The 55,648-nt window shown below is 46.0% G+C and carries 53 protein-coding genes and 1 pseudogene (1 of these 54 only partly in view); 18 read left to right on the forward strand and 36 right to left on the reverse strand.

What is annotated here, in order from left to right; genetic code table 11:
• The 5 genes in view from AC2UZJ_RS07415 to AC2UZJ_RS07435 are tightly spaced (at most 10 nt apart) and all read left to right on the forward strand, a layout consistent with a single transcriptional unit that may run on beyond the window.
• A protein-coding gene (locus AC2UZJ_RS07415) for a sensor domain-containing diguanylate cyclase (RefSeq protein WP_486949496.1) crosses the window boundary here: on the forward strand, positions 1 to 482 show its 3' end. Its footprint begins 1,099 nt before the window's first position; only the last 482 of its 1,581 coding nucleotides appear in the window; its start codon lies off the left edge, out of view; the stop codon is at positions 480 to 482.
• Between the two features lie 10 nt (positions 483 to 492).
• Positions 493 to 1,629 (forward strand): MlaE family ABC transporter permease, encoded by a 1,137-nt coding sequence (locus AC2UZJ_RS07420; RefSeq protein WP_486949497.1) that lies wholly within the window; start codon positions 493 to 495, stop codon positions 1,627 to 1,629.
• Positions 1,630 to 2,460: an ABC transporter ATP-binding protein gene (locus AC2UZJ_RS07425; RefSeq protein ID WP_486949498.1), complete on the forward strand. Its 831-nt coding sequence runs from the start codon at positions 1,630 to 1,632 to the stop codon at positions 2,458 to 2,460.
• Entirely contained in the window at positions 2,460 to 3,380 is a 921-nt protein-coding gene (locus AC2UZJ_RS07430) for an MlaD family protein (protein ID WP_486949499.1), read from the forward strand. Before AC2UZJ_RS07425 ends, AC2UZJ_RS07430 begins: the two co-directional genes overlap by 1 nt.
• The gene (locus AC2UZJ_RS07435; RefSeq protein WP_486949500.1) at positions 3,377 to 3,970 is read left to right on the forward strand and encodes an ABC-type transport auxiliary lipoprotein family protein; all 594 of its coding nucleotides are present in this window, start codon (positions 3,377 to 3,379) and stop codon (positions 3,968 to 3,970) included. Before AC2UZJ_RS07430 ends, AC2UZJ_RS07435 begins: the two co-directional genes overlap by 4 nt.
• Positions 3,971 to 3,976: 6 nt before the next feature.
• Here AC2UZJ_RS07435 and AC2UZJ_RS07440 read toward each other — a convergent pair whose 3' ends face one another.
• Entirely contained in the window at positions 3,977 to 4,489 is a 513-nt protein-coding gene (locus AC2UZJ_RS07440; protein WP_486949501.1) for a flavin reductase family protein, read from the reverse strand.
• A gap of 33 nt (positions 4,490 to 4,522) precedes the next feature.
• Positions 4,523 to 5,617 carry an LLM class flavin-dependent oxidoreductase gene (locus AC2UZJ_RS07445; RefSeq protein ID WP_486949502.1) on the reverse strand — a complete coding sequence of 365 codons (1,095 nt, stop codon included), beginning with the start codon at positions 5,615 to 5,617 and terminating at the stop codon, positions 4,523 to 4,525.
• 208 nt (positions 5,618 to 5,825) lie between these two features.
• Here AC2UZJ_RS07445 and AC2UZJ_RS07450 point away from each other — a divergent pair, with 208 nt between their 5' ends.
• Both AC2UZJ_RS07450 and AC2UZJ_RS07455 read left to right on the forward strand, forming a co-directional pair.
• Complete coding sequence (locus AC2UZJ_RS07450; protein WP_486949503.1) at positions 5,826 to 6,803, forward strand: AraC family transcriptional regulator; 978 nt, start codon at positions 5,826 to 5,828, stop codon at positions 6,801 to 6,803.
• Positions 6,804 to 6,854: 51 nt separating this feature from the next.
• On the forward strand, positions 6,855 to 8,345 hold the full coding sequence (locus AC2UZJ_RS07455; RefSeq protein ID WP_486949504.1) for a TolC family protein: 1,491 nt from the start codon (positions 6,855 to 6,857) through the stop codon (positions 8,343 to 8,345).
• Here the strand turns inward: AC2UZJ_RS07455 and AC2UZJ_RS07460 are convergent.
• From AC2UZJ_RS07460 to AC2UZJ_RS07470, 3 genes are read right to left on the reverse strand one after another with little or no spacing between them, the layout of a single operon-like run.
• On the reverse strand, positions 8,260 to 9,912 hold the full coding sequence (locus AC2UZJ_RS07460) for an FUSC family protein (protein ID WP_486949505.1): 1,653 nt from the start codon (positions 9,910 to 9,912) through the stop codon (positions 8,260 to 8,262). The two genes, AC2UZJ_RS07455 and AC2UZJ_RS07460, sit on opposite strands and share 86 nt — an antisense overlap.
• Positions 9,905 to 10,951 carry a multidrug transporter subunit MdtN gene (gene mdtN, locus AC2UZJ_RS07465; RefSeq protein WP_486949506.1) on the reverse strand — a complete coding sequence of 349 codons (1,047 nt, stop codon included), beginning with the start codon at positions 10,949 to 10,951 and terminating at the stop codon, positions 9,905 to 9,907. The genes AC2UZJ_RS07460 and mdtN overlap by 8 nt, the downstream gene beginning before the upstream one ends.
• Positions 10,951 to 11,184 (reverse strand): YtcA family lipoprotein, encoded by a 234-nt coding sequence (locus AC2UZJ_RS07470; RefSeq protein WP_486949507.1) that lies wholly within the window; start codon positions 11,182 to 11,184, stop codon positions 10,951 to 10,953. The genes mdtN and AC2UZJ_RS07470 overlap by 1 nt, the downstream gene beginning before the upstream one ends.
• 119 nt (positions 11,185 to 11,303) lie before the next feature.
• Here AC2UZJ_RS07470 and dctP point away from each other — a divergent pair, with 119 nt between their 5' ends.
• From dctP to AC2UZJ_RS07485, 3 genes are read left to right on the forward strand one after another with little or no spacing between them, the layout of a single operon-like run.
• Positions 11,304 to 12,278 carry a TRAP transporter substrate-binding protein DctP gene (gene dctP / locus AC2UZJ_RS07475; protein ID WP_486949508.1) on the forward strand — a complete coding sequence of 325 codons (975 nt, stop codon included), beginning with the start codon at positions 11,304 to 11,306 and terminating at the stop codon, positions 12,276 to 12,278.
• Positions 12,279 to 12,283: 5 nt separating this feature from the next.
• Complete coding sequence (locus AC2UZJ_RS07480) at positions 12,284 to 12,772, forward strand: TRAP transporter small permease (RefSeq protein WP_486949509.1); 489 nt, start codon at positions 12,284 to 12,286, stop codon at positions 12,770 to 12,772.
• A gap of 2 nt (positions 12,773 to 12,774) precedes the next feature.
• Positions 12,775 to 14,094 carry a TRAP transporter large permease gene (locus AC2UZJ_RS07485; RefSeq protein WP_486949510.1) on the forward strand — a complete coding sequence of 440 codons (1,320 nt, stop codon included), beginning with the start codon at positions 12,775 to 12,777 and terminating at the stop codon, positions 14,092 to 14,094.
• 105 nt (positions 14,095 to 14,199) lie between these two features.
• On the opposite strand, the pseudogene AC2UZJ_RS07490 reads toward AC2UZJ_RS07485, so the two are convergent.
• The 3 genes and pseudogenes from AC2UZJ_RS07490 to AC2UZJ_RS07500 form a co-directional block, all read right to left on the reverse strand.
• Positions 14,200 to 15,495: pseudogene (locus AC2UZJ_RS07490) on the reverse strand (DEAD/DEAH box helicase); the annotation flags it as partial.
• Positions 15,496 to 15,976: 481 nt separating this feature from the next.
• On the reverse strand, positions 15,977 to 16,498 hold the full coding sequence (locus tag AC2UZJ_RS07495) for a single-stranded DNA-binding protein (protein WP_486949555.1): 522 nt from the start codon (positions 16,496 to 16,498) through the stop codon (positions 15,977 to 15,979).
• A 117-nt stretch (positions 16,499 to 16,615) separates the two neighbouring features.
• Positions 16,616 to 17,782 carry an MFS transporter gene (locus AC2UZJ_RS07500; RefSeq protein ID WP_486949511.1) on the reverse strand — a complete coding sequence of 389 codons (1,167 nt, stop codon included), beginning with the start codon at positions 17,780 to 17,782 and terminating at the stop codon, positions 16,616 to 16,618.
• Positions 17,783 to 17,875: 93 nt separating this feature from the next.
• Between AC2UZJ_RS07500 and uvrA the strand changes: the two genes are divergently transcribed.
• Positions 17,876 to 20,710, forward strand: a complete 2,835-nt coding sequence (gene uvrA, locus AC2UZJ_RS07505) for an excinuclease ABC subunit UvrA (RefSeq protein WP_486949512.1) — start codon at positions 17,876 to 17,878, stop codon at positions 20,708 to 20,710.
• Between the two features lie 126 nt (positions 20,711 to 20,836).
• Entirely contained in the window at positions 20,837 to 22,489 is a 1,653-nt protein-coding gene (locus AC2UZJ_RS07510) for a GMC family oxidoreductase (RefSeq protein ID WP_486949513.1), read from the forward strand.
• 13 nt (positions 22,490 to 22,502) lie between these two features.
• Here AC2UZJ_RS07510 and AC2UZJ_RS07515 read toward each other — a convergent pair whose 3' ends face one another.
• From AC2UZJ_RS07515 to AC2UZJ_RS07525, 3 genes are read right to left on the reverse strand one after another with little or no spacing between them, the layout of a single operon-like run.
• Positions 22,503 to 23,636, reverse strand: coding sequence for a deoxyguanosinetriphosphate triphosphohydrolase (locus AC2UZJ_RS07515; protein ID WP_486949514.1), 1,134 nt, complete (start codon positions 23,634 to 23,636; stop codon positions 22,503 to 22,505).
• 25 nt (positions 23,637 to 23,661) lie between these two features.
• Positions 23,662 to 24,735, reverse strand: a complete 1,074-nt coding sequence (gene aroB, locus AC2UZJ_RS07520; protein WP_486949556.1) for a 3-dehydroquinate synthase — start codon at positions 24,733 to 24,735, stop codon at positions 23,662 to 23,664.
• A gap of 11 nt (positions 24,736 to 24,746) precedes the next feature.
• Positions 24,747 to 25,331, reverse strand: a complete 585-nt coding sequence (locus tag AC2UZJ_RS07525; protein ID WP_486949515.1) for a shikimate kinase — start codon at positions 25,329 to 25,331, stop codon at positions 24,747 to 24,749.
• Between the two features lie 164 nt (positions 25,332 to 25,495).
• Between AC2UZJ_RS07525 and AC2UZJ_RS07530 the strand changes: the two genes are divergently transcribed.
• From AC2UZJ_RS07530 to AC2UZJ_RS07545, 4 genes are all read left to right on the forward strand, one after another.
• Entirely contained in the window at positions 25,496 to 27,952 is a 2,457-nt protein-coding gene (locus tag AC2UZJ_RS07530; protein WP_486949516.1) for a penicillin-binding protein 1A, read from the forward strand.
• Positions 27,953 to 27,958: 6 nt separating this feature from the next.
• A complete protein-coding gene (gene lptM, locus AC2UZJ_RS07535) occupies positions 27,959 to 28,078 on the forward strand; it encodes an LPS translocon maturation chaperone LptM (RefSeq protein ID WP_486949517.1) in 120 nt (39 codons plus the stop codon).
• 29 nt (positions 28,079 to 28,107) lie between these two features.
• Positions 28,108 to 29,376 (forward strand): diaminopimelate decarboxylase, encoded by a 1,269-nt coding sequence (gene lysA / locus AC2UZJ_RS07540; protein ID WP_486949518.1) that lies wholly within the window; start codon positions 28,108 to 28,110, stop codon positions 29,374 to 29,376.
• Between the two features lie 89 nt (positions 29,377 to 29,465).
• Positions 29,466 to 31,940 carry an EAL domain-containing protein gene (locus AC2UZJ_RS07545; RefSeq protein WP_486949519.1) on the forward strand — a complete coding sequence of 825 codons (2,475 nt, stop codon included), beginning with the start codon at positions 29,466 to 29,468 and terminating at the stop codon, positions 31,938 to 31,940.
• On the opposite strand, the gene ccsB is transcribed toward AC2UZJ_RS07545, so the two are convergent.
• The 3 genes from ccsB to AC2UZJ_RS07560 form a co-directional block, all read right to left on the reverse strand.
• Entirely contained in the window at positions 31,937 to 33,298 is a 1,362-nt protein-coding gene (gene ccsB / locus AC2UZJ_RS07550) for a c-type cytochrome biogenesis protein CcsB (protein ID WP_486949520.1), read from the reverse strand. The genes AC2UZJ_RS07545 and ccsB overlap by 4 nt on opposite strands.
• Positions 33,291 to 35,354 carry a cytochrome c biogenesis protein ResB gene (locus AC2UZJ_RS07555; protein WP_486949521.1) on the reverse strand — a complete coding sequence of 688 codons (2,064 nt, stop codon included), beginning with the start codon at positions 35,352 to 35,354 and terminating at the stop codon, positions 33,291 to 33,293. Before AC2UZJ_RS07555 ends, ccsB begins: the two co-directional genes overlap by 8 nt.
• Positions 35,355 to 35,524: 170 nt before the next feature.
• Positions 35,525 to 36,220 (reverse strand): c-type cytochrome, encoded by a 696-nt coding sequence (locus tag AC2UZJ_RS07560; RefSeq protein ID WP_486949522.1) that lies wholly within the window; start codon positions 36,218 to 36,220, stop codon positions 35,525 to 35,527.
• 96 nt (positions 36,221 to 36,316) lie between these two features.
• On the opposite strand from AC2UZJ_RS07560, the gene yihA reads away from it, so the two are divergent.
• Together yihA and hemB are read left to right on the forward strand one after the other, a co-directional pair.
• Positions 36,317 to 36,940 carry a ribosome biogenesis GTP-binding protein YihA/YsxC gene (gene yihA / locus AC2UZJ_RS07565; protein WP_486949523.1) on the forward strand — a complete coding sequence of 208 codons (624 nt, stop codon included), beginning with the start codon at positions 36,317 to 36,319 and terminating at the stop codon, positions 36,938 to 36,940.
• Positions 36,937 to 37,959, forward strand: a complete 1,023-nt coding sequence (gene hemB / locus AC2UZJ_RS07570) for a porphobilinogen synthase (protein WP_486949524.1) — start codon at positions 36,937 to 36,939, stop codon at positions 37,957 to 37,959. The genes yihA and hemB overlap by 4 nt, the downstream gene beginning before the upstream one ends.
• A gap of 40 nt (positions 37,960 to 37,999) precedes the next feature.
• Here hemB and dsbD read toward each other — a convergent pair whose 3' ends face one another.
• The 22 genes from dsbD to AC2UZJ_RS07680 form a co-directional block, all read right to left on the reverse strand.
• Positions 38,000 to 39,916: a protein-disulfide reductase DsbD gene (gene dsbD / locus AC2UZJ_RS07575; protein WP_486949525.1), complete on the reverse strand. Its 1,917-nt coding sequence runs from the start codon at positions 39,914 to 39,916 to the stop codon at positions 38,000 to 38,002.
• Positions 39,917 to 40,022: 106 nt separating this feature from the next.
• On the reverse strand, positions 40,023 to 40,379 hold the full coding sequence (gene cutA, locus AC2UZJ_RS07580; RefSeq protein ID WP_486949526.1) for a divalent-cation tolerance protein CutA: 357 nt from the start codon (positions 40,377 to 40,379) through the stop codon (positions 40,023 to 40,025).
• A 139-nt stretch (positions 40,380 to 40,518) separates the two neighbouring features.
• Positions 40,519 to 40,899, reverse strand: a complete 381-nt coding sequence (gene rplQ, locus AC2UZJ_RS07585) for a 50S ribosomal protein L17 (RefSeq protein WP_486949527.1) — start codon at positions 40,897 to 40,899, stop codon at positions 40,519 to 40,521.
• Between the two features lie 173 nt (positions 40,900 to 41,072).
• The gene (locus AC2UZJ_RS07590) at positions 41,073 to 42,056 is read right to left on the reverse strand and encodes a DNA-directed RNA polymerase subunit alpha (protein ID WP_486949528.1); all 984 of its coding nucleotides are present in this window, start codon (positions 42,054 to 42,056) and stop codon (positions 41,073 to 41,075) included.
• Between the two features lie 155 nt (positions 42,057 to 42,211).
• The gene (gene rpsD / locus AC2UZJ_RS07595) at positions 42,212 to 42,835 is read right to left on the reverse strand and encodes a 30S ribosomal protein S4 (RefSeq protein WP_486949529.1); all 624 of its coding nucleotides are present in this window, start codon (positions 42,833 to 42,835) and stop codon (positions 42,212 to 42,214) included.
• An 11-nt stretch (positions 42,836 to 42,846) separates the two neighbouring features.
• Entirely contained in the window at positions 42,847 to 43,242 is a 396-nt protein-coding gene (gene rpsK / locus AC2UZJ_RS07600) for a 30S ribosomal protein S11 (RefSeq protein ID WP_486949530.1), read from the reverse strand.
• 14 nt (positions 43,243 to 43,256) lie between these two features.
• Complete coding sequence (gene rpsM / locus AC2UZJ_RS07605) at positions 43,257 to 43,622, reverse strand: 30S ribosomal protein S13 (protein WP_486949531.1); 366 nt, start codon at positions 43,620 to 43,622, stop codon at positions 43,257 to 43,259.
• Positions 43,623 to 43,658: 36 nt separating this feature from the next.
• A complete protein-coding gene (gene rpmJ, locus AC2UZJ_RS07610; RefSeq protein WP_003805360.1) occupies positions 43,659 to 43,772 on the reverse strand; it encodes a 50S ribosomal protein L36 in 114 nt (37 codons plus the stop codon).
• A gap of 174 nt (positions 43,773 to 43,946) precedes the next feature.
• A complete protein-coding gene (gene secY / locus AC2UZJ_RS07615) occupies positions 43,947 to 45,269 on the reverse strand; it encodes a preprotein translocase subunit SecY (protein WP_486949532.1) in 1,323 nt (440 codons plus the stop codon).
• 11 nt (positions 45,270 to 45,280) lie between these two features.
• Positions 45,281 to 45,724 carry a 50S ribosomal protein L15 gene (rplO, locus tag AC2UZJ_RS07620; RefSeq protein WP_486949533.1) on the reverse strand — a complete coding sequence of 148 codons (444 nt, stop codon included), beginning with the start codon at positions 45,722 to 45,724 and terminating at the stop codon, positions 45,281 to 45,283.
• Between the two features lie 10 nt (positions 45,725 to 45,734).
• Entirely contained in the window at positions 45,735 to 45,920 is a 186-nt protein-coding gene (rpmD, locus tag AC2UZJ_RS07625; protein WP_486949534.1) for a 50S ribosomal protein L30, read from the reverse strand.
• Between the two features lie 3 nt (positions 45,921 to 45,923).
• The gene (gene rpsE, locus AC2UZJ_RS07630) at positions 45,924 to 46,442 is read right to left on the reverse strand and encodes a 30S ribosomal protein S5 (RefSeq protein ID WP_486949535.1); all 519 of its coding nucleotides are present in this window, start codon (positions 46,440 to 46,442) and stop codon (positions 45,924 to 45,926) included.
• A gap of 10 nt (positions 46,443 to 46,452) precedes the next feature.
• Complete coding sequence (gene rplR, locus AC2UZJ_RS07635; RefSeq protein ID WP_486949536.1) at positions 46,453 to 46,806, reverse strand: 50S ribosomal protein L18; 354 nt, start codon at positions 46,804 to 46,806, stop codon at positions 46,453 to 46,455.
• A 21-nt stretch (positions 46,807 to 46,827) separates the two neighbouring features.
• Positions 46,828 to 47,361 (reverse strand): 50S ribosomal protein L6, encoded by a 534-nt coding sequence (gene rplF, locus AC2UZJ_RS07640; RefSeq protein ID WP_486949557.1) that lies wholly within the window; start codon positions 47,359 to 47,361, stop codon positions 46,828 to 46,830.
• 19 nt (positions 47,362 to 47,380) lie between these two features.
• Entirely contained in the window at positions 47,381 to 47,773 is a 393-nt protein-coding gene (gene rpsH / locus AC2UZJ_RS07645) for a 30S ribosomal protein S8 (RefSeq protein ID WP_486949537.1), read from the reverse strand.
• 10 nt (positions 47,774 to 47,783) lie between these two features.
• Positions 47,784 to 48,089, reverse strand: coding sequence for a 30S ribosomal protein S14 (gene rpsN / locus AC2UZJ_RS07650; RefSeq protein ID WP_486949538.1), 306 nt, complete (start codon positions 48,087 to 48,089; stop codon positions 47,784 to 47,786).
• 11 nt (positions 48,090 to 48,100) lie between these two features.
• The gene (rplE, locus tag AC2UZJ_RS07655) at positions 48,101 to 48,640 is read right to left on the reverse strand and encodes a 50S ribosomal protein L5 (RefSeq protein WP_486949539.1); all 540 of its coding nucleotides are present in this window, start codon (positions 48,638 to 48,640) and stop codon (positions 48,101 to 48,103) included.
• A gap of 11 nt (positions 48,641 to 48,651) precedes the next feature.
• Positions 48,652 to 48,969 carry a 50S ribosomal protein L24 gene (gene rplX / locus AC2UZJ_RS07660; RefSeq protein ID WP_486949540.1) on the reverse strand — a complete coding sequence of 106 codons (318 nt, stop codon included), beginning with the start codon at positions 48,967 to 48,969 and terminating at the stop codon, positions 48,652 to 48,654.
• A 12-nt stretch (positions 48,970 to 48,981) separates the two neighbouring features.
• Positions 48,982 to 49,350 (reverse strand): 50S ribosomal protein L14, encoded by a 369-nt coding sequence (gene rplN, locus AC2UZJ_RS07665; RefSeq protein ID WP_486949541.1) that lies wholly within the window; start codon positions 49,348 to 49,350, stop codon positions 48,982 to 48,984.
• A 259-nt stretch (positions 49,351 to 49,609) separates the two neighbouring features.
• Complete coding sequence (locus AC2UZJ_RS07670) at positions 49,610 to 51,565, reverse strand: bifunctional diguanylate cyclase/phosphodiesterase (RefSeq protein WP_486949542.1); 1,956 nt, start codon at positions 51,563 to 51,565, stop codon at positions 49,610 to 49,612.
• Positions 51,566 to 51,583: 18 nt separating this feature from the next.
• Positions 51,584 to 52,222, reverse strand: a complete 639-nt coding sequence (locus AC2UZJ_RS07675; protein WP_486949543.1) for a transglutaminase-like cysteine peptidase — start codon at positions 52,220 to 52,222, stop codon at positions 51,584 to 51,586.
• Between the two features lie 138 nt (positions 52,223 to 52,360).
• Positions 52,361 to 55,642: an Ig-like domain-containing protein gene (locus tag AC2UZJ_RS07680; RefSeq protein ID WP_486949558.1), complete on the reverse strand. Its 3,282-nt coding sequence runs from the start codon at positions 55,640 to 55,642 to the stop codon at positions 52,361 to 52,363.
• Between the last annotated feature and the right edge of the window lie 6 nt (positions 55,643 to 55,648).

Raw genomic sequence — 55,648 nt, forward strand, 5'->3', positions numbered from 1 at the left:
ACCCTTTAACGGGTTTACATAACAGGCGGGTATTGGAATACGTTTTAAAAAAATACAGTCAAACACAAACTCCATTCGCCGTCATTAGTATAGATATAGATCACTTTAAACGCGTAAACGATACCTTTGGTCATACAGTGGGAGATACCGTTCTCAAAGAATTAGCACAGATTATGATGGCGAATTCACGTGAGAAAGACTACTGTATTAGAGTAGGTGGGGAAGAGTTTATGATTATTTTACCGGAATGCCCCTTAGACACTGCCGCTGATATTGCTGAGCGCCTCAGACAAACCGTAGCTGCTTATGACTTTTCTTCGGTGGGTAAACTTACTATCTCTTTAGGGGTAGCAGAGTGGCCCGCGCACGACCCCGACACCAGCACCGTTTTAAAGCAAGCAGACACCATGCTTTATGCTGCTAAACAAGACGGTAGAAATCAAGTGCGTGTTGCGCCTCACCCCTCTACGTCTGCCCTTTAAGTAAAACTGAATGCCTATGACTCAAGCCCACCTTCCTTTTTTACGTAGTGACGATGGCTGCCTGTATTTACAAGGTGAATGGGTGTTAGCGAATTATCATGCTTTAATTCGTGAGATTCGTGAGTTCTCTCAACAAAAAATCACCTACAGCACACTTGATTTTTCTGCTTTAGATAAAATAGATACCGCTGGCGCTGAGCAGCTTTGTCAGCTAATCACTGCTGAGCAATTAGAAAGCAGCCTAGATCAAGCCAAAGGCTTATCTGTAGAGCGGAACGCTTTATTACGTACTGTGGCGCAAGCCATTCAAAATGAAGGTGAACCGCCTCCTAAAACACAACAAAACGCCCTCGGGGACTTCTTTGAACATCTAGGCGTTGCTGCTACCCGTTTTTGGCATGAGTTTTTAGATCTAACCTCTTTTATAGGGCTGGCTTTAGAAACCTTATTATTTAATATGCTGCGCCCTAGCCAATGGCGGGTAACTTCCATCGTAGCGCAAATACAAGAAATTGCTATTAATGCAGTACCTATTATTGCTTTACTTACCTTTTTAGTGGGGGCGGTGGTCGCCTTTTTGGGAGCCACTATACTGAGTGATTTTGGTGCTACCATTTATACCGTAGACTTAGTGGGATACTCTTTCCTACGAGAGTTTGCCGTACTATTAACGGCTATTCTTATGGCCGGCCGTACTGCTAGTGCTTTCACCGCACAAATTGGCTCTATGAAAGCCAACGAAGAAATTGATGCTTTACGTGCACAGGGTTTGGATCCTATGCTGTTGCTCGTTATTCCCCGTATCTTAGCTATGCTACTCGCTATGCCCATGCTCACCTTTGTAGGCATGGTGGCAGGGATTTTTGGTGGGGCTTTAGTGTGTTATTGGACGCTAGGTATTTCACCTACATTGTTTTTAGACACCTTACATGCGGATGTGGGGGTACGTAACTTTTTTGTAGGTATGTCTAAGGCGCCGATTTTTGCTTTTCTTATTGCCGTCATTGGCTGTCAACAAGGTTTTAAAGTCACAGGTAGTGCCCAATCAGTGGGTGAGCGCACCACCACCTCAGTGGTTCATTCTATTTTCATTGTGATTTTAATTGATGCCATTGCAGCCTTGTACTTTATGGAAATGGGGTGGTAAATGACAGAATATAAAGACAGCAAAGCCAAACAGCAGGCTCGCCAACAACTAGAGCCCATTATTAAAGTACGTAATTTAGTGAATCGCTTTGGCACCCATACGGTACATGACAACTTAGAAATGGACGTATACCCTGGGGAGATTGTAGGTGTAGTAGGGGGATCTGGTACTGGTAAATCCGTACTGCTGCGCTCTATATTGGGTTTACTCCCTCCTACTGAAGGTGATATTACCGTTTTTGGCCAAAAAATCGCCGATTTAAAGCCAGAGGATCGTTCTAAGCTAGAGCGCCGCTTTGGGGTGTTATTTCAACAAGGAGCCTTGTTTTCCTCGCTCACAGTGGTAGAAAATATTGCTTTACCCCTCATAGAACATAGCGGTTTAACCCGGCCTGAAGCCGAAAAGCTCAGCCTATTAAAAATGGCCTTATCCGGTCTACCACCGAATGCGGCTAATAATTACCCTTCCGAGCTTTCGGGTGGCATGATTAAACGCGCCGCCTTAGCACGTGCTTTAGCTTTGGATCCTGAAATTTTATTCTTAGATGAACCTACTGCTGGCTTAGACCCCATTGGTGCCAGTGAGTTTGACCAACTTATTTTAACGTTGCGCGATGCACTGGGCCTCACTGTTTATTTAGTCACCCATGATTTAGATACCCTCTATACCATCTGTGATCGGGTGGCCGTATTATCACAAAAACACGTCATTATTAACGATAGCTTAGATGTGGTCGAAAAATTTGACGACCCTTGGGTACAAGCATATTTCCAAGGCCCACGTGGGCGCGCTGCGCTCCAAGCTCAAACTAGACGTCAGGAGAACATTTAATGGAACCACGCGCTCATCATATTTTAGTTGGCGTTTTTACCTTGATTATTGCTATAGCCGCTATTGGTTTTTCACTCTGGCTAGCAAAGTCAGGTAGTGATAAAGACACCAAAAACTATACCGTGGTCTTTAATGAGCCGGTACGCGGCCTTAGCCGTGGTGGTGCGGTGCAATACAACGGCATACGGGTTGGGGAGATTACAAAGCTAGCGTTAGACCCCAATGACGTAAGTCGCGTGCTTGCCAGTATTACTATTCAAAGTAATATTCCTGTTAAAGAAGATACCAAAGCTCGTTCAAGCATTACAGGAATTACCGGTTCTTCGGTGATTGAGCTGACTGGCAGCACACCTGAGAGTCCAACTTTAGTGGCTAAAAATCCCGATGAGCCCCCTATTATTGTGGCCACGCCGTCGTCTATTTCTCAAATTATGGCAGGGGGTGAAGATTTGATGACTAATCTCTCAGAGCTTATTATGAATGCCAATGCCTTTTTGTCTTCTGAGAACGCAGACAATATGAGTAAAAGTATCTCCCAGCTAGAGCTGCTTTTAAGTCAACTGGCTGATGGCACTAAAAGTTTACCTGAATTAGTAGAAGGTCTAACTAAAACTAGCCAAGAAGCAGAAAAAATGCTGTCTGAAATAAGTGGGCTTTTAGTAAAAGAAGGCAGTGGAGTGTTTGCTAATGCCAATGAGGTGATGCAAAATCTAAATGCTACCACCACGGAGTTAAAGAACGTGATTACCGAAAACTCACCTTCTATCAATCAAGGTAGCCAAGGTTTTGCTCAGCTTGCACCCATTATGCAAGAGTTACGCCAAACCGTCAGTAATATCAAAGTGATTACGCAGGAAATACAAGATAACCCCAAAGGATATATATTTGGGGCCGATAAACTACAGGAGTTTCAGCCGTGATACGCGTCTCTACTTTACTAAAAACCACCGTTATCAGCTCAATGCTTTGGCTGAGTGCCTGCACTATTTTTCCTGAAGAGCCGCCACAAACACGCTATAACCTACCGGCTGCTACTATGCAGACCGTAGGATCTCAAAAAAATAGCACCTTGTATGTAGCTACTCCCCAAGCGAATCGTTTGATTAATAGTAATTATATTTTAGTGCAACCTGAAGGCACGGAGATTCAAAGCTATAAGGGCTCGCAATGGTCAGACGCAGCACCCGTATTAGTACGCGAACGCCTCCTACAAGCGTTAACGGATGCCCGTCTTTTTGAAGCGGTAACTGGCGATGCGGCTCTTAACACTCCCCTAGCTTTAGAGGGCTATTTGTCACACTTTGAGGTGCAATACCAAGAAGGCCAGCCTGTGGTGCGGGTGCAATACGAAGCAAAAATAATTGATAGGCCACAATCAACCATAGTGCGCAGCAAACGGTTTACTATAAGTCAGCCGGCTACCAGCACTGATATCCCCGCAATTATCACCGCTTTTGGCACTGCAACTGATACTCTTAGTTTGCAAGTTTTGGAATGGCTTAGCTTGTAATTGTAATTATAGATTGGTTTGAAACGTACCAAACTGCCCTTGCCAATACAGCAAGGGCTCTACTGGCTGTCCAGCAAACTGCACGTACTCCACGCGGCCTAAAATTAAAGCATGGCTATGACGTATAATCACCTCGCTGACCTCACAAGCAAAGGCGGCAGGCGCATCGTCTAAGAGCCACACGCCGTTATGCTGTGACCAGCTGGCGTTTTTATAACGCTCTGCCCCCTTAATCCCACCCACTCCCGCAAACTGCATAGCCACATGCTGCTGTGCCGTGCTCAAAACATTCACCCCAAAATAACCACTTTTATCAATTAGTGGCCAAGCGGAGGTGTCTTGATTTACGCACACCAATAACTCAGGGGGTTCGGCTGCCACCGAGGTGACTGAGGTAGCAGTTAAACCCGTTTTTTGACCTTGATGAGTCACACTAATTACACAAGCTGATCCGCCTAAATGGCGCATGGCTTTTTTGTACTCTTGTGAGTCTACGGAAGTAGGTGATGCGAGTGTCATAAATTAATTTTACTGCCTTATTATCTTGTTATTTTATTGACGAATACCGCGTGCTTTAAGTATGGGCAATACTTCATCACGGAAGTAAGGGAACTCTTTCACGTAATCAAAGAAAGAAAGCGTAGTGCCTCTAAAACCCACCTCATGTAAAGCACAGATTTGATCTGCCACATGCTCAGGGGTGCCCACTAATGGGAAGCCACCATGACCTACGGTCATACGCTCACGAATTTGCTCTAACAACTCATGAGGAAAAGAATGCGCGTGAGCAAACTGTAAATTAACTAAATTATCTACCGCACCGGTATCAGCATTATCAAGCATACGCTGCCACTCGGCATCGGCTTCTTCTTGAGTAGGGCGACAAATCACATGAGAAAAAGTCATTACATCAACATCACGACCTTTATCAGCTGCCATTTGCTTTAACTCAGCCACTTCTTTACGTGAACGCTCTAATTCCATGGCGGGCGTAAAGAGAAAATTTGCATTACTGCTGGCAAAGTCACGGCCTTGACCTGAACCCGCGGCATTAAAAATAGGTGGGTGGTATTCAGGACGTGGGTCAGCATGCACATCTTTTAGATGGAAATATTGACCGTCCCAATCAAAACGACCATCAGTATCCCAGAGTTTACGCACAATATCAAACCACTCTTGGGCATAACCATAGCGTGTTTCATGATCATTTGGTAAGTCTAAACCCAAAGCGTCGTATTCGGGCTTATTCCAGCCGGCTACAATATTTAAGCCCACACGATTGCCACTCATTTGCGCCATAGTAGCGATTTGCTTAGCTAATACCACCGGGTGATTGGCTACCGTGTGCACAGTGGCAAAGATATTAATGTTTTTTGTGTTTGCTAATAATGCAGTAGCCCACGTTACTGTTTCTAGCACGTACCCGTGGAAGTTTGTCTCCCCCTTATACCCTACCCAGCGCGCAATGGGCAGCATGAAATCAATGCCTGCATCATCTAAGAGTTGAGCCAGTTTTAAGTTGTTATCCCAAGTAGCTTGCCAACGATCTGGCAATTTAGAAACGGTCATACCGCCACCGCAATTTGAGGAAAAGGTACCTAGTAAAAAATGATCTTGGCCTTTAGTTAATAAGCTGCTTTGACTCATGATGTTCTCCAATATATTTTAGTAATTAACTATTTACCTTTATATATTATGTAGCTCAACAAGGTGCAGCTATCTAAATGATGCAAAGCTATCTAAATAATGCAGCTCAATTCACTAGTGAAAACCCTGCGTGTATATCCTAATAGCGACGTGGATTCCCTTAGGACTAAACTAGTTCATGCTCATGCTTAATCACTTGGGAGTGAAAATGCAGCACATTCTTCATCGTTATGCCCAATTACAATCTGTAGATCTAGAGCAAGTGCAGTCTCATGTGGCCGCTGTGCTTTGCCCACATCACTTAAACTTACAATCACAAGGTAAATCATTAAATACTGAGCTTTATTACCGCACGGGGCTGCGCCTAGGCTTTGGGCGCTTACGTTATGGTGCAACCGTACATATACGCCCCCAGCCTTTACATGATTTTTATTTACTGCAAATTCCTATAAAAGGCCATGAGCAAATACAAATTGCTAACGAATACTTTAACTACAGTACACAAACCGCTGCCATTATTAACCCAGAGCAAGAGTTTGAAATGGTGCACAGCGATCAAGCCAATAAACTATTTGTACGCATTTGCAGAAAAAGCTTAGAACAGTTTTATCAAAACTACTACCAAACCCCTTTACTTCGTAGCCTAGAGTTTGTACCACTGCAATCTTTAGAAGCGGCTGCTGGACAAAGCCTATGGCGTTTATTGCAATGGCAGTTTAGTGAAGCCGCTGAAGGCGTACTGTTTGATAATCCCTTAGCCACTCAACGTTTAGAAGATACATTTTTTGCGAGCCTACTAGATATTTGGCCCCATAACCAATCACCGCATGTTGCCACCGTTAGCTCTGACTCTCTTACCCCGCACACCATTAAACGCGCTAAAGACTACATCCATCAACACCTCACACAACCCTTAAATGTGAGCATGATTGCACAAGCAGTAGGTATTAGCACGCGTAGTTTATATATGGGCTTTAACCGTTTTGTAGAGCAAAGCCCCATGCAGTACGTGAAACAGCAACGTTTAAATTACGCTCACCAACAACTAATACAAGCAAACCCCACGCAGCAATCAGTAACAGAAATTGCTTATTTGGCCGGTTTTACCCACTTAAGTCAATTTGCTGCCGATTATCAACGTCTTTTTGGCGTGCGCCCCTCTATAACATTGCATCAAAATGCCTAAGCACCGATAATTCTATAGTTAGCTACAACTATTTAATTACTAGGCTACTTTATGGTGCAATACCGTACTTTTCTTTTAAGTTTAACGATAGGTCTTTTAGCAGGCTGTGTCAGTGCACCTCCTTTAAGTTCACCGCCTAAAAAAGTCGCCCTAGTGCCTAACTTTTCACTGAGTCAAATTCCTGAAGCTCCCTCGGCTTCTTTAGAGCAGGGGCATGTGTATACTTTGCCTGAGCTCATTGATCTGGCGCAACAAAATAATCCCAGCACCCGCATAGCCTGGCTAGAAGCTGAGCAAGCGGCTTTAGCCGCAGGTATGGTGAAAGCCACCTATTTACCCATGATCACTGCCAGTGTGATTGGTGGCTATCAGCGTGCTAAATTTAAATCCGAATTAGACTTGGGGCCTTTTGAAATCACCCCTCCTCCAGCTAACACCCATATTAAAGGCGTAGTACCCGCATTAAGCGTGAATTGGCTACTTTTTGATTTTGGGAAGCGTGATGCTTTGTACGGTACCGCTTCTGACTTGGCTTTTGCCAGTCGCGCCAAGTTTACCGCAGCGCACCAAGCGATTATTTTTAATACCGCACGCACCTTTTTTGAATACAGTGCAGCTCGTCAAAATACTGAGTTAGCGCAACAGCATTTGGATAACTCTCAGGCCTTGGTGGCGGCCGCGCAAGCCCGTTTTGATGAAGGTGTAGCCACTACTATAGAGGTGGCTCAAGCCACTCAGCTGGCCGCTCAAGCTAAATTGGCGGTAGTACAGCGCCAAAGCGCCGAACGCGACGCATACCAAGCGGTATTATCCAGCGCCGGTTTGGCACCCACTACTGAAATAAAAATCGCCACCACCGCCGGGCGTGAGCTACCACGCTTTGAGGATTTACCAGACGATGAGGCTTTACAGGCCGCTTTGGCGTATAGGGCTGATTTACAAGCCACCGACGCCGCCCGTAAAGCGGCAGAAAAAGGCATAGATTCTGCCAGAGCGAATTTTATGCCTAAGGTAGGTGTAATGGGGGTAGCAGCCACAGGCAGCACTAGTTTCAATGTAAATAGTTTAGGAGAAACCGGCCCCAGCTCGGCTTCTCAAGCCGTACTCTTAGGCATTACTATTCCTTTATATGACGGCGGCTTACGTCGTATGAATTTACGTGAAGCAGAAGCTCGTGCCGCCGCCGCCCGGGAATTAGTGCGTAAAACCCAAAACGACGCCTTACGTGAAATGCATTTTGCGGCCAATGCGTTACGCTCAGCATTAGAAGCCTATGAGGCGGCCACTGAGCTGGTCCATGCCGCCACCATTACAAATAACGCTGCTACTGAGGCTTATCAAGTTGGCATGGGCAGTATGATGTTAGCCACGGAAACGGCGAATGGTTTATTAGACGCTTCACAAGCCCAATCCGTCGCCTACTCAGCAGCCCTTATCGCTTCTGCTAATTTAGCCTTTATGATGGGGCAATTGCATCAAGCGCCTGCTGCTCAAAACGCGTCTCAATTGCCGTTAAACGCTGCTGAAATTCTTGCAAAGTAGTTTGATCTGGGCGTAAACGCTTGGGCTCCAGCATCACTAAACTAAATTCATACTTTGTCTCTTCTAGGGTGGCGGCCGTTTCCGCCGCATGCACTATGGCCTGCTCATTTTCTGCACTGGATAGTTTTTGTAGTTTTTCTTCTATAATACGCATTTTTTTCTTTACCGGCTGCATAATGCTTTGTGGCCAAATTTGGGTAAAGGCAATATACATCATGGTGTTACCCACTAAAATACCAATAATACGATTACTGGCGGTATCCACATCTATAGCGGGGCCAAAACCGTCTAAGCTTATCAATAAAAAAGCAAAAGCAATTTGTAAGCCGGCATAAGATACGCGTTCAGAACCCAAAGACACCCAGGCGCCTAGTAAACTCACTAAAAACACCACTATCATCAGTGCGCCTATGCTAGTCATATGGGGGATAAAGAAGAAAATCAATATTAGCCCTAAACTAGCTCCTATTAAGGCTCCTGTAATCCGTAAAAGCAGCTTATTAACCGTTTCACCTGTGGTGCCTAACGTGGCCACATAACAGGTAATCATGGCGGTATGTATCCCCTCCCATTGAGCCGCACTATAAAACAAATAACAAAGTACGGCGGCTCCTGTGGCTTTAATAGCAGTACGTTGATAACTGGGATTTGTAAAAGCATCGTCTACAAAAAACGAGGACTTTTCCGCAGGCATCACAAAAGCGCGGGCTTTTTCTGTATCAAAATTATATAGATCTGCGGCTAAACGCCTGCACTTGGCAGCCAGCTCGGGCTGTTTAGCCGTAGGCTCTTTTTGTAATAATAAAAAAGCCTGCAAAAGTAATCTATAACTCTCTACCACAGCTAAACCTAACTGCTGCTGTGTGGCTTTAGGCGCTAGATGAAAGAGTTTTAACCAGTTGAGACGTTTTTGTTGTGTTTCTAAACCTAATGCCACGTCTTGCTGTAACGTTTCCAAGGGGACTTTATGTTCCAAGCCTTGGGCGGCTAACTCTAAGCGCGCTTTAATTTCACCTTCTAATACCTCTTTGGGCTTACGGCCAAAAAACAGGCTAAAAATAAACAATAAGCCCATGGGGGCGGCTGTCATAAGCCAAGCATACAGCACCGCCCGGGTCGCTAATTCACCTATGGGTATGTATTCTAGTAAGGTGAGTACAAAAGCAATTACTAGGGCAATAATGCCACCCAAGGGGCCTAAAACACTGGCATTGCCTAAATATAAAAAAACAATAGACACCAACACTAACGCCACTAAACGCAAAGGTGGTGATGCCAAAGTCATATTAATTAGACCTATTAATATAAATACCACTATAGACACGAGCACCACTAAGGCTACCGCCATCACCATGGTTTCTGCCGCGTCTGATTTCATGACAAAAAACAGCACATAACAGCTTAATACAGCGGCAGGAATGCCGTAGGTCATAGAAACTAGCGTCATTAACGCGCACATAAGCGCGATGCGCCAAGATTGCTCCCAACGGCCTGCATAGGGGAGTAAGTCGTGCTTAACGGCCTGCCACCATTGCTGCTTAGCGCTAGGCGTAGCTTTATTACTCACAGCGCTCACCATCATCATGAATGATGGTAGTGGCGGAAGCACCCATGCGTAATAACCATTCCTGATCAGGCTCAGTCTCTATGTGTATTTTCACTGGGAAACGCTGCGCCACTCGCACCCAGTTCATGGTTTTTTGTACATAGGGTAAACTACGCGGTAGATTAATCATATCCTCACTCATTACCCCCCAGCCTATGCTTGCTACCCGTCCTTTAATAGCCACATCAGGATTCGCTAATATATAAACGGTGGCACACATACCCGGTTGAATACGTTTAAGCTCCGTTTCCCGGTACATAGCAGTGGCGTGCCAGTCATCTGAAACAATCAAGGTAAATAAGCTGATATCTGGCAATATATGTTCACCCGTGGCCACCTGTAAACCGGCAATATAACCATCGTGTGGCGCATAAATTTTGGTTTTAGCTACGTTATGCTCTGCCATCGCCAGACCGCTAAGGCTCATGGCTAACATGGCTTCTTCCGCTTCGGTGTTACCTACTAAGGCCTCAGCAGCGCCTGCCTGTGCTAAAGCTTGGCGTAATGAAATTTCTGCATCGCGCTTTAAGGTGTTGGCTTCGTCTAATTGCTGCTTTGTCGCGTAACCCTTAGGAGCCAAAGAGGCCATGCGTGCTTGGCTTTGGGTAGCCAAGGCTAGATTTGTGCGGGCGCGTTCAATTTGCTCATTTGTCACCGTGGCATTATTGGATTCGGCGGTAATTACACGCCCCCGGTTTTTAAGAGTGGCTTCAGCCAAGGCCACCTCGGCTTTGACTTGTTCTAAACGCAACTCATACATTTCTGGGTCTAGCGTGAATAATAACTGGCCTTTTTTAACCTTTTCACCCTCTTTAACGTGTAAGGTATTAATGCGTCCTGGCACGCTAGTACTAATATGCACCACACTGGATTCTATGCTGGCATCTTCAGATAAAGGGTTAAGGTGCAACTGCTTTAAATGCAGCCAAGCAAATATAACAGCGGTAATAACAATAACTATGCTTAAAACAGCAGAAATGGTTTTTTTAGTTGTTGCCATTACTCCACTCCAAAAAATACCCATAAGGCAGCAAAACAGAGCCCGGTGGCTAATGCTGCATACACAAATACCTTAAAGCGCATCACATCGTCTATGCCTAATCGTATCAATATCACACGTATTAACACAGTCAAAATAACGGCAACAAATGCAAAGACAATCCAAGCGGGAAAGTAGGAGCCAGCTAGAGTAAATGAAGGTGCTGCAGTGGCCAGAATAGAAGAAATAGGCATTTAATAATTGTACCTCAGCGTAAACCCTAGAAAACAAATTAATGGTTTAGGTGTAATATATTTAAGTATGAAATTATGAATTTGCATACTCTTAAGACAGTACTACTGAAGGAATACCCATGCTTAAAAAAACCACAAAACTCTTAATAGGCGCCACGCTTGTTTTAGGTGCCTTGGGCGCACAGGCCAATGAAGTGACTCTCAAAGCCGTTTCTGCTTTTAACTTAGATACTTTTATTTCTCAACGCTTTAATCAATTTGTGGAAAAGGTTAATGAGGAAGGTAAAGGGCTGGTACAAATTCAAGTATTAGGCGGGCCCGAGTCTATCCCTTCATTTGAAGTGGGTAATGCGGTGCGTTCCGGCGTGGTGGATTTAGCTAATAGTACTGCAGTTTTTCACGCGAATCTGGTACCCGAAGCCTTAGCTATGACCCTTACAGACCGTTCTATACAAGAGTTACGTGAAAACGGCGGCCATGCATTAATGGATCAAATACACCAAGACAAAGCCAATATGTACTGGTTTGCCCGCGTCTCAGACGGTTTACAGTATCACCTTTACTCGAATAAGCCCGTAGACAGCGCAAACTTAAAAGGCTTCAAACTGCGCAGCACCCCTGTGTACTTAGCTTTTTTCCGCTCTTTAGGTGCCACCTCCTTACAAATTTCCCCCGGAGAAACCTATACCGCGCTTGAGCGTGGTGTGGTGGATGGTTATGGCTGGCCTTCTGTGGGTTTACTTGATTTGGGCTGGCAAGAAAAAACCAAATACCGCGTAGAGCCTGGTTTTTATAACGTAGAGGTCAGCTTATTCTTTAACAAAGACAGCTGGGATAAGCTCACTGACGAGCAAAAAGCGTTTCTACAAAAACAAGCAGAATGGGTAGAGTCCACAAATCAAGAAGACTTGGCTCTGGCTGAAAAAGAAAAAGCTCAGCAAGTCGAAGCCGGCATAGAAGTGATTACGCTGTCTGACGAAGTAGCCGCAGAATTTTTAGAGCAGGCAGACAAAGCAGGTTGGGATAATCTCAAAAAAGTTACGCCTGCTAATGCCGCTGAAATTGAACGTTTATTTGGTAAAGAAAAACCGTAATTCGTATGAAAAATCGCTCTTATCATCCTTATGACGTAATGATGTCAGTCTGTGGAGGCCTAGCCGCTATTATTTTTGGCCTCATGAGTCTGTTAGTTACTGCTGACGTAGTGCTACGCAACTTAAATATAGACATTATTCCTGCCAGTGTAGAAATTACCGAGTACATGCTGATGATTGCCACTTTTATTGCTGCCCCTTGGCTGCTCTATAAAGGCGGACATATTCGCGTGGATGTGCTTGTTAATACTATGCCATTACTCGTACAGCGCATCTTAGCCGTTGTCTGTAATGGCCTGGGTTTTCTCGTATGTGCGATTTTAGCTCAACAGTGCTTGTTGGTACTTTTAGATATGTACCAACAAGGCAGCTTAGTATTCAAAGAGCTTATTTTCCCTGAATGGTGGTTAAACCTCCCCTTACTAACTGGCTCTACCTTACTTAGTATTGAGTTTTTACGCCGTATTTATTTAGATTTACGTAAAAAGGCCTAATCATGGAATGGCAATCTGCTCTGGCTCTGATGTTAGGGGCTTTATTCTTCTTTATGGCCATAGGCACCCCCGTGGTGTTTGCTTTTTTAGCTGTCAATTTAATTGGCGCTTGGGTCTTTTTAGGTCAAGAGGCTGGTTTAAGCCAATGGGTACGTAATACCACCTCGGCTATTACTAGCTTCTCTTTAACTCCTATTCCCTTATTTGTACTCATGGGAGAGGTGCTTTTCCATACTGGCCTTGCCTTTAAAGCCATTACGGCTATAGAGCGCGTTATTTCAAAGGTCCCGGGTAAGCTCTCTATAGTGAGTATTTTAGGGGGCACCACCTTTGCCACCTTATCAGGTTCTTCCATCGCTAACACCGCCATGATGGGCGGTGTGATGATGCCTGAAATGGAACGCCGAGGTTATCACCCCACTATGTCTATGGGGCCTATTATGGCTGTAGGTGGCATTGCTATGTTGATCCCACCTTCTGCTTTAGCCGTTATGTTGGGTAGTTTGGCAAACATTTCCATTGAGCGCTTGCTGATTGGTGGCATATTACCCGGCTTATTGATGGCTGTAGGTTTTTTAGGCTATGTGGTCATTCGCAGTTACTTACGCCCTCAAGACGCTCCGTCTGATCCTAGTGATGATTTGAATGTGCACGGCTGGGAGAAATGGAAACCATTTTGTGTAGATGTATTACCTTTAATGGGGATTTTCATTGCTGTAGTGGGTTCTATGCTCATTGGTTGGGCCTCCCCCACAGAGTCTGCTGCTATTGGCGTAACGGCTTCTGTAATTGCCACGGTTTTTTATAGAGCACTCACCCTTAAAGCCTTATGGGTTAGTCTCATAGAAACCGCAAAAGTTTCCGTTATTATTTTGTTTATTTTAGCGGCTTCCACCACTTTTGCGCAGTTGCTCAGTTTTTCTGGAGCCAGTACCGGCTTCTTGGGCTTAATCAAAAGCATGGAGCTCACGCCCTTTTTCTTAGTATTGGGCATGCTAGCCATTTTATTAGTATTGGGTATGGTGCTGGATCAAATCAGTATGATGATGATTGCCTTGCCTTTCTTCATGCCTTTAGCCAATGCGGCGGGTGTAGAGCCGGTATGGTTGGGTGTAATGATGCTTATTACCCTAGAAATCGGTTTGCTAACACCACCCTTTGGTTTATTGCTGATAGTTATGCAAAGTGTGGTGCCTAAATCCATACGGCTACCGCAAATTTACCGTGCTGCCGTGCCATTTCTTATTATTGAAGTTATTGTTTTAGCTGTAGTATTTAGCTTACCTTGGGTAGCCACTGGACTACCCAATCTTATACGCTAAGCCTTATGTTTAACGTGCAGTGCGGCTACCACCGGTACGTGGGCCGGATGATTTCTTACCAGCGAAATTACCCGGACGGCCGCCTGTAGGACGAGCCGCTTTACTGTCTGCGCGCGGACGACGTGGTTTTGCACTTTCACCGGCTGGACGGGCAGGACGTGTATCACGACTCTCACCAGCTGCTTTAGGTGCACCGCTATTAAATGCAGGTCTACGACGACCACCGCCACCGCCTTTACGTGCTTTGTACGTAGGACGTATAGCCTTGGTGGGCTCTAAGCCCGCAATGGTTTCTACCGGTATAGGCTGACCAATAAAGTGCTCAATACGACGTACTTTATGTCGCTCGGAAGCATTCGCCAAGGTAAAAGCTAAGCCATCTTTACCGGCACGACCGGTACGCCCAATACGGTGGGTGTAATCTTCGGCTTGCATGGGTAAATCGTAATTAATGGCATGACTAATACCTTGTACATCAATACCACGAGCAGCAACGTCTGTGGCCACTAAAATACGTAAACGACCACGCTGCAACATACCTAAAGTACGTGTACGCTGGCGTTGATTCATATCGCCATGTAGAGCACCCGCGGCAAAACCTTCTTCACATAAACGATCTGATAGCTCATCGGCACCGCGCTTAGTAGCAGTAAAGATAATGGCCTGATTTAAGTTTGTATCGCGTAATAAATGATCAAGCAATTGCTGTTTATGGTGATTATTATCTGCGTATAACAAAGCTTGAGTGATGTTTTCGTGCTTAACCTGATGGCCAGATACATCAATAGACAAGGGGTTACGCATCATTTTGCTCGCTAAACCGGCTACCGTACCGTCTAAGGTAGCGGAGAACAGTAAAGTTTGACGCTCTTTAGGCGTGCGACCCACAATGCCTTCTATGTCTTCAATAAAGCCCATGTCTAACATGCGGTCGGCTTCGTCTAAAACAACGGTATGTACAGTATCTAACTTAACGCGCTTGGCTTGGATGTGATCCATCAAACGACCAGGAGTAGCCACTAGTACGTCTACACGACGTGATAGGGCTTTAAGCTGGGCACCGTAAGGCATACCACCTACGATGATAGCTACGCGTAAATCTTTACACTGTGAGGCATATTGTTTTGTGGCTTCACCCACCTGCATGGCAAGCTCACGAGTAGGCGCTAAAACTAGCACCGATACACCGCGTTGCTTGCTGGGAGTAGCTAAAATTCGGTTTAAGGCAGGCAACATAAATGCCGCTGTTTTCCCGCTACCTGTTTGTGCAGACACCATTAAATCGTGGCCTTCAAGGGCTTTGGGAATGGAGGCAGCTTGTACTGGCGTGGGCTCTGTAAAACCGGCTTTAGTTAGTGCGGATAATAAAGGAGTAGCCAGACCTAGAGATTCAAAAGACATAAAATACCTTTGCTGTAAACACAGCAAGACAGTGCCCATGTGTATTAATAAAGACACAGGCACATAGATTAATTGGAAAGCATCGGGCCGACCAATCAACCTAAAAGGGCATTAATATGCTTGAACAGGCTTGGGGGTCAGAAAACGCGATGACATGGCAGCAAATTCATATTTGCTGCAAATAAGACCGCTACGTGGCTTTCATAAAGTCACGAGCTAAGCTTACTATTAGATCACATCACTGCACAATTAGCAACACCCCTGTAGAGATCAGATCGGGCGTAGCCCGACCTCCACGGTAAATGACTATAAGAAGAACCAGAGCAGCAAGATAATAGGTATGGGTACCCCGATAAGCCAAAGCAGAATCGATTTCATAGAGCCTCCCTCTTATTAGTTTTAGGTCTTGAAATTCAGCATAACTGAGTTTATCAGTACAAAAAGCAGCGAAACGCAAGCAAATGCTTCTGTGTGGTGCCCGTCAAAAAGGAATATCATCATCCATATCATCCATCCCCCCCATAGGAGAGGGTGCCTGATAGTTTTGTTGTTGAGGTGCAGCGGCTGGGTTGGGTTGTTGAGGGGCATTGCGTTGAGGGGCTTGGCGAGGCGCTTGATCTTGGTTGAAATCATCCATAGGCGCATCAGTAAAACCGCCACCGCTGCCACCATCACGGCCACCTAACATTTGCATATTTTCACACAGTATTTCGGTGGTATAGCGGTCTTGACCGCTTTGGTCTTGCCATTTGCGGGTTTGCAAACGACCTTCAATATATACCGAACGACCTTTACGCAAATACTCACCAGCCACTTCAGCCGTGCGACCTAGAACAACTACACGATGCCACTCTGTTTGCTCAGCCCACTGCCCATCAGGCCCCTTGGAGCGATGCGTGGTGGCTAAGCTTAGATTACCTACAGCCACACCATTAGCACTGTAGCGAATCTCTGGGTCGCGCCCTAGATTACCTATTAGGATGACTTTATTTACACTCATGATTTTTCCTATATTCCTATATATATAAATAAATATTTATCTATGTTTAATCTATGTTTCTATTATGGGGGATATGTCTGTGGGCTAATAGTAGATAAAATTATCTATGGGCTAAAAAACTCAAAGCTCAGCTTGAAATTGACGTGAGCTAAACCACCACAGCAACGCTAAGCCTGCCCCCATCCATAACACCCACTGTACCCCAATCATAGAAGCCACCAAACCGCCCATTAAACCACCCCCAAAAACCCCTAAAGACTGTGTGGTGTTGAAAAAGCCCATGGCTAAGCCTTTGTACTCAGGTGGTGCTACGCGTGAAACCAAAGAAGGTTGTAACGCTTCCAAGGTGTTAAAAATGCAAAAAAACAACAGTAAAAACAGCACCATACCCCACAAGGCTGCACTGAAAAAAGGCATCAATAGCATTACCAACACCAATACCAGCACTAAAGCGCTTAAGACCTTTTTATGTATTTTTCTTTTTTCTGTATAAATAACGGCAGGCACCATAAAACCAAAAGACAACACAATTACGGGTAAATATACCTGCCATAAACTACTGGAATCCAAGCCGCCCACCTCGGCCAAAATACCCGGCACTACTACAAACAAGGTCATTAAAATAAAATGCAGCGCAAACACACCGAAATTTAAGCGCAATAACTCTTTATGATTTAACACATCACTGGCTTTGGCTTGAATAATGGGCTCGGCACGTGGATACTCAGGAATAGCAAAAGTAGCAATAAGTAAACACACAAAGCCCAATAAGCTAATAGCCCAAAACAATCCAGAGAGCCCGAACTGCCCCACCATTAAAGGCGATAAGACCAGAGAAACCGCAAAAGACAACCCAATGGCAGAGCCCACCATGGCCATGGCTCGGGTACGCACCTCTGGACGAGTAGCATCAGCAACCCATGCCGTAATAGCGGCAGAAACCGCGCCTAATCCTTGTAACACTCTCCCTACTATAATGCCATCCACACTAGAGGCCATAGCACTCACTACACCACCTATAATAAAGAGCACCATGCCGCCAATAATAATTGGCTTGCGGCCAATTTTATCGGAAGCCATGCCCAACGGTATTTGCATCACCGCCTGCGTTAAACCATAGGCACCCAAAGCAATGCCAACTTTTAAAGCATTATTACCACCGGCTATAGACTGGGCTGCCACTGCAAAAATAGGAGTAAGCAAAAACAAACCCAACATGCGGGTAGAAAACAATAAAGCCAATAACATACTGGCTTTGCGCTCTTGGGGTGTGAAAGACAAACTCATACAAAACTCAAAAAATAAAGGATAAGGCGCACTAATCAAGTTAGCGCGTTATAGTAGTCAATTGGCCTTTTGAACATTAGCACAACAAAACGAATGGATTTGATACGTATTCGCGGCGCTCGTACGCACAACTTAAAAAACATCTCTTTAGATTTACCACGTCATCAGCTCATTGTAATTACTGGGCTGTCTGGATCGGGGAAATCGTCTTTGGCTTTTGACACATTGTATGCTGAAGGTCAGCGGCGCTATGTGGAAAGCTTATCGGCCTATGCTCGCCAGTTTCTACAAATCATGGATAAGCCCGATGTGGATCTGATAGAAGGTTTATCACCCGCTATTGCTATTGAGCAAAAATCGGCTGGGCACAATCCACGCTCTACCGTGGGCACCACCACTGAAATTCATGACTACTTGCGTTTACTTTATGCACGTGTAGGCACGCCCCATTGCCCTACCCACCAGCAACCTTTGCAGTCGCAAAACATTAGCCAGATGGTAGATACCCTTTTGGGATGGCCACAGGAAACTCGCATCGCTATTTTAGCCCCAATTAACACCGAGCAAAACCAAGACCTCGAAGACTTGACACGAGGTTTGCAATCACAAGGTTTTGTGCGCGTGCGTATTAATGGTGAAATGCATAGCTTAGATGATCCATTACCTACCCACCTTCCTGCTGATGAGTCATTACACGTTGAAGTAGTGATTGACCGTTTGCGCATACGTGCTGATAGCGCTCAACGCCTAGCAGAAAGCCTAGAAACCGCCACTCTACAGGCTCAGGGTAGAGTGCAAGTATTAAATATGGACACTAAAGAGGTAGTGGGTTTTAGCCTGCACTTTTCTTGTCCACAGTGTGATTATCAAGTAGACACCCTAGAGCCGCGGCTGTTTAGCTTTAACAATCCGGCAGGTGCTTGTCCGGAGTGCGCAGGTTTAGGGGAAGTGGAATTTTTTGATCCAAATCTTGTGGTAGCCGTGCCTGATCTTAGCCTAGCAGGGGGTGCTATTTCTGGCTGGGATCGGCGTAATGCCTTCACCTTTAATCTACTACAAAGCCTGGCCGATTATTATGGTTTTGATATAGAAGACAGCTATGACTCCTTAGACCCTGAAGTACAAAACTACATTTTGTACGGCTCTGGTACCGAAGAGATTCCGTTTATGTATTTAACGGAAAAAGGCCAAACTAGCATTAAACATCACCCTTTTGAAGGGGTGATTCCGAACTTAACACGACGCTGGCAAGAGACGGATTCCTCTGCCGTCAAAGAAGAGCTCAATAAGCTGCGCCGTCTACAAGCTTGTCCGGTATGTGAAGGTGCCCGGCTCAATGAGGCCGCTCGCCATGTATTACTGAGCGATAATGACCCCCAACCCATTAATGCCGTAGAACATTTACCCTTAGAGGCCTGCTTACGTTGGTTTGAAAATTTACAATTAAGCGGCGCTAAAAAAGAAATTGCCGTACGCATTATCGAAGAAATACGTGCTCGTTTGCAGTTTTTAAACAACGTGGGCCTCAGTTATCTTTCTTTAGATCGTAGAGCAAACACCATCTCTGGCGGTGAGGCGCAACGCATACGCTTAGCTAGCCAAATTGGCTCCGGTCTTACTGGCGTGATGTATGTGCTGGATGAGCCTTCTATAGGCCTGCATCAGCGCGACAATGACAAGCTGATCGAAACCCTACAACACCTACGCGACCTGGGTAACAGCGTCATTGTGGTTGAGCACGACGAAGACATGATTCGCTTAGCCGATTACATTGTGGATATGGGCCCGGGGGCCGGTGAGCTAGGGGGTGAAATCATCGCCGCGGGTAAACCAGCCCAAGTGATGGCAGACCCTAGCTCCGTCACGGGCCAATACCTCAGTGGCAGGCTCAGTATTCCTATCCCAATACGCCGTCCTGTAGATGCAGACACGCTTTACTTAGAGCTACTGGGCGCCAGTGGTAATAACCTGAAAGGCGTGGATTTACGCATACCCGCCAAACACTTTGTGTGTATTACTGGTGTTTCGGGCTCGGGGAAATCCACCCTGATTAATCACACCTTAGCAAAGATCGCCGCCAAACGATTGCATCGGGCTCAAAGTGAACCCGCCCCCTATAAAGCGCTCAATGGCTTAGAGCATTTCGATAAAATTATCACGGTAGATCAAAGCCCCATTGGGCGCACGCCTCGCAGTAACCCCGCCACCTATACCGGCATGTTTACGCCCATACGCGAATTATTTGCAGGGGTACCCGAAGCGCGTATGCGCGGCTACGGTGCAGGCCGTTTTTCCTTTAACGTGAAAGGCGGCCGCTGCGAAGCCTGTCAGGGCGATGGCGTGATTAAGGTGGAAATGCACTTTTTACCTGATGTATACGTGCCGTGTGATGTGTGCTTAGGTGCGCGTTATAACCGCGAAACCTTAGAGATTTACTACCGCGGCAAAACCATTAGTGAAGTCTTGGATTTAACGGTAGCTCAAGCTATGCCGTACTTTGAGGCCGTGCCGAATATAGCCCGTAAGCTACAAACGCTGATGGATGTGGGTTTGTCTTATATACGTTTAGGGCAAAGCGCCACCACCTTATCTGGTGGCGAAGCGCAGCGCATTAAGCTAGCTTTAGAGCTTTCTAAACGTAGTACCAGTAATACCTTATATATCTTAGATGAACCCACCACCGGCCTGCATTTTCAAGATATTGCCATGCTATTAAATGTATTGAATCAATTAGTTGATGCAGGCAATACGGTAGTGGTCATTGAGCATAATTTAGACGTGATTAAAACGGCAGACTGGATTGTAGACATAGGGCCCGAAGGGGGAGATGGGGGCGGTTATATAGTGGCCACTGGCACCCCTGAAGACATTATAGAGAGTAAAGGCAGCTATACCGGCCGCTATCTAACTCCTTTATTAAACCGTTGATCATACCGCCAAACTAACATTTAGTTACTCTCTGGTTATCCCTAGTTTCCTTAAAACACTTCACCTATAAACTATATGTTTGGTAAGTAGTTGTTATTGTAGATACATACACAAGGATCTCTAGAGATGAAAAACCAGAACAAAGCTACTGCTGCAGTTGATCGTAGACGTTTTATAAAAACCGTAGGCGTTGCTAGCGGCACCCTCATGGTGGGGGGCCTATTTGGCGCTAAAGTCAACGCGGCCGAAGACAAAAAAGGGAGTTTTGATTACATCATCGTAGGCGCCGGCTCTGCTGGCTGTGTACTGGCTAATCGTCTCACAGAAGATCCGAATGTTAAAGTGCTACTCCTAGAGGCTGGCGGACCTGATAACACTGAAAAAATCTCAACCCCACTGCGTTTAATTGAACTCTGGAACTCTCCCTACGACTGGGCCTACAGAACCGTGCCACAAAAGCATGCTCATGATCGCAGCCTATTTTGGCCACGCGGTAAAACCTTAGGCGGCAGCAGCTCATTAAATGGCATGATTTATGTGCGCGGCCATTCATCTGTTTATGATGAATGGGCAAACATGGGCAACGAAGGTTGGAGCTTTGAAGAAGTACTACCCTACTTTAAAAAGTCAGAAGACTTTGAGCTTGGCGCTAATGAGTTCCACGGCGTAGATGGCCCATTACACGTTACGGTTAATTATGAGCCCCATCCTGTAACTAAAGCTATTGTAGATGCTGCGGTAGAAGCCGGTCACCCGTATAACGCAGATCATAACGGTGCTGACATCATGGGTGTGGGCTTTAACCACCTCAACACCACTAAAGAGGGCAAACGCGCAAGCACAGCCGTTGCCTTTCTAGGACCCGCATTAAAGCGCCCTAATCTCAGTTTAATTACTAATGCGCGCGTACAAAAGGTTAGTCTTGATGGTAAGCGCTGCACTGGCGTGGTTTACGAGCAAGATGGGAAGCAATACACAGTTAACGCTACAAAAGAAATCCTTCTAAGCGGTGGCACTGTAGAGTCCCCAAGGATTCTTATGCTCTCAGGCATAGGTGATAAAGATGAGTTAGCTCAGTTTGGCATTCCAGTAGTAAAGCATTTACCTGGAGTGGGTAAAAACCTGCATGATCACACCCTACTACCGGTCATCTACGAAAGCAAAAAGCCTATTCCAGATAGAGCGGCTAACCCTAGCATTACTCCTTTACATGCCCAATTATTTGCCAAAACAGATGACAGTTTAGCCAGTCCAGATATGCAGCCGCTATTTATGAACATAGGGCTTTATGTAGATGGGCAACAAGGCCCTGAAAATGCCTTTACCTTATGCGCTGGCGGCATCATGCCGACTAGCCGAGGTGAGTTGCGCTTGGCCGGCACAAGTGTTGACGATCCACTAGAGCTAAATCCTAATGTCTTAGCCACAGACTACGACATAAACACCTTAGTCACTAGTTTAAAAATGATGCGTGAAATAGCCAATCAGCCAGCCTTAGAAGAATGGCGTGGCCGCGAAGTTTACCCAGGTGATCAAGCTCAAACTGATGAACAGTTAGCCGATTACTGTCGCAGCGCAGTAATGACATACCACCACCAAGTGGGTACTTGCGCTATGGGTACTGATGAAATGGCCGTAGTAGACCCTCAACTTAAAGTGCATGGCATTGAAGGTTTACGCGTGGTAGATGCTTCGATTATCCCCATGGTGCCATCAGGTAACACAAATGCACCTACCATTATGATCGCTGAAAAAGCCGCCGATATGATCAAAGGCTAATTTCTACTAAGCCTTACACCGTAAACAGATCGCGATGCTCTTTAATTGCAAAGCGGTCTGTCATGCCCGCAACGTAGTCGGCAATGGCACGGGCTTGCTCTGTGCTATCTTCGCGTCTATGTTCAGCAGAGAGCAGGCCAGGTTCACTCATAAAAGCGGTGAAAAGCTCACGTACTATACGGCGTGCTTTGTAGGTCATACGTAAAACACGATCATGATGGTATAAATTAGCGCGCAAAAAGCGTTTGAGCTCATTGGCTTGTTCACGCATCTCTGGGCTAAAGGCTGCCAGTGGTGGGCACTGTCGCAGCTCATCGGCAGACTGTGGCTGATGCGTAGCCAAGTTTTGCTCCGTACCCTGACTTAAGTCCTCCACAAAGGAGTGAATCATGGCACTGAGGACTTCGGGGATCAAGCGCTTACGGCCAGAGGCCATATCTTTAAGCTGAGGATATTTAATTAACACCTGCTCATAATGCGTGGCAAACACCGGTATTTCTAAAAGCTGCTCTAAGGTGATGAGCCCTGAGCGCAAGCCATCATCAATATCATGGTGGTTATAGGCAATTTCATCGGCAATGTTTGTAATCTGCGCCTCTAAAGAGGGCTGGGTACGATCTAGAAAACGCTGGCCCACATCGCCTAGCAGACGCGCATGCTTTAAGCTGCAATGCTTTAAAATACCTTCACGGGTTTCAAAGCACAGATTGAGGCCATTAAATTTGGCATAGCGCTCTTCTATATGATCCACAATACGTAAGCTTTGCAGATTATGTTCAAAGCCCCCTGCCTCAGGGGCCAGCTCTCGCATGCAAGCGTTGAGCTCGTCTTGGCCCGCATGGCCAAAAGGCGTATGCCCTAAATCATGCGATAAGGAGATAGCTTCTACTAAATCCTCGTGTAGGCTTAAACGCCGTGCTAAAGAGCGAGCAATTTGTGCTACCTCTAAACTGTGCGTGAGACGAGTACGAAATAAATCCCCTTCATGATTCACAAACACTTGGGTTTTATACTCTAAACGCCTAAAGGCATTGCAATGAATAATACGATCACGGTCACGCTGAAACTCATTACGGCCTTTAGGGGCTGGCTCTGAATGAACACGTCCGCGAGATTGATCGGTATGCGATGCATAAACAGCCAGCATAAAAACTCCTAAAAATTATGTGTCATTAGATATATTTGGCTAATACCTTCTCAACGGTGGCCGCATCCACTACTTGCACCACACTTTGGCCCAGTTTTGGCAACAATACAAAACGCAATTGTCCGCCTTCGGCTTTTTTATCTAAACCCATCAAGTCTATCCACTTCTCTGCCGGCCACTGGGGCGGCGTAGTAGGACAGCCTATGGCTGCCACTAGTTCACGCACTTTGTGTAGGCTGTCTGCGGATAAACCACACACTTCGGCTGAAAGCTCCGCAGCCATAATCATGCCGCAACCTACCGCTTCACCATGTAACCATTCACCATAACCCAAGCCCGCCTCAATGGCATGACCAAAGGTATGGCCAAAATTCAACGTGGCACGCAAGCCCGCCTCGCGCTCGTCTTCGCCCACCACATAGGCTTTCAACTCACAAGAGCGCTGTACTGCATATTGAATGGCGACATCATCTAAGGCATTAAGCGCAGCGGTATTGTCTGCACACCATTGTAAAAACTCCGCATCAGTAATCATGCCGTATTTCACTACCTCAGCCAAACCAGCGGCAATCTCACGTTTAGGTAGGGTTTTTAATACGTGTATATCAATCTCTACCGCAATAGGCTGATAAAAAGCCCCAATCATATTTTTACCTAAGGGGTGATTAATCGCTGTCTTACCACCTACAGAAGAATCCACTTGAGATAAAAGGGTGGTGGGTACTTGAATAAAACGAATACCACGCATAAAGCAAGCAGCAGCAAAACCGCTGATATCACCCACCACGCCCCCACCTAAAGCCACAATAACCGCTTTACGATCTAAACGATTTTGTAACAAGGCATCAAAAATTTGATCTAAAGTCTGGCTGTTTTTATGAGCCTCGCCGTCCGGAATGGAGACCTGAACCACTTTTTTCCCGGTAGACTGTAGTGCTTTTAATACAGGCTGACCGTACAACTCAAACACCGTAGGGTTCGTGATTAAAGCCAGGGTGGTGGCATCTGCGGGCACTGACTGCGCAATATGCGCTAAGCGCTTAGGCGCAATGTGTATAGGGTAGTTTCCGCCAGGGGTAGTAACCTGTACTACACTAATTGCACTGCTCATCATAAAATAACCTCTTGTTCTTTTAATACCGTTAACAGTTGTTTAACCGCCATGTGTACCGGTGCCGAACCAGTCTCAAATATAATGTCAGCCACTTGTTCGTATAATGGCTCACGCTGAGCTACGAGTTCTCTAATGCGCTGCTCAGGGTTTGCTGTTTGCAGCAGGGGGCGTGTTTTATCGCGCTCTAAGCGTCTAAATAACTCCCCTGCAGTGGCACGTAAATAAACCACGGTGCCGCGCTGCTTTAGCATTTGGCGGTTTTCTTCTGCTAAGATGGCACCACCGCCGGTGGCAAGTACAATGCCTGCTTGGCGTGAGCATATATCTAGCTCTATGGTTTCACGCCGCCTAAAGCCATCCTCACCCTCTATATCAAATATAGTGGCCACAGGAACGCCACAACGGGCTTCTAACTCATGGTCTAGATCCAAAAACTCACGTTTGAGATAGCGTGCTAATTGGCGACCTAAGGTAGTTTTACCTGCCCCCATCATGCCCACCAAAAAAATGGGCTTATGACTAGGCTTTAAAAGTTGCTGTAATTCGGCGTGGCTAATAGGGGTTAAATTTTCATGTTGCATGCGATCTGCGGATAAAAAGTCTGTTGATTGTGTATTATCACACTAGCGGTGTTAGATATTCACATTAATTACTTCAATTAATTACTTCATTAATTATATTTACTTACATCAACCTCATGCCCAATCATGTACTTTGTCAGAATTGGGCGTAAAATTGCCTCACAATGAGTTCTACTGCCCAAACTTCCTCCCCTGACTCGCCCACGACTGGCTCGTGGCTTATACGTCTTATAGTACAGGCCGTGATATTTTTGGCTGGTCTGGCCGTGTGTGCTGCGCTATTTTTCTCTTTAGCGCTAGCTATCGCTTGGCCTAACCTTCCTAATCTTAGCGCAATGACTAACTATAAACCACACGTCCCCTTGCGTATTTTTACTGCTGATAAGGTTTTAATCGGTGAGTTTGGTGAAGAGCGCCGTGATGTGATGCCCTTCAATGAAATCCCTGATGCGATGAAACTTGCTATCTTAGCGGCTGAAGATGATCGTTTCTATCAACACAGTGGCATAGACATTCGAGGCATAGGCCGTGCTGCCTTGGCTAACTTAGCTTCTGGCTCAAAGTCTCAAGGGGCCAGCACCATTACTATGCAATTAGCTCGTAATTTTTACTTGTCTTCTGAAAAAACCTACATACGTAAATTTTATGAGTTGTTACTCACCTATAAAATTGAATCTAAGCTCTCTAAAGATCAAATCTTAGATCTTTATATGAATCAAATTTTCTTAGGACATAGGGCATATGGTTTTGCGGCCGCTTCACGAGCGTATTTTGGTAAACCTTTAACTGAAATTACTTTAGCTGAAGCCGCCATGCTAGCGGGCATACCGCGAGCTCCTTCACGTTATAACCCCATCACTAATTACAACGAAGCCAAGCGCCAACAGGTAGTGGTACTGCGTCGTATGTTAAATCTGGGTTATATAAATGAAGCGCAGTATCAAGAAGCTTTAGATCAGACCATAGAAATAAAAACCGCGGCAGGCATGCCGGCAGGTGGTTACAAAATCCATGGTGAATACGTGGCGGAACTAGCACGACAACTATTGTATGGTGTTTACAAAGACGGGATTTACTCCCGTGGATTTAATGTTTACACCACTATTGACTCCAAAGATCAAGAGGCTGCATATAAGAGCGTACGAGATGCTGTGCTGCAGTACACTCGTCGCGCCCGCTTCCCAGGGCCTGAAGGGCGAGTCAACCTACCTCAAGGCATAGAAAATGACACTGAAGCGCTCAGCAATATTTTGGCAGACGTACAGCGCGATCACCCTGACACCGATGATCTATTAGTTGGTGTGGTGCTTTCAGCAGCGCCCGATAAAGTCACCATAGCGCGTAGCGCAGATAAAATCATCACGGTTGATAATCAGCGCGCCCTCAATGTGATTGCTCGCGGCTTAACACGTAATGCCAGTGAGAAAGAGCGCATTGATAGAGGCGCCATCGTCTATTTATTTAATAACGGTGACAACTGGGAAATTATTAACCTGCCTGCAGTACAGGCCGCCTTTGTTTCTATACGCCCTCAAGACGGCGCCATCTTAGCCATGATTGGTGGTTTTTCTTTCAAAAACGATCACTTTAATCACGTGACTCAGGCTTGGCGTCAACCCGGCTCTGCTTTCAAACCTTTTATTTATGCTGCCGCCTTAGAAAAAGGCTTAACTCCTGAAACCCTAATTTCTGATCAGCCTTTCCGATTAACGGCTGCCCAAACCGGCTCTAAACCTTGGAATCCTAAAAACTACGGTGGTAATTACGAAAACATGCTTACCATGCGTAAAGGCCTATCTAGATCTAAAAACATGGTTTCTATTCGAGTTATGCAAGCCGTAGGTCCTCAATATGTGCAGGATTACATTACCCGTTTTGGTTTTGATCGGGAACGTCAACCCGCCGTCTTGCCATTAGCCTTAGGTGCGGGCACGGTAACACCCTTACAATTAGCCACCGGTTACAGTGTATTTGCTAATAATGGCTATAGAGTGCAGCCCTATTTAATTGATTACATCACAGACGGCAGCGATGAGGTTGTGATGCGCGCTAAGCCTGTGGTGGCTGGCGATAACAATGCACGCGCCATTGATGAACGCACCGCTTATGTGATGAATGATATGCTGCGTGAAGTGGCCACTAGTGGTACTGGCTCTAGAGCATCAGCCACGCTCCAGCGCCGTGACATTGGTGGTAAAACCGGGACCACCAATGACTCCCACGATGCATGGTTTGCCGGCTTTACACCAGATTTAGTTGGAGTAGCGTGGATGGGCTTTGGCCAGCCTCGCTCTTTAGGTGCCGGTGAGACCGGTGGCGGGCTCGCCATGCCTATTTGGATTAACTACATGCAATCCGCTCTCCAAGGCGTCCCACAAAAGCCTGTTGGCCCAGTGCCTGCCGGGCTAACGAAAAGTAATAACAATTTCTTCTTTGATGAATACCCGCCAAATAAAGCCATCTTGCGAGTTGGCCTTCCTTCTGTGCTTGATGATAGCCTGTATATAGAAGATGGTACGGGAGGAGCGGTAGAAGAAGATGGTATTGGGCATTTATTAAATCAACTCAATGAACCTGGCGATGCCATGGATGCGTTAAACCAAGATATGGTGCCATTTTAATTAAATATGAAATCCTCACTATTCATAGCCCTTCTGTTTAGCATCAGCGCCAGCTTGGCGCTTTCAGGCTGCGGATATAAGGGGCCGTTGACTCTACCGCAACTAACGCACCAAACCACTCAATAATTACTATTATTATTTATTAGCATCTACCTATGACTGTAGCCTCACACTTCCAATTAAAAAATAATACTCTACACGCCGAAGAAGTTTCCTTAGAGCAACTGGCTCATGATTTCGGTACACCTTTATTTGTTTATTCACGTCAAGCCTTACGCGACGCCTGGGAGAGCTATAACACCGCCACTCAAGGTCGGGATGTATTGATCTGTTATGCCATGAAAGCCAACTCAAACTTAGCCATACTCAATGAGTTTGCACGTTTAGGCACAGGTTTTGATATTGTTTCCGGGGGGGAATTAGCTCGTGTAATTGCCGCCAAAGGCGATCCTGCTAAGGTGGTATTTTCAGGCGTAGGTAAACAGGCTTGGGAAATTGAAGCCGCTTTAGATGCCAACATTAAATGCTTTAATGTGGAATCCGAGGCTGAGTTAGAGCGTATTGCAGAAATCGCGCTAAAAAGAGGCATAAAAGCGCGCATTTCTTTACGCGTCAACCCTGACGTGGACGCCAAAACCCACCCTTATATTTCTACCGGTTTAAAAGATAATAAATTTGGTGTGGATATAAATGAGGCGCTGGCGATTTACAGCCGCGCTCAACAGTTGCCCAGCTTAGAGATCACGGGCTTAGACTGCCACATAGGCTCTCAAATTACTGAGATCAGTCCTTATCTGGATGCTTTAGAGAAACTCATTCAATTAATTAAACAATTACAAGAGCAAGGCATTCATCTTAACCATTTAGATATAGGTGGTGGCTTAGGTATACGTTATACCGATGAAACTCCTGCCACGCCTACTGAACTATTGAGCGCCGTGTTTAAAGCCTTAGATGCTGCAGACTTAGGCCACTTACAACTAGTCTTAGAGCCCGGTCGCTCTATGGTGGGTAATGCAGGTATTTTACTCACCCGTGTTGAATATCTCAAAACCAACCAAGACAAGCACTTTGCCGTGGTAGATGCTGCGATGAATGACCTTATACGCCCTACCCTGTATGATGCTTGGCATAATGTAGAAGCCGTTAGCCCACGCCCTAACACTGAAAACATGCCAGCCTATGACATAGTGGGCCCTATTTGTGAAACCGGTGATTGGCTTGCTAAAGATCGCCCTTTTAATCTAGAGCAAGAGGATTTACTTGCAGTGATGTCAGCCGGAGCCTATGCCTTCACTATGTCTAGCCAATACAACACACGCCCTAGAGCCGCCGAGGTGATGGTAGATGGTAAGTCTGTACATTTAATACGCCCCCGCGAAAAGTTACAAAGCCTATTTGAAATAGAGCGCCTTTTAGACTAATCTTAGCTACTTAGTCAAAAGTTAAATATTGTAAAGGCTTTAGGCGCTCAAAAAATTCCAAAAGTAACAATTTATTAGGTTATTTTCTAATGGGGATAAAACCACAGCTATTTAGACAGTTAACACGGTGGCGGCTACTTGCTTTTAATCTGCGTTTAGCAGTTATTTATATCCCTGGGCTACTAGTGGCTTTAAGCCTTTTTAGCCTCTTTTTCCTATCATCTAATCATGAGTTACAGCGCCAAGCTTTTCACTCAAATACAGAGCTACATAATTACTATCTCAACGCAGGCGCCCTCATTAGCTTTGCCGTATTTACTGCTCTTTTAGCTCTATATAAAAAAAATCGTTTTTTTATTATTGTTAGTGCCTGGATACTTTGTAATTTAAAACTGGGCTCCATGGCATTGGGGCTTGATAGTTTTTGGCTACAACAACAGCTACCCAATTACGCTGTAAGCTATATAAATCAACTTTCTATAGGTATCTACTTCATATTAAGCCAGCAGCTTATTCAAAATGGCTTAAGCATCTCGCCATCCAGTAATCAATACAATGTGTTGTTAGGGGCTTTGGCCCTTTTTGTATTTATTATGGCGCTCATACCCTATGCTCCCTTATTTGAAGGCGTGCTATTTGTCGCTACGCCTATTGCGCTTCTATTAGCGTTGATTACTAGCATTACGCATCTCAAGTCAAAAACAAACGCTCTACCAGCGGCTTGGCAAGTGATGCTATTGAGCACCATAAGCTGCGGCTTACTTGCGTATGTTTTCACGCTTTTTAAACTAGACCCTTTTTTACTCTCACGTTTTAATGCTTTTATCTTTTTGCTGCTTACTAGTAGCATAGTGGTCTTAGGCATTATGAGTCGTTTTAAAGAGCTGCGTTTAATGCAACTTGAATTACGTGCTAACTATCAAAACAGCCCGTTTGCAGTTATTAAAATTGATACAAATGGCCGAATACTACGCACTAACCGCTCTTTTAGGCGCTTATGTGCCAAACTAAATATATCCATACCGCTTTATTGGGATAAGGTTTTTGCAGAGCAAGATTGGTCACAAGTGATTAAAAAAACCCAAAGTGGTGAACATACCGATCTACAAATTACAGCAAGCCTCCCCTTAAAAGAGCAAGGCCCTTTATTAGCTTTGCATGCAAATATCATCCCTGAAGGCTATGTTTTAACGTTACAAGACATCACCTTATATATGAACACCATACAGCGCTTACAGCTTATGGCGGATCACGATCCGATTACGAATGCACTGAATCAACGGGGTATAGAAAAGCTATTACAAAACACCTTTAAAAATCTCCACAAAAATCAGCCTTGTTATGTGGCTTATTTGGATGTGAATCATGTCAATTACGTGAACCGAGTGCATGGTCATAGCGCGGGTGATACCTTACTTCAAGAAGTCAGCCTGCGTATTAATGAGGTCATAGAAAATAAGTATGACTATGGGCGTATAGACAGTGATGATTTTGTATTTATACTGAGCAATACTACCGCTAAAGAAGCGAAAAAAACGGCACAAACCTTAACAAACCACTTGAACGACAACACTATTCGTACCTCCATTAGAGATTACAAACTGAATGTACGCCTAGGTTTAATTGAAGTAGGTGCTGAAATGGATGTGCAAACCGCAGTGCGTACCGCTCAAGGTGCTTGTATGGACGCAGGCCGGCGTAACTTAGACTTTATTATCTATGAGCATGATTCTCAAGAAATGAAGGATCGTACCGAAGAGTTAGCGCTATTTGAGAGTCTAGAAAACGGCATTACCCAAAGCTTATTTGTAGAAATGCAACCCATAATGAATCTACAAAATCCCTTAGGTACCTTCATTTTAGAAGTCTTATTACGTGTACGACGCCCGAATGGGGCGCTAGTCCCCTTGCATACCTTTATTCCGGCAGCAGAAGAAAACGGCACCATCAGTATTATCGATAAATGGGTTTTTGTGGCCACCTTAGAATGGTTGAACTCAAATCAAGCCTACCTAGGCAAAATACAACAAGTGAATGTCAATATTAGTGGGCATTCCTTAAATAACGATCAATTCATTCAAGAGCTATTTAGCGTTTTAGATAAATATGCACACCTGCTGCATCGTTTATGTGTGGAGATCACTGAGGGAGTGGCTCTACAAAATTTAAATCGTACTCGCAGTTTGATGTTTGCCTTACAGAAAAAAGGCATCAGCATTGCTCTAGATGATTTTGGTGCCGGCTACACCTCATTTTCTTACTTACGTGAATTACCGGCTAACGCCATTAAGATAGATGGGGCCTTAGTGCAAGATATGCGCAGCAAAGAGAGCAATACCGCCATCGTACGCACTATTGTGGAATTAGCTAAAAATTTAGGTATGCAATGTATTGCAGAATGGGTAGAAGACGTAGAAACACTCGCCCTTCTACAAAAAATGGGCGTAGATTACGCCCAAGGTTTTGTGATATCAAAGGCTCGTAGCCCTGAAGAGATTCTGGATGCTCACGATGTTCGTGAACTCATCCAGAATCCAGCTTTATTAAAATATCTTAATGCTTAGAGCTCACCATAAGAGTGCAAACCTGATAAGAACATATTCACACCTAAGAAAGCGAAGCTAGTGACTAAAATACCTGCTATGGCCCAATAAGCACCGAAGGTACCACGTAAGCCCTTCATAAAGCGCATGTGCAGCCAAGCGGCATAGTTAAGCCACACAATCAGCGCCCAGGTCTCTTTGGGATCCCACTGCCAATAAGTGCCCCAAGCATCAGCCGCCCACAAAGCGCCTAAAATAGTCGCAATGGTAAAGAAAGCAAAGCCCACGGCAATGGCTCTATACATCACATCATCAAGTATTTCTAAATCCGGCAGCTTACGAGAGATGGGGCCACGAAAGCCTAAGATAACACCCACAATAAGTGCACTAATACCAAAAAACAGCATCCATGTCATGGAGAACTGACCAGTACTAAAGATAAATGGCTCAGCGCAAAGCAGCACACCCATAATAAAGAGAGGAGACAACTTTGCCCACGATTTAGTCTCCCCGTTTTCTTTGACTAAATACGCGAAACCCACCATGCCCGCCAAAGCAAAGGTGCCATAGCCAATAAAGTTAGCCGGTACATGAATTTTCATCCACCAACTTTTAAGAGCAGGTACTAATGGCTGAATTTGGTGTGCATCACGCGTGAAGGAATACCACAACAAAAACACCACCACCGAGGTGATAATCAGCATCACAAAGCCACCCAACGCACGTGTGGCATAACGGCGCTCGTAATACAGATAGAACAAAGCCGTAATCAGGGCAAACAGCACAAACACTTCGTATAAGTTACTAACGGGAATATGACCAATATCAGGGCCTAAAAGGTGGCCTTCACGCCAGCGCACCAATAAACCTATAGAGCCTGCATATACGCCCGCCCACGTTAAACCCGATCCTATCCAAGCAGCTGTGGGGCTGAACATACCTACCCAATACATCACTGTGGCCAGCACAAACAGCGCACACATCCATAAGATAGCGGACTGTGAAGAAATCAGATACTTGAGTAGAAAAACTGACTCAGCTCTATCTATGTCGCCATTGGCTAAAACACCATCAGTACTATAGAGCCAAATAGAAAACAGTGACACCAAGGCCACTACTATCATTAAGGTGCGTAATGGGCGCCAGAGCCAACCTATCCACGCAATAAATGGCACCGCAGACACCAAAATAATACGCTCATAATAATCCATGGCGGTGGGATAGGCATTTAGTGCATAAGCCGCTCCCAAAGCAAGCACAATAAAAAAGAGCACATCACTAATGGTAGGACGACCCCGCACACCCCGCGAATCACCGCTTGGTGCACGCAGATCCTCATCCCACATGGAAGGCGTAGAAGAGCTGACAGTATTAGACATTATCTTTACCTCTATGAGCAGCCAAACGCGAGAAGGCGGCTTGGAAACGTTGGAATTCCTGTTGAAAATCTAAATTACGGCGCTGAGATGTCATGGCGGCAGTCAGTAAACTCCCTTTTTCATCGGGGCGTACCCACACCCAAATACGACGATCTCGAATATAAATCATAACGAAAATACCAATGGTTAATAATAAACTACCGGTATAAACAATATACATACCTGGGCTACGTGCCACTTGGAACACACTGGCCTGAACTTGTTCAAAGCCATCTAAGCTCAGCACAACCGGAGCAGGATAATCAGGTAAGTTCGCAAAAGCTAAGAGAGCTAACTGCACCCATTGCTCTTCATATTCTCCTTTTTCATCGCTGTAATTAATAGGTGCTAAACCGTTTTCTTCACGGGCAATGTTACGCAATTCAAGCAGTGTCATTTGGAGCATAGGCACGGTTAGCGCAAGAATACGCTCGCGCTCAGCTTCAGGTACAGGCTCTATAATCCCATTAAACCCCCGTTTTACAAAGGTTTCCACTGTTTTGTATGCGGCTATTTCCATCATGGAATTAGAGTCCATTTGACCATTACGCAACGCAAAGCGCTGCGCCGCTAATTGTAATAGCTCTGGGTTATTGGCTGCAGCGCGCAACTGCATGAACTCTTCCATGCTGCTATTTGCATCAGCAGGAATACGTACATAACGGAAAAAATCTGCTTCATTTCTACGCATACCCAATAAAAACACGGGGAAATCATCCAGTATCATGGGCGCCATGTAATTCACGTAATCAAATGACTGACCGTCATTTGTGGTGAGTTTATAGTGCAAACTAGGCCCCACATTCGTGAGGTGATCATTATTAGCACGCACACCGGAACCGGAAACAGCAGCTACGTGCTCTGCAAATACCTTAGGTTGTGGCGTGCCATCGGTTAAGTCTTCCACGTTGAAAACGCGCAGCTCCGTAAAGCTAGCACTTACCTTGTCGCCATTATCGTTATAAACAATGGGGCTATTCATATCGCCCACAGTGGCTTGTACGCGCATAGGTTCTGCTTCAACGCCCCTTAAGGGGTGCACACTCAAACGTAATTTACTGCCACCATCATCAAAACCGGATTGATAAATGGTTACGCCTCTATAACGTAAAGGCTCATTCACTTCAATTAGCTGCGTAAAACGCTCATCGCGTTCTTCGTCAATCACTTCAACTACGCTTTTAAAGTTGCTGGGCATACCGGTGGAGTAATAATCAATCACAAACTCTTTGAGATCCACCACAAAAGGAATGGGCTGCACCAGTACACCATCGCCATAGCTCACAATGGCATGACCGGTTTTAGCGCCTTCGGGCAACAACATATTTGCACTATAACTGGGGTTAGCTAAACTCAAACGGCCACTGGTTGGCACCTCAGAAATAAACATATTTTCTGTAATAGGCGCCTTATCACCTAACCAGACTTGTAAACGAATGGGCAGCTCACTATCTAATAAGCCACCTATACAAATCACCACAATAGATAGGTGACCAAATATATAACCTAAACGGTTAGCGCCGCCTTTTTTAGCCGCAACCATATAGCTGCCATCCTCATCGTTACGTACTTTATGAGCGTATCCATGGGTTTTAAGCCAAGCTTCTATAGGTGCTAAATTGTCTTGAGGGCTATGATCAGAGCTAATATTTATGCGATTAGGAAATGCCCTTAGACTGGTGCCACGTACGTGCTCACGAAAAGCACGCGAATCCTTGAGCATTCTAGGGGCGTTATCCCACACACACAGAGAGGTGGACACCACCAAAAAGCCCATAATAGCAATAAACCACCAGGTATTATAAATATTCCAGATGGAAAACTTATCAAACAGCGCAACCCAAAACGGGCCGAACTGATCAATATAGGTATTCATGGGCTGGTTTTGAGCGAGCACAGTGCCAATTAAACTGGCCACACAAATAAAAACCAAAAGGCTAATAGCAAAACGCATTGAGCCTAACAGCTCTAAAAAATCTTTTAGAGTGGCACGGCGTTGGGTGGTAGTTACAGTCACAGAGTTACTTTTAAGATGAGTTAAAACGTTTAAGGCAAGCTAATAAGCTTAGAGTCAGCCGTATCAATATAGTTCCCTAAGCTTTCTTAAGGCGGCAAAAATCACCTTGTTGTAAAATATCAACAAGGTGAAGCATTTTTGCTAAAGTTAAGGCAATAACTACGTATTACTTAACGTAGACCCGCTGCGTAATCCGCTACTGCATCAATGTCTTTATCATTCATGCGATCTGCAATCTCATGCATCATGACTTGATTATTACGGTCTCCGCTACGGAATAAACGTAGCTGTTCAGCAATATAAGAGGGGAATTGCCCGCTTAAACCGGGGTACTGCCCTGGAATACCGGCACCATCCGGCGCATGACAGGCTGCACATGCTGGCACCCCACGATCAGGCAAGCCACCACGCCAAATTTTCTGGCCACGCTCTAAAGTATCTAGATTAGAGGCCGTAGCGGCTTTTTCTGCATCTAACTCTTGCTGACTTAGATAAAAAGCAACGTTACGCATTTCCTCTGGGGTCATGTTAGCAACTATACTTGCCATAACAGCCGGAACACCGCCTTTGGCTAAACGAGCCGCTGGCTTGTCTTCAGAGGCTGGTCTGAAGTCATTAAGTTGCTTAACAATATACTCATAAGGCTGATGCGCCAAATGAGGATTTGCCTCTAGCATACTGCTACCGCCGTCACCGTGACAGGTAACGCAGGCTAAAACGCCTTTGGATGGATTACCATTTAGATAAAGCTCTTGGCCCTTTTCTAAATCAGGTGTAGAGAAGTCTGCCGCAGTGGCGACATTCAACATGGTACAACCTGCTAATAGGCTGCTTGTGATAATAAATTTTGATAGCACGCGCTTCATGTAGTCCTCGACGATCGCGATTCAACTGGAGTGATACTGTATTTAAGTCAATGATTATACAATAGACCAACGAAATTAAACGGAAATGCTGCAATTATGTCTATATTACACCGTGCACAGTTCACAATCTCTGCTGCGCAACTCAACCAACTCCCCCCACCAGGCCCACCAGAGGTGTGTTTCGTAGGCCGATCTAATGCTGGCAAATCCTCTGCCATCAATGTGTTAACAAACCAACGACGTTTAGCTTTTTCCAGTAAAACGCCAGGTAGAACACGTTTAATCAATATGTTTGGCATCCCTGACCCGCTAGAAAAGGGTGAGCAATTAGGCTATTTAGTTGATTTACCCGGCTACGGTTATGCGGCGGTAAACCGCCAAGAAAAAGAGCAGTGGCAACAAGTATTAGGCAGTTATTTGCACGATCGCAGTGCTTTAGCAGGTTTAGTCTTAGTGATTGATATACGCCGTGGGCTAACTGATTTAGATTTACAACTGGCTGATTGGATTGCCCCTACTGGACGCCCTGTATTGGTATTATTAACCAAAGCAGATAAGTTCGCGTATGGTAAACGCATACAAGCTGTGGCCGCCGCACGCAAAGAGTTAAAAGAAATTGGCGCTTTACACACGGTGCCTTTCTCTGCTACGCACCGCATCGGCATTGAAGAGGCCACTTTACATATAGAAAACTGGATTTCTCCCCAATTCGTACCATGACAAAATTCTTACCTGATGTTCACTTTCCTCACTGCCGCCCACGCCGCAATAGGCGTGATGATTTCACCCGCCGTTTAGTGCGTGAATCTGCCGTTACGGTGGATGATTTTATTTTTCCTATTTTCATCCAAGAAGGTGAAAACAAACGCAACCCCGTAGGCTCCATGCCGGGCATTTATCGTCATTCCATTGATGAACTGCTAAAAGCGGCTGAAACTTGCGCTGAGCTGGGGATTCCCGTTCTTTCCTTATTCCCTTCCATTGAACCTTCTTTGAAGTGCCCTAAAGGTTTAGAGGCGGCAAATCCAGATGGATTAATTCCCCGTGCCGTTGCCGCTTTGAAAAAAGAATTCCCCCAATTGGGTGTGCTCACGGATGTGGCGCTAGATCCGTATACGAGTCACGGCCAAGATGGTGTACTAGCTGAAGATGGCTATGTATTAAACGAAGAAACCGTAGAGGTGCTGTGCAAACAGGCCATCACTCAGGCGGAAGCCGGTGTGGATATTATTGCTCCTAGCGACATGATGGATGGCCGCGTGGGTGCTATACGTGCTTTATTAGATCAGCACGAATCGGCTTTTATTGATACACGCATCATGGCGTACTCAGCCAAGTATGCCAGTGCCTTCTACGGCCCATTCCGCGACGCGGTAGGCTCCGCTGCCAACCTCGGTCAATCTGACAAAGCCACCTACCAGATGGACCCTGCAAATCGCTTAGAAGCCATTCGTGAAGTGGCCGCTGATATACGCGAAGGTGCCGATATGGTGATGGTCAAGCCGGGTATGCCGTACTTAGATATTTTACGTGAAGTCAAAGACGCTTTTGGACTGCCCACCTTTGTGTATCAAGTCAGTGGTGAGTACGCCATGCTCAAAGCCGCTTCCCAAAATGGCTGGCTAGATCACGATAAGGTGATGATGGAATCCCTACTGGCTTTCAAACGTGCGGGCGCCGATGGCATTTTGACGTACTTTGCCATCGAAGCGGCGCAGTGGTTGAAAGCAAACCGTTAATTGGTGGTTTCCGCCCTGAGAGGCGGAAGTTACAGGGGGGCTAATTTAATACCTTATTCAGTTCGATGCTGAATTTATCAGCTGGCATGAACCCGACTACACGGGGGTCTGCCAGCTGGTTACCGTTGGCATCGAAGAAAATGATGCCGGGTGGGCCGAATAAATTAAAGCGCTTTAAGAGCTCACGGTCTGCAGCGGTATTTTTTGTCACATCCGCCTGCACTAAGGTCATTTGGCTCATTTTTTGGGCTACCTCGGTTTTACTGAAAGTAAATTGCTCCATTTCAATACAAGCCACACACCAATCAGCGTAAAAATCCAGCAACACAGGTTTTGTAGTAGAAGCCAACACTGCATCCAACTCCTCCACATTTGTGATCTGCTGAAAAGGTGGAATATTCACCGCAGCAGCAGATTCCGCCCCGCCACTGCCAAAGCCTAAACCAGACAAAGGTTGCATCACACTGCGACCGCCTGAAGCCACGCCTACCGTCAGCGCAATGGCCCACACCGCCACCAGTATGCCTACCCCCTTTAGCAACTGTTGAAATACACCAGCGCTACCCTCTAAGTGGCGGAAAGCCCCTAACAATACAGCAGACCAAATAGCTAATACTGCCCAACCCAGCATTAATACCCAATTAGGCAATACGGAATTCACCATCCACCATGCCGTGGCCAATAATAAAATACCAAAGCCGTATTTGATGCCATTCATCCAACCACCGGCTTTGGGCAGTAAAGCACCGGAAGAAGCCCCCACCACTAGCAACAACGTGCCTGAGCCCCACGCTAAGGCAAATAAGGAGGCGCCGCCTAGGACCACATCGCCCGTTTGCGAAATAAAGAGTAGCACGCCCGCTAAAGGCGCTGCCACGCATGGACCTACAATCAGAGCAGACAGCATTCCCATAAAGAAAACGCCACCATAACGCCCACCGGGCAGCTTGGATAAACGGCCCTGCAAAGAGGACTGCATACCGGAAGGTACTTGCAAGTTATAAACATCAAACATGGAAAGCGCTAACACGGCCAATATAATGGCAAACAAACTCAGCACCCACGGTGTTTGTAACCATACCGCTAAACTCGCACCGGCTAAACCAGCCGCTACGCCTAAAGCGGTATACACAATAGACATACCCAACACATAGGCAGCGGCCAAAGACAGCCCACGCCAGCGCGAATCCGTTTCTTTTACGCCCTGCCCCGCAATAATACTGAGCAATATCGGTACCATGGGGAGCACGCAGGGCGTAAATGAGAGCAACAAACCCAACACAAAAGCCAAGCCCATCATTTCAGGCCAAGAAGCATTGGCTAAAAAGCCGGCTAAGCCGGTATCACTAAGGCTAAAGGCATCAGAAAAACTGGATGCATCTGATGCCGTGTTTGGGCCTGTAGCCGCCTTACCTGTTATTGGTTCGGTTAAAGGCGCAGGCACTGAATCCACTACCCATTTACCTTGCGCTTTGTAACCACCATCTACGGCAGCAAGCTGCACCGTTTCTGTCATGGGTGAATAACACAAACCCGCATCAGCACAGCCTTGAAAACTAATGGCAAATTTTGCAGGTAATAAAGCAGAAGCTGAACCCTGCCCCGCCTCCACCGGCACGCGTACCGTGACTTGCTCACGATACACCGGCATGTCTTTATCAAAGGTGGGGTCATAAGTGATGATAGCGGGTGGAAATTCAGGCGCTCCCACGGCATCTTCGCTACCATCTAAGGCAAAGGCAAAGCGCGACTGATACATGTAATACTCAGGCGCGATCTTAAAATGCACGTCTACCTCAGTAGGGCTGTGCATGGCTACTGAGAGCTCAAAGGCTTGTTCTGGATCTAAAAAATCGTCTTGGGCGTAGGCAGTATTAAACCAGCCCATAGCCGCCACCAGCATAGATAATACAAGCAGCAAATAATAACGTAGCTGCATTGGCGTAGACACCAGCATAAAATCCCTTTGAGTTTTGTTAATCAATTTATTAACTTATTAATAATAAATAATTAGATAATGGACATAGATGTCTCTATAGACCAATGCAACTGGAAAAGGTTCATTATTTAGCCGCTGTTTCCGTTTTTACCCAGTCTACGTATTCTTCTAAACCCGCAATGACTGGCACCACCAATATCTCAGGCACCTCATCAGCATGCAGCGCCTTAATGCGCTCCATCAACTCCATCACACGCGCACCGGTGGTTTTAAAAGTAAGTTGAATTTCTTCTGCGCTTTTTAATTCACCATCCCATTCGTAAGTTGACAAACTGGGGGCTGCCATGTTCACACACGCTGCTAATCCTTCTTCTACCGCCACATGCGCGATACGTTTGGCTTGAGTTTGACTGGAAGCATTACTCATTACCAACACAATCTGCTCTATAGAATGAGGGTGAAAGGTTAAATCGTTTTCCATTTAATTCTCCTTTTTGATGGTAATTACAACAATAACAACAACCATAACAGCTATAAAAGCCATAAAAAAACCACTGAGAAATAGTCTTCAGTGGTTTTTATTAGCTTTGTGTAGCTAAAAGCTTAGCGAGCGCGATAGATTACTCTTCGTCTTGCTCTAGATTAGAGCGCTCTACTAGCTCCATGTACGCCATAGGTGCGTTATCGCCTTGGCGGAAGCCCATTTTAAGCACACGGGTGTAACCACCATTACGCTCTTGGAATAGAGGGCCTAATACATCAAACAGTTTAGTTACGGCATCGCGGTCACGTAGACGAGCGAATGCTAAACGACGGTTTGCAACGGTGGGGTTTTTAGCCAATGTGATCAAAGGCTCAATCACACGACGCAGCTCTTTGGCTTTAGGCAATGTAGTTTTGATGGCTTCGTGCTCAATCAAAGAAACCGACATATTGCGGAACATAGCCAAACGGTGGCTGCTAGTGCGATTTAGTTTACGTAAACCATGACGATGACGCATGATATTTTCCTAATATTAAATTGAATCTTATTTAAAAACCCTGGGTTCTTTTTCCGGCCTAAAAAGGCCGGGGGCCAGGTGAGGGGGTATTTTATCATGAATCCCGGTCTTGGACCGCTCACAACAGGTGAATTTTCACCCGTAGGGAGCGGCCCGTGGCCGCGATACAACAATTATGGGTGCTCTAAACCTAGAGGTGGCCAGTTTTCTAGCTTCATACCTAAAGTCAAACCGCGTGCCGCCAATACCTCTTTGATTTCGTTAAGAGATTTACGACCCAAGTTTGGTGTTTTAAGTAATTCGTTTTCGGTGCGCTGGATAAGATCACCGATGTAGTAGATGTTTTCAGCTTTAAGACAGTTAGCAGAACGAACTGTGAGCTCTAAATCATCTACAGGACGTAGTAACACGGGATCAATCTGTGGTGTGGCTTGCTCTTCGGCTTCGAAGGTATCTTCTTCGTTTTCTAAGGCAGCAAACACAGAAATCTGATCCATCAGAATACGAGCGGCTTGGCGCACGGCTTCTTCGGGTGTTAATACACCGTTGGTTTCAATGTCAAGCACCAACTTATCTAAGTCAGTACGCTGTTCAACACGAGCGTTTTCTACTTCGTAGCTCACGCGACGCACTGGACTAAAAGACGCATCTAAAATGATACGACCAATGGTGTGTTGGCGGTCTTCAGATAAGGTGCGGATATTACCGGGCACATAACCTCTACCTTGCTCAACCTTGATTTGCATTTCAAGCTTGCCTTCATCAGTCAAGGTGGCTAAGTGGTGGTCTGGGTTAATGATTTCCACATCGTGCGGTAATTCTATATCACTAGCATAAACTTCACCTTCACCCGTTTTGTTTAAGGTGAGCGTGACTTCTTCACGGCCATGCAACTTAAACACTACGCCTTTGAGGTTAAGCATAATATCAACCACGTCATCACGTACACCATCAATGGTGGAATACTCGTGAACCACACCCGTGATTTGCACTTCGGTGGGAGAGTAACCTGTCATGGATGACAGTAAAATACGACGTAATGCATTACCTAGCGTATGACCATAACCACGCTCGAAAGGCTCCATAATGACCTTGGCATGATTATCGCTGATGGCCTCGATCTCTATGGAACGTGGCTTTAGAAAGGCTTGAGACATGTGTGTTCCTTTTCAATACCCTCGGCTCGTTACACCGATAAGGCTGATGGAATAATAGAGAAGATCGCGGGCGTGGCCCGCTCTCTACAGGGGGTATCTTCACCTATATAGGAGATTCACCCGGTAGGGAGCGGGCCACGCCCGCGACTTACTGATTAACGTGAGTACAACTCAACAACTAGCGACTCATCCACATCACGTGCAACATCTTCACGCTCTGGGATTTGTTTGAATACACCGCTTAGTTTGCTGGAATCTACTTCTAACCACTGGGCAATACCTACGCTTTCAGCCAACTCTAAGGCCTCTTTAATACGAGTCTGAGAGCGTGACTTTTCGCGAATGGTGATTACATCACCGGCTTTCACGGCCATGGAAGGAATATCAGCGGTTCTACCGTTGATTTCGATGGCGCGGTGAGTTACCAGCTGACGTGCTTCGGCGCGTGTAGAGCCAAAACCCATGCGGTAGACTACGTTGTCTAGGCGAGTTTCAAGTAATTGAATTAAAAGCTCACCGGTGTTACCACGGCGGCGCTCAGCCTCTACAAAGTAGCGACGGAATTGTTTCTCTAGTACACCGTACATACGCTTCAGTTTTTGCTTTTCGCGCAACTGTAAGCCGTAGTCTGAGGTACGAGAGCCGGAGGTACGACCGTGCTGACCTGGACGAGAATCCAATTTACATTTGGAGTCCAAGGAGCGACGGGCGCTTTTTAAAAATAAATCTGTACCCTCACGACGTGAGAGTTTACATTTAGGTCCAATATAACGAGCCACTTATCTTCCCCTTAGATACGACGACGCTTGGGAGGGCGGCAACCGTTATGTGGGATCGGCGTGATGTCTGCAATACTGGTAATTTTAATACCTAATGCATTCAACGCACGAACCGACGAATCACGGCCAGGGCCAGGGCCCTTGATGCGTACTTCCAAGTTTTTAATACCGTATTCCATTGCAGTACGACCAGCCATTTCGGCGGCCATCTGTGCAGCAAACGGTGTTGATTTACGCGAGCCTTTAAAGCCTGCGCCACCAGACGTCGCCCAAGACAACGCGTTGCCTTGACGATCGGTGATAGTAATGATTGTGTTGTTGAAAGTCGCCTGAACGTGCGCTATGCCGTCGGAGACGCTCTTTCTGATTCTCTTACGAGCGCGCGATGCGCCAGAAGCTTTAGCCATCTTCTATTCCTCGATTATTTCTTCAGAGATTGCGCTGCACGACGTGGTCCCTTACGGGTACGTGCATTAGTGCGTGTCTGTTGGCCGCGTACAGGCAGCCCTCGACGGTGGCGCATCCCACGATAACAGCCCATATCAATCAAACGTTTGATGGATAGTTGGACTTCACGACGTAAATCGCCTTCAACGTTAAATTCCGAAATCTGTTCACGAATTACTTCTAGTTCGGCGTCGGTAAGATCTTTGATCTTTTTGGAGTATTCAATGCTCGCTGCGTCACATATCTGACGCGCACGAGTACGACCGATGCCGAAAATCGCGGTTAGACCGATTTCGGCGTGTTGATGCGGCGGAATATTAATGCCTGCAATACGGGCCATGGTTGTTCCTTTTTAAATCGGTTGCGTTTCGGCCTATCAGCCTTGACGCTGCTTGTGACGGGGATCTGTGCAAATTACACGTACCACGCCATGACGTTTAATGATTTTACAGTTGCGGCATATCCGCTTAACTGATGCCATTACCTTCATGGTTGACTCCTAGTTTCCTTAAACACGCACCTTGCCTGAATGTAGCCTACATGTATGGGCTCTTTCTAGCTCGATACGAAAAGTTGCGTTCGATTAGGGAGGTTGGACTCCAACCTCACCTTGCTGTTGTATAACATCGTTCTGTACTGCTGTGCTGCTACTGCTATTGCGCTATTACATAGGCAATCCCGTGCCTTTAAAGTTTGCCTTTTTAAGCAACGAGTCATATTGCTGGGACATCATATAGGCTTGCGCCTGTGACATGAAATCCATGGTAACGATCACAATAATCAGCAAGGAAGTACCACCAAAATAGAACGGTACATTCCAGCGCATTTGCAGAAACTCCGGAACCAAACAAACTATAGTGATGTAAATAGATCCAGCCAATGTTAAGCGGGATAAAATGCGATCAATATAGCGCGCTGTTTGTGTGCCAGGACGTATACCAGGTACAAACGCACCGCTTTTCTTCAGATTGTCTGCAGTCTCACGGCTATTAAAAACTAATGCTGTGTAGAAAAAACAGAACAATATAATCAGAACTGAAAACAGCGTGATGTATAAAGGCTGACGAGGTGAAAGCGCTGCTTCCAAATCACGTAACCAGCCCAGACCCGGTGTAGAGGAGAACCAACTAGCAATTGTAGCTGGAAGCAGAATAATTGACGAGGCAAAAATAGGAGGTATTACCCCAGCCATATTCAACTTCAGCGGTAAATGCGAGCTTTGTCCACCATAGATACGGTTACCTACTTGACGCTTAGCATAGTTTACCGTGATACGACGCTGTCCACGCTCTACGAAAACAACAAAATACGTTACTGCAACCACTAATACAATGATGAACAATGCTGAAACTATAGACATTGCATCGGTACGTACTAGATCTAGCAAGCCACCAAGGGCGCTAGGTAATCCTGCCACAATACCCGCAAAAATGATGATGGAAATACCATTACCAATACCACGTTCAGTGATTTGTTCACCTAGCCACATGAGGAACATGGTTCCAGTAACTAAGGTAACCACCGCGGTAAAGCGGAATACTAAGCCTGGATCTATAACGAGCCCAGGCTGTGACTCCAAGGCCATAGAAATACCAATGGCTTGAAATAAAGCAAGAAATACTGTGCCGTAACGGGTGTATTGGGTGATCTTTCGACGCCCCGCCTCACCTTCTTTTTTAATTGCCTCTAGCGTAGGCACAACCACCGACATTAACTGCATAATAATAGATGCAGAAATGTAGGGCATGATTCCCAGTGCAAACACTGAGAATCGTTGCAATGCACCACCGGAGAACATATTAAACATCCCCAAGATACCATCTTGGTTTTGTTGGAATAGATCTGCGAGTGCATCTGGGTGGATTCCTGGTACAGGAATCTGCGTACCCAAGCGGTAAACTACCAGCGCGAGCAATAGGAATATCACACGCCGTTTTAAATCGGCGTAACCGGATCCTGACTTACCTTTTGCCTGTGCTTTAGCCACCGTGACCCCTTTTATTCAGCCAAAGATCCGCCAGCTGCTTCAATAGCAGCGCGGGCACCAGCTGTAGCACGCAAGCCTTTTAATACGACTTTGCGGGATAGTTCGCCGGATTTGATTACTTTAGCGTATCGTACGAGCTGACCAACTACGCCAGCTTGCTTAAGTACCTGAATATCCACTTCTTCAACGTCTAAACGCTGTAGATCGGATAAACGGACTTCTGCGTGTAAGTGACCACCAGGTGCAGTAAAACCGCGTTTAGGTAGGCGACGCTGTAAAGGCATTTGACCGCCTTCAAAGCCAACTTTGTGGTAACCACCAGAACGAGATTTCTGTCCTTTGTGGCCACGACCTCCTGTTTTACCATAACCCGAACCCGTACCGCGACCTACGCGGCGAGCTTCGTGCTTGGAGCCTTCAGCAGGTGATAAGGTGTTTAATTGCATTTGCGACATGCCGATTCCTTTAGGCTTCCGAAACGGTGACTAGATAATCCACTTTCTGGATCATGCCACGTACTTCGGGAGTGTCATTCAGAACGCGGCTGCTGTTAATGCGGCGTAGACCTAGACCACGAACGGTATCGCGGTGATCTTGCTTAGTACCGATAACAGAGCGCACGAGAGTTACTCTGATTTGCTTCTGTGCCATGATTTACCCCAGAATTTCTTCAACTGTTTTACCGCGTTTAGCAGCAATCTCAGCCGGTGTGGAGCAAGCGCGCAAACCGTTTAAGGTAGCACGAACCATGTTGTACGGGTTACTGGAGCCTAAGCTTTTTGCTACGACGTCACGCACACCCATTACTTCGAAGATAGCACGCATTGGGCCACCTGCGATAACACCAGTACCTGGTGCAGCTGGAGAAATAAGAACGGTGGATGCACCATGCTTACCAACAACTGTGTGATGTAGTGTTCCGTCTTTTAGCGCAACTTGGAATAAACCACGACGGGCTTGTTCCATGGCTTTCTGTACAGAAACCGGTACCTCACGGGCTTTTCCTTTGCCCATTCCGATACGGCCGTCACCATCGCCTACTACTGCTAATGCAGCGAAACTCATGGTGCGACCACCTTTAACGACTTTACTGACGCGGTTAACCGCAATCATTTTTTCGCGCATGCCATCGTCGCGATCATCAGCATGCTGTCTGCCTTGTGCTTTAGCCATTTATAAGTCCTTAGAACTTCAAGCCGGCTTCACGCGCGGCGTCGGCCAACGCTTTCACGCGGCCATGATAACGGAAGCCCGAACGATCGAAAGCGACTGTTTCTATACCAGCCTCTTTGGCTTTTTCGGCAACACGTTTGCCGATAATTGCGGCCGCTGCAGCATTGCCGCCATTGGCAAGCTGTTTGCGCACTTCAGGTTCCATCGATGAAGCGCTGACCAAAATGCGGTCGCCCTCGGGCGAGATGATGTTGGCGTAAATGTGCAGATTGGTGCGGTGTACCGCCAGGCGATGTACGCGTAACTCTGCAATTTTCTTGCGAGTTGCAACTGCACGACGCAAACGAGATGTTTTCTTATCCATAATTCGTCCTTGCCTGTGCGATTATTTCTTCTTGGTTTCTTTGAGGGCTACTTGCTCTTCGGCGTAGCGAACACCCTTGCCTTTGTAAGGCTCGGGACGACGGTATGCGCGAATCTCAGCAGCACACTGACCAACTACCTGTTTGTCTGAACCCGTCAATATAATTTCTGTAGGGGTAGGACATTGGGCAGTTACACCAGCGGGTAACTCATGCACGATATCGTGCGAGTAACCAAGCTGAAGCTTGAGCGCTTCGCCTTGCACTTGAGCACGGAAACCCACACCTATTAATAATAGTTTGCGTGTGAAACCAGTGCTTACGCCTGTGACCATATTGCTCACTAAAGAACGTACGGTACCAGACATGGCTTTAGCATGACGACTATCGTTAGCGGCTACAAAATTTAGCTCGCCATCGTTTAGCTCAATTTTAACATCGCCGGTCAAAGCTTGCACTAAAGTACCACGAGGGCCTTTAACGGTGATTTGATCTTCGGTGATGTTTGCTTCTACACCCTGAGGCACTGCGACTGGGTATTTAGCAATACGTGACATTGACATTGTGATGTTCTCCTTATGCCACGAAGCAGAGGACTTCGCCGCCCACGCCAGTAGCACGTGCTTTACGATCTGTCATCACACCTTGGGGTGTGGAAACGATCGCAACGCCCAAGCCATTCATGACCTGAGGGATGCTTTTGCTACCTTTGTAGATGCGTAGACCAGGACGTGACACGCGATCGATGCGCTCGATTACGGGCTGTCCAGCGTAATATTTTAAGGTAATTTCCAATACAGGTTTTTTGTCACCCTCTACTTGGAAATCTTCGATATAGCCTTCGTCTTTTAGCACAGCTGCAATAGCAGCTTTCAGCTTCGAGGAGGGCATGGATACCGACGTTTTGTTGACCATTTGTGCGTTACGTACGCGAGTCAACATGTCGGCGATTGGATCGCTCATGCTCATGTTTTTTCTCCTACCAGCTAGCCTTGGTCATACCCGGAATTTCGCCTGCGAGGGCCATTTCACGGATTTTATGACGAGTTAAACCGAATTGTTGGTATACACCGCGAGAACGGCCAGTCACAACACAGCGGTTACGCAAACGTGTTGGATTTGAGTTACGGGGAAGCTTTTGTAATTCTAAGCGTGCCTCGTAGCGTTCTTCGTCGGACTTGGACTGATCGTTAATGATTGCTTTAAGCGCAGCGCGCTTTGGTGCATATTTTTCGACCAGTTTTTCGCGTTTGATATTGCGATTGATCAGTGATAGTTTTGCCACGTCATCGCCCCTTAGTTACGGAACGGGAAGCTGAAAGCACTTAATAGCGCCTTGGCTTCGTCGTCAGTCTGGGCAGTTGTGGTGATACTGATATTCAAACCACGAACTGCATCAATTTTATCGTATTCAATTTCAGGGAAAATGATTTGTTCTTTAACCCCTAAGTTGAAGTTTCCACGGCCATCAAATGCACGAGCTGGTATACCGCGGAAGTCACGTACACGTGGAAGTGCAACAGCGATCAAGCGATCTAAAAACTCATACATGCGGCGACCACGCAATGTGACTTTACAGCCAATTGGGTAATCTTCGCGGATTTTAAAACCGGCAATAGCTTTGCGGGTTTTGGTAATAACAGGTTTCTGACCTGCGATTTTTGCCATGTCTTCGGTTGCGTTGTCGATCGCTTTACGATCTGCAACGGCCTCAGATACACCCATATTTAAGGTGATCTTAGAAATGCGAGGAACCTGCATGATACTCTTATAACCGAATTGTTCTTGTAAATCGGCTACAACTTTATCGCGGTAAAATTCTTGTAAACGTGCCATGATTGAGTCCCTTATGCCTTAGCGCCAACGACTTTGCCGTTGGAACGAAATACACGCACTTTGCGACCATCAACCACATCAAAACCAACGCGATCAGCTTTGTTAGTTTCGGGGTTAACCAAAGCAATGTTAGAGATATGGATAGGCATGGTTTTATCTACAATGCCACCTTGCACCCCAGACATAGGGTTAGGACGCACGTGCTTTTTAGCTACGTTAATGCCTTCGACCAAAATGCGGTCTCCATTAACGGCTAGAACGGTGCCACGGCGAGTTTTATCGCGACCGGTGAGTACAATGACTTCGTCGCCTTTACGGATTTTTTGCATATCCCAGGCTCCTTATAGTACTTCGGGTGCCAACGATACGATCTTCATGAACTTTTCAGTACGCAATTCACGCGTAACTGGTCCGAAGATACGAGTACCGATGGGCTCGAGTTTTGCATTAAGCAAAACGGCGGCATTGCCACCAAATTTAATGAGCGAACCGTCTTTACGGCGAACACCTTTGGCAGTACGAACCACCACAGCGTTGTAAATTTCGCCTTTTTTGACGCGTCCGCGCGGGGCCGCTTCTTTAACGGTGACTTTGATGATGTCACCGATAGCGGCATAACGGCGCTTGGAGCCACCCAACACTTTAATGCACATAATAGAGCGCGCACCTGTGTTGTCGGCCACTTTCAGCGTGGTCTGCATTTGAATCATGATTTTTCCTGTTCCAACTTGGCCGCTCAACCTGATACGACATAATGCATACCAAGCAACGCAACCAGTTTTGGTCCCGTCAGATTAGACGTAGTAACCACACCAATTGGCTGTAGTAGCTTACGCCGAACCCTGGGTTGAATCTTGCGAGAAACAAAACGTGTGTTTTTTAATTTTACTTGCTTGTTGTTTGCAAGTAAGTCACACATATTAACCCATAAACCCTTAATAATGCAAGATCTATAGCACTTTTTAGCTTTTATGCCACATTAATGCCATATTTCTGCAATAAAGCCGTAATTTCAGGGGTAATTTGCACTTTTCCTGACACCACAAAACGCGCCCCTGCCTGTTTCGTTATCTCTAAAGCACTGCCTAACATCACAAGACCGCCCTCTTTAGCCGTGAGCTCATTGATATCTTGTGCCATCACATGCACATAATCCGTATAATGATTCTGTAATTCCAACAGCACATGCGGCAAGCTAAGGGCACGACGTATACCTAACTTCACCTGGCGCTTATGCAACATCGCACTAAAGTCAGCCACTGCCACCGGCTCGCTAATGACGGCATACGCATCGAGTTCTATATATAAACGCTGCGTGATGTCTGCACCGGCTAACTGTAATACATCGGCTACTTTTTCATTAAATGTGGCTTGGGTAATAGAAGATAAAGACACCCGGATAATTAAACACTGTGAATCATGGTGCTCTAACCAATCAGTAGCCAATTCAAAAGTGCGTAAATCACACATAGCCGATAAGCCTAAACGCGTGGCTACAGGCATGAACTGGTAACCCGAGAGCACTTCGCCTTTAGTTTGCTTAGGGTGCAGCAACAAGGTGGTTTCATGACAAGGCTGGCCATCAATGATGGCCTCGCCTTGTAAAGCCAAACTAAACCCATTGTGTGCCAAGGCGTCTTGAATAATAACGCGCCACTGGGTTTCACCGCCTTTGGGTTGCTCTACTATTTGCTCTGCCTGCTCACTGGTAATCACTTCGATTACATTATGGCCGGCACTCTCTGCGCGCATCAGCGCCTGATCTAAGCGCCCCATAATATGCGCGAGTAACTGCCCGGCTTTAAAATCCGTTTGCGCCATAGCCCAACGGCAAAACTCCCCATCCGGCAACTGTATGCGCTGCTGGCGTAATATAAGCTGCACCTCATCCATAAATGACTGCATGGGCTGCGCCGCTAAACCCACCGCCAGAATGGCAAAATCCGAACCATTTAATCGGGCTAACACTAAACTGCCTTGTGTTTTTTTGTGATAAACATCCACCAAATTTTGAAGTTGCTCACTTAGACTTTTAAGCCAATCATCCACATTCGCCCGTGACATAACCCGGTTTATCTCTGCTAGATCGCGCTGCCTAAAAATAAACAGTAAGCCCTCTTCCACCTTTTTTTCTTCCACCTGCCTGCGTAATTCATTAATGAAATACTTTCTATTAACTAGACCGGTGACTGGATCTTGGTTGAGCTCCACTTCTAAGGATTCAATTTTTGCATTTTGCTCTTCAGCGGTAGCTAAGACGTTTTCACGGGCAGAAACAATGGCTTGAGTGACTTCTGTCAATTCAGAAAAAGTGGATTTAGGTGGCTGATAAGCTCCATTATCTGTGTTTTTATCGCTAAGCGCATTTAGCTGCTGAGCTACTTCTTCATGCAGCACACGGCGTAACCAACGCATTAAAAACAGCACAAACAACGCCCATAAGACGCCAGCCCCGAGCACCCATGCCACTAAACGCGTAAAACTGCGCCATAAGCTATCACGGGCGTAGGAAGCATCGGCTTGTAAATATAAATCACCCACCTGACGCCAACCATCACTCACTGAAGCACCACTTTCTGCCATCAGCACAGGCAATAAGCGCTGAAACCAATCGGGCGCTTTCCCCTTATATGTCCCATCGGCCTGCCTATTGAACAGCACCGTACCTTCAGCGTCACTGAGTTTAATTTGATTGAATTGCCCCGAATCAAACTGCGCCATGATGATGAGCTCTTGAGTGATAGGGTCTTGATTCGCGGCTTGCGATAAGGTGAGCGCCAAAGAGGTGGCCGCCGAATCGGTTTGTGATTGCAACTGCGTATTTAAATAACTACGCGCCGAATCCACACTCAGCCACAGCGTGCCGCCCAATATAATAATAATGGCCAAACTTACACTAATCAGTAGCTGCTTCAGTAATGACATATATGACCTTTGTACTTTTTATTTAGGCGTAAAGCCCTCGTTACGCATTTTATCTAATAAATTACGCCAGCGGCTAATGCCTTCCACTGAACTAGGCGATTTGCCACTCACATACACGCCTTTGGAGTTAAAACTAAACACCGGTGTGAGATCGGGACGCTGGCTGGCTGGGCGTATCAATCCCGTTAAATTATCTAAGAGTAAAGGCTCTGCATTGGGCTGGGGATAATAGCCCAGCACCATGTGGGCGATGCTGCTGCCGGCCACCTGCGCGCGTACATAAATCAACCGTAACTTATCGGCCGGTACGCCTAAGCGTATGAGGGAAAAGTATTTGCCTATGACGTAATCCTCACAGTCCGCTTGCGCTCGGCCTAAGGTTTCTAGAGGGCTGGCCCAGTAATCTTCTACGCCCCAAATATCAATGTCTTCACCGCCTAAGGCAATTCGATTCCAAAAACTATTAATTTCTTTCAACTGCTGCTCTTCGGGCATATTTTGTAGACTCGCCATTTTAGTGAGCCACTTGTCCACATTCTGCACGCCCTTGGCGCCGTATTTGCGTTGGGCGGTTTGTTTTATTTGTTGTTCGTTAAGGTCTAATGCATTGACTAAAGGCACAATCAAAAAAGCGATGAGCAGCAGTAGGGCTGTCATCGTCTTTAGTATTGGGCGCTTAGGTAATGGCATAGAAAACAGTTAAAAAAACCACACAGCCTTGTATATTACTATAGTTGGCTGGGTGGTTTTTGGGAGGACGTAGCTTTAGTTTATAAACCCTGATTAAAATCAAGACTAACTAATACCATCAGACCCTCCGGCTTTAAGCAGATTGCTCATATCATCAAGAGCTTGACGACCGATGTCACCAGTATCTGTTGCTGTATCTACTGATTTATCAGCGTCTGCTTTTTCCTGACTCACTGTCTTAGACCTACCATCATCACCGCCTCCTAGGTCATCCATTGATACGCCTTGAGCACCAGAGTCAGCAGTTGGCTGTCGATCCATAGCATTATCTCCTAAGTCAATCTCGTTAACACTCCCATCGTCTAAGAGATCATCTGAAATACCCGAACCGGCTTCGCCCTCTTCGGTTTCTTCCTCGTCGATTTCTTCCTCGTCGACTTCTTCCTCGTCGGCTTCTTCCTTGTCGACCTCTTCTTCCTCACCTATTAATAGACCCTCTGTAAATAAACCCGCTAATCCTTCATCATCAGTGTCCACATCACTTTTCTCTTCAGGTTTTGGCTTAACGATGATATCAACCCTAGCTTCACCACCCTCAGAGCTAACGCTAAGCAACTCGTCTGAGCCTGACTCTTTAGCACTTACTTGAGTAGTTATTTCAAACGGCTCCGTACCTAGCGGAACGCTAAGAACCAAACCGGTATTCAAACTCTTAACCTCATTATCTAGAGATGTAATCTGCCATGAACCATTACCAAGCAAGGTAACCTCAGTATCGCCATAACCTTCGACGACTACACCAGCAGGAATTCCTAGCAAAATAACACTATGTAACGCCGCACTCTGACCGCCAGAAACTTCAGCGTTTAGGTTAAGCCTAACAATTTCAGGAGCATTCTCTTCAGGCTCACTGCCCATTAGACCCATCATCGTTATAGAAGGTTCGATGCTTAGAGATGAAGTGGCACTTAAAGGAGTAGCCGCAGGATCAACAATTACTGTGGTTTCATAGCTACCCTCACTCCAGTTACCAACCCCATCACCTACTTTGAACTGGAAGCTGCCATTTGCATCACTATCTGCATCGGGTACAAATACTAATGAGCCTGACTTTATCTCTGATAAAAGAATTGAACTACCTGCTTGAATTTCAACTCTAGCATTTTCCGTAGCCTGCGTTTGCTTCCCTTCTTTATCAATAATAGTGACACCTACTTTAATCTCATGATAAATCGCACCATTTCCAGGCACTGAAGTAAACTCAATGGCCTTAACGCTTGCTGAGAGATTGTCACCAAAGTCATCCGCTTTCAGAGTATAAGGCTCTCCTGCGGTGGTGGATATAGAGTCATCCGAGGAGCTAAGGTCAAGAACTCCTGAGAAATTAAACCTCTCGCTTGCTGTGTTATCTACTGTTTCATAGTTTCCACCTGTCACTTTGGTAACCTTAACTGCTACATCAGATAAATCACCTAAATCTTTGGCATCGACAGTAAACGACCCTCTACCCGTAGCATTTAACTCAACTTCTATTTCTTTTCCATTCACAACAACGGTAGCTATTGCTTTTGGATAGCCTGCTTGTGGCGGATATCTTTCATCCATTTGAACCGCAAAGGTAACCTGACCATTCTCATCTACCGTCATATCAGTAGACTCTATGGTTTGCTTATATTTAATTTCGTGAATTAAATAGTCATCGACTTTCGTAGGTGCTGTGAACTCTAATTTATCAAAAGAAACTATATCTCCATTTGCGTTTGGTAACTCAAAAGTAAAAGCCTCATCCACTTTATCAGAGCTTCCTTTTGCATTAACTTCTTTTATCTTTTTATTATTAGCGTCATAGTAAGAAACTATTGCTTTAGTTGTGCTACTGCCATTACCAGCTACTTGAGCAAAGCCAACAATTTCACCATTGTTAATAAATGTGAGTTTGGCGGTTTCATGATTATTTCTCCATGCAAAAGAAACATCGATGGAATTTATGTCTTTATCAAATTCCACAATGATTTTTTCACCTAACCCTAACTCTTTTGTATCTCCATTAGATTTATTGATGGTTCGACCCTTTCTGTTAATGGTCTCCACCCCAAACCCATCGTGATCTGTACCTTTAATCACTGATAATTTAGCTTTATTTCCATCACTGCCAACGGCAGTAACCTTAACACCATTAGTCCCATCAATCAATGAACTAGCATTAATAGTCTGTGCTTTTGCAGTGGCTGTTATGGTGATATCAACAGAGTCTTTATCATCATTTATCGTAATAGTTGCTATTTTATCTTTTATATCTATTTTCTCATTAGATATCGCTGATATAGATACTTTTTCTTCTGTTTCCCCTTGCTTATAAACATCATCTACTCTTGATGTCTCTACTTGCGTAGAAGCACTAAGCTCACCCTTAGTAATAGTGATCTGATCACCAGTGCTTAAAGTGATAATTAGATCTTCACTTTGTGCCTTGTCAATGGTAGCTGTAACTTCCGCTTTGACTTTCTCTCCGGTAGCAGCGCCTTCATCACCTTCGGTGACAGAGCTTCCTGTTAGGGTGAGGGTGGGTGGTACTGTATCAAAGGTGCCTTGCGCTGAACCAGCGACACCAAGGTTGCCAGCGGCATCCGCATACGAACCGGCCGGAACGTCCACGGTCACTTGACCGTCAAAGTCTGCATCCACGGTGAGGTCCGCCGTATAGGTGTTGCCATCTTGCGTGAGGTTGCTCAACGTGCCGTTAGCCACTTGAACGTTCTCTAACGCAAACCCTTCTACCGCTTCGTCAAACACGAAACTTACGGTGCCGTTGTCATTGATCGTGACGGTGACCTTGGGGGCCAGCACATCGGCCGTCCAATCTTGACTCGCACCGGTCCCGGCGTTGCCCGCCACATCGGTATAGCTGTCATCAGCAACCGTGATGCTCGGTACTGTGTTCGTGTCATCTTTGGTAAATGTCGCCGTCCACGTGGTGTCATCCACTTTCTGGAAATCATTCAACGACCCACCCGCTACCGCCACATCGCTTTCATCAAAACCGGTCACGGCTTCGCTAAAGCTAAAGGTCACACCCGCGGTTTCACCCACGGCAAGTACCGTGTCGTTATCGGTGGTGATGGTAAGCGTTGGCACCACCACATCAGCCGTCCAAGCTTGACTCGCACCGGTCCCGGCGTTACCCGCCACATCGGTGTAGCTGTTATCAGCCACTGTGATGCTCGGTGCATCGTTCGTGGCATCTTTGGTAAAGGTTGCCGTCCACACGGTGTTATCCGCATTGGAGGTAAAATCACTCAATGTACCGCCCGCCACACTGACGTCACCTTCCGTAAAACCCTCCACCGCTTCGCTAAAGCTAAAGGTCACACCCGCGGTTTCACCCACGGCAAG

The organism is Paenalcaligenes sp. DL 309, assembly GCF_057475285.1.

What these genes read in the sequence shown, in the direction of transcription:
- AC2UZJ_RS07545 (WP_486949519.1), top strand. Translation starts at nt 29,466, where the DNA reads ATGGGGATAAAACCACAGCTATTTAGACAGTTAACACGGTGGCGGCTA.
- lysA (WP_486949518.1), top strand. Translation starts at nt 28,108, where the DNA reads ATGACTGTAGCCTCACACTTCCAATTAAAAAATAATACTCTACACGCC.
- mdtN (WP_486949506.1), bottom strand. Translation starts at nt 10,951, where the DNA reads ATGGCAACAACTAAAAAAACCATTTCTGCTGTTTTAAGCATAGTTATT.
- rplO (WP_486949533.1), bottom strand. Translation starts at nt 45,724, where the DNA reads ATGTCGCAAATGCAATTAAACACCTTATCACCTGCTGAAGGCTCCAAG.
- AC2UZJ_RS07445 (WP_486949502.1), bottom strand. Translation starts at nt 5,617, where the DNA reads ATGAGTCAAAGCAGCTTATTAACTAAAGGCCAAGATCATTTTTTACTA.
- rplX (WP_486949540.1), bottom strand. Translation starts at nt 48,969, where the DNA reads ATGCAAAAAATCCGTAAAGGCGACGAAGTCATTGTACTCACCGGTCGC.
- AC2UZJ_RS07675 (WP_486949543.1), bottom strand. Translation starts at nt 52,222, where the DNA reads ATGACAGCCCTACTGCTGCTCATCGCTTTTTTGATTGTGCCTTTAGTC.
- AC2UZJ_RS07560 (WP_486949522.1), bottom strand. Translation starts at nt 36,220, where the DNA reads ATGAAGCGCGTGCTATCAAAATTTATTATCACAAGCAGCCTATTAGCA.
- AC2UZJ_RS07530 (WP_486949516.1), top strand. Translation starts at nt 25,496, where the DNA reads ATGAGTTCTACTGCCCAAACTTCCTCCCCTGACTCGCCCACGACTGGC.
- rpsM (WP_486949531.1), bottom strand. Translation starts at nt 43,622, where the DNA reads ATGGCCCGTATTGCAGGCATTAATATTCCGCCGCATCAACACGCCGAA.
- uvrA (WP_486949512.1), top strand. Translation starts at nt 17,876, where the DNA reads ATGGATTTGATACGTATTCGCGGCGCTCGTACGCACAACTTAAAAAAC.
- AC2UZJ_RS07430 (WP_486949499.1), top strand. Translation starts at nt 2,460, where the DNA reads ATGGAACCACGCGCTCATCATATTTTAGTTGGCGTTTTTACCTTGATT.
- dsbD (WP_486949525.1), bottom strand. Translation starts at nt 39,916, where the DNA reads ATGCTGGTGTCTACGCCAATGCAGCTACGTTATTATTTGCTGCTTGTA.
- rplN (WP_486949541.1), bottom strand. Translation starts at nt 49,350, where the DNA reads ATGATTCAAATGCAGACCACGCTGAAAGTGGCCGACAACACAGGTGCG.
- dctP (WP_486949508.1), top strand. Translation starts at nt 11,304, where the DNA reads ATGCTTAAAAAAACCACAAAACTCTTAATAGGCGCCACGCTTGTTTTA.
- AC2UZJ_RS07485 (WP_486949510.1), top strand. Translation starts at nt 12,775, where the DNA reads ATGGAATGGCAATCTGCTCTGGCTCTGATGTTAGGGGCTTTATTCTTC.
- rpmD (WP_486949534.1), bottom strand. Translation starts at nt 45,920, where the DNA reads ATGGCACAGAAGCAAATCAGAGTAACTCTCGTGCGCTCTGTTATCGGT.
- lptM (WP_486949517.1), top strand. Translation starts at nt 27,959, where the DNA reads ATGAAATCCTCACTATTCATAGCCCTTCTGTTTAGCATCAGCGCCAGC.
- AC2UZJ_RS07455 (WP_486949504.1), top strand. Translation starts at nt 6,855, where the DNA reads ATGGTGCAATACCGTACTTTTCTTTTAAGTTTAACGATAGGTCTTTTA.
- rpsE (WP_486949535.1), bottom strand. Translation starts at nt 46,442, where the DNA reads ATGGCTAAAGCACAAGGCAGACAGCATGCTGATGATCGCGACGATGGC.
- AC2UZJ_RS07525 (WP_486949515.1), bottom strand. Translation starts at nt 25,331, where the DNA reads ATGCAACATGAAAATTTAACCCCTATTAGCCACGCCGAATTACAGCAA.
- rpsH (WP_486949537.1), bottom strand. Translation starts at nt 47,773, where the DNA reads ATGAGCATGAGCGATCCAATCGCCGACATGTTGACTCGCGTACGTAAC.
- rpmJ (WP_003805360.1), bottom strand. Translation starts at nt 43,772, where the DNA reads ATGAAGGTAATGGCATCAGTTAAGCGGATATGCCGCAACTGTAAAATC.
- AC2UZJ_RS07450 (WP_486949503.1), top strand. Translation starts at nt 5,826, where the DNA reads ATGCAGCACATTCTTCATCGTTATGCCCAATTACAATCTGTAGATCTA.
- AC2UZJ_RS07515 (WP_486949514.1), bottom strand. Translation starts at nt 23,636, where the DNA reads ATGCTGGCTGTTTATGCATCGCATACCGATCAATCTCGCGGACGTGTT.
- AC2UZJ_RS07590 (WP_486949528.1), bottom strand. Translation starts at nt 42,056, where the DNA reads ATGTCTCAAGCCTTTCTAAAGCCACGTTCCATAGAGATCGAGGCCATC.
- rplE (WP_486949539.1), bottom strand. Translation starts at nt 48,640, where the DNA reads ATGGCACGTTTACAAGAATTTTACCGCGATAAAGTTGTAGCCGATTTA.
- ccsB (WP_486949520.1), bottom strand. Translation starts at nt 33,298, where the DNA reads ATGTCTAATACTGTCAGCTCTTCTACGCCTTCCATGTGGGATGAGGAT.
- AC2UZJ_RS07425 (WP_486949498.1), top strand. Translation starts at nt 1,630, where the DNA reads ATGACAGAATATAAAGACAGCAAAGCCAAACAGCAGGCTCGCCAACAA.
- rplF (WP_486949557.1), bottom strand. Translation starts at nt 47,361, where the DNA reads ATGTCACGTATTGCTAAATACCCAGTCGCAGTGCCTCAGGGTGTAGAA.
- AC2UZJ_RS07440 (WP_486949501.1), bottom strand. Translation starts at nt 4,489, where the DNA reads ATGACACTCGCATCACCTACTTCCGTAGACTCACAAGAGTACAAAAAA.
- rpsK (WP_486949530.1), bottom strand. Translation starts at nt 43,242, where the DNA reads ATGGCTAAAGCTTCTGGCGCATCGCGCGCTCGTAAGAGAATCAGAAAG.
- AC2UZJ_RS07500 (WP_486949511.1), bottom strand. Translation starts at nt 17,782, where the DNA reads ATGAGTTTGTCTTTCACACCCCAAGAGCGCAAAGCCAGTATGTTATTG.
- AC2UZJ_RS07510 (WP_486949513.1), top strand. Translation starts at nt 20,837, where the DNA reads ATGAAAAACCAGAACAAAGCTACTGCTGCAGTTGATCGTAGACGTTTT.
- yihA (WP_486949523.1), top strand. Translation starts at nt 36,317, where the DNA reads ATGTCTATATTACACCGTGCACAGTTCACAATCTCTGCTGCGCAACTC.
- AC2UZJ_RS07480 (WP_486949509.1), top strand. Translation starts at nt 12,284, where the DNA reads ATGAAAAATCGCTCTTATCATCCTTATGACGTAATGATGTCAGTCTGT.
- rplQ (WP_486949527.1), bottom strand. Translation starts at nt 40,899, where the DNA reads ATGCGTCATCGTCATGGTTTACGTAAACTAAATCGCACTAGCAGCCAC.
- hemB (WP_486949524.1), top strand. Translation starts at nt 36,937, where the DNA reads ATGACAAAATTCTTACCTGATGTTCACTTTCCTCACTGCCGCCCACGC.
- rplR (WP_486949536.1), bottom strand. Translation starts at nt 46,806, where the DNA reads ATGGATAAGAAAACATCTCGTTTGCGTCGTGCAGTTGCAACTCGCAAG.
- AC2UZJ_RS07420 (WP_486949497.1), top strand. Translation starts at nt 493, where the DNA reads ATGCCTATGACTCAAGCCCACCTTCCTTTTTTACGTAGTGACGATGGC.
- AC2UZJ_RS07470 (WP_486949507.1), bottom strand. Translation starts at nt 11,184, where the DNA reads ATGCCTATTTCTTCTATTCTGGCCACTGCAGCACCTTCATTTACTCTA.
- AC2UZJ_RS07670 (WP_486949542.1), bottom strand. Translation starts at nt 51,565, where the DNA reads ATGTCATTACTGAAGCAGCTACTGATTAGTGTAAGTTTGGCCATTATT.
- cutA (WP_486949526.1), bottom strand. Translation starts at nt 40,379, where the DNA reads ATGGAAAACGATTTAACCTTTCACCCTCATTCTATAGAGCAGATTGTG.